This window comes from Streptomyces sp. NPDC020898, from assembly GCF_044333925.1.
Taxonomy (GTDB): domain Bacteria; phylum Actinomycetota; class Actinomycetes; order Streptomycetales; family Streptomycetaceae; genus Streptomyces.
The window spans coordinates 283,771-325,846 of the sequence record NZ_JBIRRV010000002.1; the positions used below are offsets into that span (position 1 = coordinate 283,771).

Here is a 42,076-nt window from a genome sequence, read left to right on the forward strand (position 1 = left end):
GGAGCGGACGCCGATGACGGGGTTGGCGGGGTTGGAGTTGACGTCCGCCGACGGGGCCCAGTTGAGGTTGACTCCGCAGGCCCGGAGGCGGTGGCCGAGTTCGTGGGCCACGTCCTGGGTCAGTACGACGTCGTCGATCGCGCCCAGGGCGTGGTTGCCGGGGAAGGAGGAGCCGGTGGCGACCTCCAGGCGGGTGACGTCGCCGCCCTCCTCGTCGATCGCGACCAGGACGTCGTCGCGCTCGGCGCGCAACTGGGCAGTCAGGGCGGCGAGTTGGGCGGGGGACGCGATGTTGCGGCCGAACAGGCCCACCGAGGCGAGGCCTTCGCCCAATCGGTGCAGGAGCCAGTCGGGGGCTGTCGTGCCGGTGAAGCCTGGTTGGAGGACCGTCAGCGCGTCTCGGGTGAGCGTGTCCGGGCGGCGGGCGAGTGTCGTCATCGGGTGGGGTTATCCCTTCACGGCGCCAGCGGTCAGGCCCGCGGCCATCTTGCGCTGGACGAGGAGGAAGAGGACGACGATCGGCACGGCCATCAGTGTGGAACCGGCCATCATCGGGGCGTACTCGGTGCCGTGCTTGGTGGTGAAGTTGCCGAGCCAGACGGTGGCGGTCTGGTTCTTCTGGCTCATCAGCATCAGGGCGTACAGGTACTCGTTCCAGGCCTGGATGAAGCCGTAGACCGACGTCGCGACCAGGCCGGGGGCCAGGAGGGGGAAGACCACGCGGAGGAAGGCGGTCGTGCGGGAGCAGCCGTCGACCATCGCCGCCTCCTCCAGTTCCTTCGGGATGTTGACGATGAAGCCGCGCAGGGTCCACACAGTGAAGGGAAGGATGAAGGTCAGGTAGGTGATGATCAGGCCGGTCAGGCGGTCGTACTGGCCGAGGTCGTTGAGGAGCAGGAACACGGGGATGATCATCGCCACCAGGGGGACCATCTGCACGGCCAAAATGCCGACGATGACGATCTTCCGGCCGCGGAAGGCGAAGCGGGAGATGGCGAGGGCCGCGAGCAGGCCGACGAGGATGCCGACGACGACCACGGTCAGGGACACCAGAAGGCTTCGGCCGACCGGGCCCCAGAAGTCTGAGATGTCCAGCGCGCGGCGGAAGTTGGCGAGGGTGAGGCCCGTCGGCAGCAGGCTGGGGTCGGGGTCGATCGCGTCCTTCGCCGGTTTGACGGCCGTGTTCAGCATCCAGTAGACGGGGAAGCCGGCCGTCACGAAGACGAGGAGGCCCAGCAGGTTCCAGCCGGCCTTCGACTTCCGCGGCTGCCTGGTCGCGGCGGGGGTCGCGGCGCTCATGCTGGTCATTCGACGTCTCCGATCTTCAGCATCTGGCGCATGTAGACGGCCACGACGCCGAGCAGCAGCACCACGGTGAGCAGCGCTATCGCCGAGCCCTGGGCGTAGTCGTTGACCATGAAGGCCCGGTCGTAGGAGTAGGTGGTCAGGAGCTGGAACTCGGCCTCCGGATGGCCGTTGCGCATCACGAACACCTGCGGGAACACGCCCATGTCCCAGATGACCGACAGGGTCGTGAGCATCACGATGATCGGCTTGAGGATGGGCAGGGTGACGTAACGGAAGACGCCCCAGGCGCCCGCGCCGTCCAGCCGGGCCGCCTCCTCCAGTTCCTTCGGGACCTGGGTCAGCCCCGCGCCGAGCGTGATGACCACGAACGGCACCGCGCCCCACACCACGAGCAGCATGATCACGGCCAGGCCCTGCGGCCCGCTCGCGAACCAGTTGTGGCCGATCAGGTCGACGCCGGGCAGTCTGCTCAACAGTGCGTTGACGATCCCGTAGTCGGAGTCGAACAGCCACTTGAAGACAGTGGTCGCCACGATGATCGGCATGCCCCAACTGGCCACCAGGACAATGTTGATGAGCGCCTTCATCCAGCCGCTGACCCGCTGGAGCAGCAGGGCGATCAGCATGCCGATGACCATCGTGAAGACCACGCAGCCGACGGCGAAGACGATCGTGCGGACGACCACGGCCCAGAACTCGCCGTCCCCGAGCACCTTGGCGAAGTTGTCGAAGCCCACCGACTCGGCCGGCTGGAAGCCCCACAGCTGGGACTGCCCGAACTTCTGGAAGGACAGGGTGACCAGGCGTACGAGGGGATAGCCGAGGACGAGGGCGAGGATCAGGAGACAGGGGGCCAGCAGGGCCCACGGGATCGCGGCGGTGCTCCTGGAGGCCCGTCGTCCGCCTGGCTTCCCGGGCTGCGCCGCGACGGTCGGCGGGGGTGGCTGCCGCTTGGGCGGCACCTTGGCAGTGGTGGTCGTATCAGCGGCACTCATCCGCGCGCTCCTCAGCGGTCCCTCAGGTCGTACGGTCGTTGCGGTCGTCCAGGTACCGCGGCCTGCATGCGGCGAGCGAGCGGGGCCCTCCCCGTGGCAGGGCCCCGCCTCGACGCACCGGATCATCGGCGCGTCGGGCTCATCGGCTCACTTGACGTTGATGATCTTGTCGATCGCCGTGTCCGCGTCCTTCGCGGCGGCCTCGACCGTCTTGTTGCCGGTGCCGATGCTCTGCAGCATCGTCTGGAGGATCTGGGCCTTCTCGACCTGGCCCCAGCCCGGTGCCATCGGGACGAACCAGTTGGACTCGGCCGCCGTGGCCGGGACCGCCGTCGCCGGGTCGTTCTTCAGGGTGGCGAGGTCGGTCTTGTTGTTGGGCAGGTTGCCCTTGGCCATCAGGCCCTTCTGGCCGCTCGCGCCGGTGTAGGCGTCGATCCACTCGGCGGCGACCGTCTGCGCCTTCGACTTCACCGGGACGGCGAGGTCCGAACCGCCCAGGAACACCGGCATGTTCTTGCCGGACGGGCCGGGCATGACGAAGTTCACCAGGTTGCCCTTGAGCTTGCCGGACTTGTCGTTCTCCGGCGCCTCGGCGGTCGCGCCCTCCCAGGCGGCGGCGAAGATCATGCTGGTCTTGCCCTGGCCGTAGACGATGTAACGGTCGGACTCGTCCTTGGTCTTGTCGCCGTGCATGTACTTGTCGACGACGTTCTTGAACTCGGTGAGGCCCTTGAGCGACTCCGGCGAGGAGAGGGTCGCCTTCCACTCGCCGCCCGACTCCTCGGCGATCGAGCCACCGGCGTCGTACACGAAGGACATGGCGGCGTACCAGTCGCGGGTGGGCTGGTACCAGGCGTTGTACTTGTCGCCCTTCTCCTTCTGGATCTTGTCCAGGGCCGAGGTGAGCTCGGCGTACGTCGTCGGTACGGACTTCACCCCGACCGAAGCCGCCACGTCCTTGCGCCAGTTGGCGACGCGGCCACCGGCGTAGTACGGGACGCCGTACGTCTTGCCCTCGTAGGTGACGGAGGCCTTGAGGCCGTCGAGCCAGGCGGCCGAGTTCTCGAACTTCGCCGGGTCGAGGGGGGCGAAGGCGCCCTTGACCGTGTAGCCGAGCATCTCGGTGTTGCCCATCTCGACGACGTCGGGGGCCTTGTCGGTGGCGAGGACGGCGTCGAGCTTGGCGTTCTTGTCGGGCCAGCCGTAGTACTCGTGGTTGATCTTGATGCCGGGGTGCTTCTTCGCGAGTGCGGCGTCGGCGGCCTTCACCAGCTCGGGCCAGTTGTTCTGCGCGTCCACGGTCAGCCAGACGGTCAGTTCCTTGGCGTCGGCGCCGGTGTCGCCCGAGCTTCCGCTGTCACTGTCGCCGCATGCCGCGATGGAGACCATCATGCCCGCGATACCGATCGCGGCTATCAGCTTGCGCTTCACGCCACCCTCCTCAGGGACCTGGACCAATGGTGTAGACCAGTAGGCGGAGCTTGGCTCGGACCAATCGGTGCGTCAAGGGGGTCAGAACCCCTTCTGACCAGCTGTTATGCGATCTACATATGCAAGAACCTTTAAGTAAGAAGGTGGCGGAAATACCCTGCACACGCGTCCAGTTCGAGATAGACCACTCCAAAGGAGCGCTGGACCGCGACCTGGGTACAGCTTTCCGCGCGGTGGACTAGACCAGCGAGGGGCGTGACGGTATACAGAGGGGTCACGGAGCGCGCGAGGGTCCGACGAGACCGTTCACCAGGTTTGCCTCGCGATCTCCGTGCCGGTCACCCCAGCGGGCCTGCTTTTCTGCTGGGGGTCCGGGGGTCGTCCCCCGGGAAAATGCAGCACAGGTCAATCGCGGCGTCGGCCGTGCCACGATGTGAACTTGGACCGGCGGGACGCCGGCCACAGCAGGACAAGAAGCCGGAAAGGCGGAGCATGAGCACCGACGTGAGCAGTGCGGAGAACGAGGGTGGGCCTACCGTCCGTACCGCGCGCGTGCCCAAGTACTACCGTCTGAAGAAGCATCTGCTCGACATGACGGAGACCCAGGCACCCGGCACGCCGGTCCCGCCCGAGCGCACCCTGGCGGCGGAGTTCGACACCTCCCGCACGACCGTCCGCCAGGCCCTCCAGGAACTGGTCGTCGAGGGCCGGCTCGAACGCATCCAGGGCAAGGGCACCTTCGTCGCCAAGCCGAAGGTCTCGCAGACGCTGCAACTCACCTCGTACACCGAGGACATGCGCGCCCAAGGCCTCGAACCCACCTCCCAGCTCCTCGACATCGGCTACATCACCGCCGACGACACCCTCGCCGAGCTGCTCGACATCACGACCGGCGGGCGCGTCCTGCGTATCGAGCGGCTGCGGATGGCGAACGGCGAGCCGATGGCCATAGAGACCACCCATCTGTCGGCCAAGCGCTTCCCGGCGCTGCGCAGGTCACTCGTCAAGTACACCTCCCTCTACACGGCCCTCGCCGAGGTGTACGACGTCCACCTCGCGGAGGCCGAGGAGACCATCGAGACGTCGCTGGCCACCCCGCGCGAGGCCGGCCTGCTCGGCACCGACGTGGGCCTGCCGATGCTGATGCTGTCCCGGCACTCGCTGGACAAGGAGGGTCAGCCGGTGGAGTGGGTGCGGTCGGTTTATCGGGGGGACCGGTACAAGTTCGTTGCACGGCTCAAGCGGCCTGTGGAGTAGGGCCGAGAGGTCTGTGGGCGGCTGCGGGTCCGTCGTGGCTGGTCGCGCCCACGCGGCGGAGCCGCACATCGACACAGCCCCGCGCCCCTAAAGGGCAGGCCTGCTGCACGCGGTGTAGCGCTGTTCTTCGTCCCGCACTACGGTCCTTCCGTCATCGCATGGACGGGAGGACGACCCGGTGCGCACTGCGAACACCCGAACCATCGTCATCTGGACCCTCGTCGCGCTGGTGAGCGCGACCGGCTGGTCCGTGCTCGCGCTGGCGCGCGGCGAGAACGTCTCGGCCGCGTGGATGGTCGCGGCGGCCCTCGGCTCGTACGCCATCGCCTATCGCTTCTACTCGAAGTTCATCGCCTACAAGGTTCTGAAGGTCGACAGGACGCGGGCCACCCCCGCCGAACGCCTCAACAACGGCATCGACTTCCATCCGACCGACCGGCGTGTGCTGCTCGGCCACCACTTCGCCGCCATCGCGGGCGCCGGACCGCTGGTCGGGCCCGTACTGGCCGCCCAGATGGGGTACTTGCCCGGCACGATCTGGATCATCGTGGGCGTCATCTTCGCGGGCGCCGTGCAGGACATGGTCGTGCTGTTCTTCTCCACGCGCCGCGACGGGCGCTCCCTCGGGCAGATGGCGCGGGAGGAGATCGGGCCGTTCGGCGGGGCGGCGGCGCTGATCGCGGCGTTCGCCATCATGATCATCCTGCTGGGTGTGCTGGCCCTGGTCATCGTGAACGCGCTGGCCGCCTCGCCCTGGGGCACCTTCTCCATCGGGATGACCATCCCGATCGCCCTGCTGATGGGCTTCTATCTGCGGGTGCTGCGGCCGGGGCGCGTCACCGAGGTCTCGCTGATCGGCGTGGCGCTGCTGCTGCTCGCGCTCGTCGCCGGGCGCTGGGTCGCCGAGTCGTCGTGGGCCGAGACGTTCACCCTCGCGCCGTCGACGCTGGTCGTCTGGCTGGTGGCGTACGGGTTCATCGCGTCGATCCTGCCGGTGTGGATGCTGCTGGCCCCGCGCGACTACCTCTCCACGTTCATGAAGATCGGCACGATCGTGCTGCTGGCGCTGGGCGTGGTCATCGCGCTGCCCACGCTGAAGATGGACGCCGTCACCGACTTCGCCTCGCGCGGCGACGGGCCGGTGTTCGCGGGTTCGCTCTTCCCGTTCGTGTTCATCACCATCGCCTGCGGGGCGCTGTCCGGTTTCCACTCGCTCATCTCGTCGGGTACGACGCCCAAGATGATCCAGAAGGAGACGCAGGTCAGGATGATCGGGTACGGCTCCATGCTGATGGAGTCGTCCGTCGCCGTGATGGCCCTGATCGCCGCCTCCATCATCGACCCGGGGCTGTACTTCGCGATGAACGCACCCGCCGGGGTCATCGGCACCAGCGTGCAGTCGGCGTCGGAGGCGGTCGCCAACTTCGGGTACACGATCTCGCCGGAGGCGCTGGCCAGGGCGGCCGAACAGGTCGAGGAGGCCAGCCTGTTGTCGCGTACCGGGGGTGCGCCGACCCTCGCGGTCGGGGTCTCGGAGATCTTCTCCCAGGTGACCGGGGGCGGGCTGCGCGCGTTCTGGTATCACTTCGCGATCATGTTCGAGGCGCTGTTCATCCTGACCGCACTGGACGCGGGCACGCGCGTGGGCCGGTTCATGCTCCAGGACATGCTGGGCAACGTCTACAAGCCCTTCAGGAACGTGAGTTGGAAGCCCGGGCTCGTCATCACCAGCGCGGTCGTGTGCGCGCTGTGGGGCTACTTCCTCTGGGTCGGCGTGCACGAACCCCTGGGCGGGATCAACCAGCTCTTCCCGATCTTCGGCATCTCCAACCAGCTGCTCGCCGCGGTCGCGCTGGCGGTCTGCACGACGCTGCTGGTGAAGTCCGGACGCCTCAAGTGGGCCTGGATCACCGGGATTCCGCTCGCCTGGGACGCGACGGTGACCCTGACGGCCAGCTTCCAGAAGGTGTTCTCCAGCGATCCGCGCGTCGGCTTCTTCAAGCAGCGGTCCGTCTACCAGGACGCCATCGACCGGGGCGAGGTCCTGCCGCCGGCCAAGACCATGGACGACATGCACACCGTCGTCACCAACTCCACGGTCGACGGCGTCCTGTCCGCCGTACTGGCCGTCCTGATCATCGTCGTGATCGCGGACGCGGTCCGGGTCTGTGTCCGGCACGTGCGGCGGCCGGCCCTGTCCACGCTGAGCGAGGCCAAATACGTCGAGTCGAAGATCGTCGCTCCGGCCGGGCTGTTCCCGACCAAGGAGGAGAAGGCGGAGATGGAGGAGGAGCGCCGTGCGGTCGTCGGCAGTACTGCGCCGGGCCCGCCTGGCGATTAGGGGCGTGCGCTGGTACGTACGGGAACTGACCGACGAGTCGGCGTACGAGCGGTATGTCGCACACGTACGGGAGGGGAACCCGCAGGCGCCGGTGCCCACCCGGCGGGAGTTCGAGCGAATGCGTACGGACCGGCAGGAAAAGGACCCCCGGCAGGGGTTCCGCTGCTGCTGACACATTCCCCTCACTCACCGGGGATATCCGTTATGCGGACGGGGGTTCCATAAAGCGAAACCGTCCCTTAGATTTCCTGCGCGTTGCGCTAGTGATCACAGGCAATCCAGGTAATCAGCGAGGGGACGGAGCCGTGGCATGTCAGAAGCGCCTGAAGTGAGACAACCGGTGGCAGAACAACCGGTGGTGACTCCGGTACGCGTGGTCATCGGGCTCTGCCTCTTCGTGCCTTTCGTGGCGATGCTGTGGGTGAGCTCGTACGCGAAGGTCGAACCGGCCTTCATCGGCATCCCGTTCTTCTACTGGTACCAGATGCTGTGGGTGGTCATATCCACCGTCCTGACGATGACCGCGTACGTGCTCTGGCAGCGTGACCAGCGCGCCCGGGCCGCCGCGAAGGGTGGTGCGGACGCATGAACGACGGCGTGAACGGCGTGGCACTCGCCGTCTTCATCTTCTTCTTCCTGGCGGTCACGATCGTCGGGTTCATGGCCTCGCGCTGGCGCAAGGCCGCGAACGAGAACAGCCTCGACGAATGGGGCCTGGGCGGCCGGTCGTTCGGCACCTGGGTCACCTGGTTCCTGCTCGGCGGCGACCTCTACACGGCGTACACCTTCGTGGCGGTACCGGCGGCTATCTACGCGGCGGGCGCGGCCGGGTTCTTCGCGGTGCCCTACACGATCCTCATCTACCCGCTGATGTTCGTGTTCCTGCCCCGCCTGTGGTCCGTCTCGCACAAGCACGGGTACGTCACCACCTCGGACTTCGTGCGCGGCCGGTTCGGCTCGAAGGGGCTGTCGCTGGCGGTCGCCGTCACCGGCATCCTGGCGACGATGCCGTACATCGCGCTCCAACTGGTCGGTATCCAGGCCGTCCTGGACGTCATGGGCGTCGGCGGTGGCGAGGACACCAACTGGTTCGTCAAGGACCTGCCGCTGCTGATCGCCTTCGGTGTGCTGGCCGCGTACACGTACTCGTCGGGTCTGCGGGCGCCCGCGCTGATCGCGTTCGTGAAGGACGCGCTGATCTACATCGTCATCGCGGTCGCGATCATCTACATCCCGATCAAGCTGGGCGGCTTCGACGAGATCTTCAAGGCCGCGGGCGACGCCTTCTCCCAGACCAACCCGGCGACCGGCAAACCGCGCGGTGCGCTGGCTCCCGGCGAGGCCTCGCAGTGGACGTACGCCACGCTGGCGCTCGGCTCGGCACTCGCGCTGTTCATGTACCCGCACAGCGTGACCGCGGTGCTGTCGAGCCGCAGCCGTGACGTGATCCGCCGCAACTCCACGATCCTGCCCCTGTACTCGCTGATGCTGGGCCTGCTCGGACTGCTGGGCTTCATGGCGATCGCGGCCGGAGTCAAGGTCACCAACGGCCAGTTGGCGATCCCTCAGCTCTTCGAGGACATGTTCCCGGCGTGGTTCGCGGGCGTGGCGTTCGCGGCGATCGGCATCGGTGCGCTCGTTCCGGCAGCCATCATGTCCATCGCGGCGGCGAACCTCTTCACCCGCAACATCTACAAGGACTTCCTCAAGCCCGACGCGACACCGGAGCAGGAGACGAAGGTCTCCAAGCTGGTCTCGCTCGTGGTGAAGGTGGGCGCGCTGGTCTTCGTCCTGACCATGGACAAGACGGTCGCCATCAACTTCCAGCTCCTGGGCGGCATCTGGATCCTGCAGACCTTCCCCGCCCTGGTCGGCGGTCTGTTCACCCGCTGGTTCCACCGCTGGGCCCTGCTCGCCGGCTGGGCGGTCGGCATGCTGTACGGCACGCTGGCGGCGTACGGCGTCGCGTCTCCGACGCAGAAGCACTTCGGGGGCAGCTCGAAGGAGATCCCCGGGATCGGTGAGATCGGGTACATCGGTCTGACGGCGTTCATCCTGAACGTCGTCATCACGGTGGTCCTCACCTTCGTCCTGAAGGCGATGAACGCGCCGGACGGTGTGGACGAGACCAACCCGTCGGACTACACGGCGGACGCGGGGGATCCGGGCGTGGTGGAGAAGTTGCCGCCGGCCACGGCAGGCGCCGCGCACTGAGGGCTCCGCCGGGTGCGTGGTTCTTTGACCGCGGGCCCGGTGGGGGCTTGTCGCGCAGTTCCCCGCGCCCCTGAAGGGGCGCCACAACGGGCCGTTGGAGAAATCCGGCGGCCCGTTGTTGTGTCTCTTTAGGGGCGACGCGACACAACATGTGGGGGTGCGTCTGCGGCCCGGCACAAGATGTATGCTCATCTCGCTGTCGCCGCAGGGGAATCCGGTGCGAATCCGGAACTGTCCCGCAACGGTGTACACGTTCACATTCGTGCCCTCGCACGGTCGTGCGCGTGTCCAGTCCGAGGACCTGCCGACGGTGCGCCCGGCCGACCGGCCCGGGTGTCTGACGTCCGGGTCTCGTGGAGTGGGCCGGTGGACGCGCGCGTGCCCGTAAGGCGTCCGTGTGCCCCGCTGCCCTCCCGCCAGGCCCCGTGCCGAGCGAGGGAGAGCCCCCACGTGACCATCGCGCCAGCCGAACCGGTTTCAGCGACTCCGGCGGAGACCGACCGTACCGACGGTCCCGGGACCGCGCTGCTGCGGATCCTGACCGAGCTGACCGCCGACCTTCCCGACGCCGACCCCGGCCGGGTCGCCGCCGCCGCGTTGCGCGGCCGGTCAGCCCGGGCCGACGTGTCGGAGCTGCGCGAGCTGGCCACCGAGGCTGCGGCCGGCCTCATCTCCGAGGACCCCGCGTACTCCCGGCTGGCCGCCCGGCTGCTGACCGTCAGCATCGCCGCCGAGGCCGCCTCACAGGGCGTCACCTCCTTCACGGAGTCGGTCACGGTCGGGCACCGGGAGGGCCTGATCGCCGACCGCACCGCAGAGTTCGTACGGCTGCACGCGGACCGTCTGAACGCCCTGATCGACGTCGAGGGCGACGACCGCTTCGGGTACTTCGGGCTGCGTACCCTCCACAGCCGGTACCTCCTGCGCCACCCGATCACGCGCCGGGTCATCGAGACGCCCCAGCACTTCATGCTGCGCGTCGCGAGCGGTCTCGCCGAGGACGACACTGTCCGCGCCTTCGACGAAGTCGCCGCGCTCTACCGGCTGATGAGCCGCCTCGACTACCTCCCCTCCTCCCCCACCCTCTTCAACTCCGGTACCCGGCACCCCCAGATGTCGTCCTGCTACCTCCTCGACTCCCCCGTCGACGAGCTGGACTCCATCTACGACCGCTACCACCAGGTCGCCCGCCTCTCCAAGCACGCCGGTGGCATCGGACTGTCGTACAGCCGGATTCGCTCACGCGGGTCCCTCATCCGCGGCACCAACGGGCACTCCAACGGCATCGTCCCGTTCCTGAAGACGCTGGACGCCTCGGTCGCGGCCGTGAACCAGGGCGGCCGGCGCAAGGGCGCGGCCGCGGTGTACCTGGAGACCTGGCACTCCGACATCGAGGAGTTCCTGGAGCTGCGCGACAACACGGGCGAGGACGCCCGCCGTACGCACAACCTGAACCTCGCGCACTGGATCCCGGACGAGTTCATGCGCCGGGTGAACGCGGACGCCCTCTGGTCGCTCTTCTCCCCCTCCGACGTGCCCGAGCTGGTCGACCTGTGGGGCGACGACTTCGACGCCGCCTATCGCAGGGCCGAGGAGGCCGGGCTCGCCCGCAGGACCATCCCGGCCCGTGATCTGTACGGCCGCATGATGCGTACGCTCGCGCAGACCGGCCAAGGCTGGATGACCTTCAAGGACGCGGCCAACCGCACCGCCAACCAGACGGCCGAGCCGGGCAGCGTCGTCCACTCCTCGAACCTCTGCACCGAGATCCTGGAGGTCACGGACGACGGGGAGACGGCGGTCTGCAACCTGGGCTCGGTGAACCTCGGCGCGTTCGTGGTCGACGGGGACATCGACTGGGAGCGGCTGGACGAGACGGTCCGCACCGCCGTCACCTTCCTCGACCGGGTCGTCGACATCAACTTCTACCCGACCGAGCAGGCGGGCCGCTCCAACTCCCGCTGGCGCCCGGTCGGTCTGGGCGCGATGGGCCTCCAGGACGTCTTCTTCAAGCTGCGCGTCCCCTTCGACTCGCCCGAGGCCAAGGCCCTCTCCACCCGCATCGCCGAGCGCGTGATGCTCGCCGCGTACGAGGCCTCCACCGACCTCGCCGAGCGCAACGGCCCGCTGCCGGCCTGGGACAAGACCCGTACGGCCCGCGGTGTGCTCCACCCCGACCACTACGACGTCGAGCTGAACTGGCCCGAGCGCTGGGCGGCGCTGCGGGAACGGATCGCCGCGACCGGGATGCGCAACTCCCTGCTCCTGGCGATCGCGCCGACCGCCACCATCGCCTCGATCGCCGGTGTGTACGAGTGCATCGAGCCGCAGGTGTCCAACCTGTTCAAGCGCGAGACGCTGTCCGGCGAGTTCCTCCAGGTCAACTCCTACCTGGTCCAGGAGCTCAAGGACCTCGGCGTGTGGGACGCCCGCACCCGTGAGGCGCTGCGCGAGGCGAACGGCTCGGTGCAGGACTTCACGTGGATCCCGGCCGACGTACGGGCGCTGTACCGCACGGCGTGGGAGATCCCGCAGCGCGGCCTGATCGACATGGCGGCGGCCCGGACCCCGTTCCTGGACCAGGCCCAGTCCCTGAACCTGTTCCTGGAGACGCCGACCATCGGCAAGCTCTCCTCGATGTACGCGTACGCCTGGAAGTCGGGCCTGAAGACGACGTACTACCTGCGCTCCCGCCCGGCGACCCGCATCGCCCGCGCCGCGCAGGCATCCGTTCCCGTCCAGCAGCCGACCCCCGAAGACGCCGTCGCCTGCTCCCTGGAAAACCCCGAGTCCTGCGAGGCGTGCCAGTAAATGTCCAGCGAAACCAAGAACCTTCTCGACCCGGGCTTCGAACTCACGCTCCGCCCCATGCGCTACCCGGACTTCTACGAGCGCTACCGGGACGCCATCAAGAACACCTGGACCGTCGAGGAGGTCGACCTCCACTCGGACGTCACCGACCTGGCGAAGCTGTCCGAGGGTGAGCAGCACATGATCGGCCGGCTGGTCGCGTTCTTCGCGACGGGCGACTCGATCGTCTCGAACAACCTGGTGCTCACGCTCTACAAGCACATCAACTCCCCCGAGGCGCGCCTGTACCTGAGCCGCCAGCTCTTCGAGGAGGCCGTGCACGTCCAGTTCTATCTGACGCTGCTCGACACCTATCTCCCCGATCCGGAGGACCGGGCGGCGGCCTTCGACGCGGTGGAGAACATCCCGTCCATCCGTGAGAAGGCCGAGTTCTGCTTCAAGTGGATCAACGAGGTCGAGAAGCTGGACCGCCTGGAGACCCAGGCCGACCGCCGCCGCTTCCTCCTCAACCTGATCTGCTTCGCCGCGTGCATCGAAGGGCTCTTCTTCTACGGTGCTTTCGCGTACGTCTACTGGTTCCGCAGCCGGGGTCTGCTGCACGGCCTGGCCACCGGCACCAACTGGGTGTTCCGGGACGAGACCATGCACATGAGCTTCGCGTTCGAGGTGGTCGACACCGTCCGCAAGGAGGAGCCGGAGCTGTTCGACGAGCGGCTCCAGCAGGAGGTGACCGACATGATGCGGGAGGCGGTCGAGGCGGAACTCCAGTTCGGCCGCGACCTGTGCGGTGAGGGTCTGCCGGGCATGAACACCGAGTCGATGCGCCAGTACCTGGAGTGCGTCGCCGACCAGCGGCTGGCCCGGCTGGGCTTCGCTCCGGTGTACGGCTCCGAGAACCCCTTCTCCTTCATGGAGCTTCAAGGGGTCCAGGAGCTGACCAACTTCTTCGAGCGCCGCCCGTCGGCGTACCAGGTGGCGGTGGAGGGCTCGGTGTCGTTCGACGACGAGTTCTGATCCCTCCACCCGGATGTCCGGTCACGCCGCCCGGGCGACGTCCTTGGCGGCGATGGCCGGGCGGACCCGGGCCCGGGCGGCCCGGCGGGCCTGCTGGGCCTCCCTGATCTGACGGTCGACGCGCCGGTCGTGCGCCAGGCCGATCAGCGACGGGAGGGCGAGGGCCACGAAGACCGCGACGATGACGAGGATTCCGACGATGTTGTCCGCTGCTGTGTTCATGGACATCAGTCTCGTCCCGTTAGCTCCTGACCGTCAGTGGCAGTACTGCCGTAGACCCTCGATTTCCTGCCAATGCCGAGGCACACTGGCAGCATGCTCGAAAACGTGGCCGTCGTGCTGCTCGACGGAGTGCATCCCTTCGAACTCGGCGTCGTCTGCGAGGTCTTCGGCCTCGACCGCAGCGACGAGAACCTGCCGGTGTACGACTTCGCGGTCGCCTCGGCCGAGGGCCCGACGCTGACCACCCACGCGGGCTTCACCGTGAGTACGCAGCACGGGCTGGAGCGGCTCGAGACCGCCGACCTGATCGCCGTACCGGCCGGGCAGACCTATGCGGAGCGGGAGTATCCGCCGGAGCTGCTGGACGCGCTGCGGCGGGCCGTGGAGCGCGGGGCCCGGGTCCTCAGCGTCTGCTCCGGGGTCTTCGTGCTCGCCGCCGCGGGACTGCTGGACGGCCGGCGGTGCGCGGCGCACTGGCGCCACGCCGAGGAACTGGCCAGGCGCTATCCGCGCATCCGGGTCGAGCCGGACGTGCTGTACGTCGACGCCGGGCCGGTGATCACCTCCGCGGGTACGGCCGCCGGGATCGACGCCTGTCTGCACCTCGTACGCGACGAGCACGGGCCCGAGGTCGCCAACGCCATCGCCCGCCGGATGGTCGTACCGCCGCACCGCGACGGCGGACAGGCCCAGTACATCGAGCGGCCCCTGCCCCGGTCGCGGTGCGACACCGTCGGGGAGGTGCTGGTGTGGATGGAGCGCCATCTCGACGAGGAGGTGACCGTCGAGCAGCTCGCCGAGCGCGCCCACATGTCACCCCGTACCTTCGCCCGCCGCTTCCAGCAGGAGACCGGCACCACGCCCTACCGCTGGATCCTGCGCCAACGCGTCTTGCTGGCACAGCAGTTGCTGGAGGCGACGGACGAGACCATGGACGCGATCGCCTGGCGCACCGGGTTCGGCAACGCGGCGGCGCTGCGCCACCAGTTCGTCCGGTCGCTGGGGACCACCCCGCAGGCGTACCGGCGTACGTTCAAGGGCCCTGAGGCCGCCTGAACGTACGCCCGCCGCACCACCTCGGCCCCCTCAGCGCGGTATCGCGCGCAGCAGCATCCGGTCCGGGCGCAGCGTGATGCCCACGCGGAGCGAGTCGTTCGACCCGGACACCCGCTCGAAGCGCCACTTCCTCGCCGCCTCGGCCGTGAGGAGGGTCAGCATGGCCATCGAGAAGTGGTCGCCCGGACACTTGTGGTTACCCACGCTGAACGGGCTCATCGCGTACTTGGGCACGTCCTTCGCGCGTTCCGGAAGCCAGCGGTCGGGATCGAACTCGACGTTCCGCTCGTACGAACGCGGATCGCGATGCATCGCGTACAGGCTGTACACGAGGTCGGCACCGGCCGGAATCCGATAACCGCCCAGCTCGGTCTCGACCGCCGCCCGTCGCGTCAATATCCAGACGGCCGGCTGCAGACGCATGGTCTCGACGATGACATTGTTCGTGTACGTCAGCTTGCGGACGTCCGCGAATGCGATCGGGCGGTCGCCCGCGATGGATTCGGCCTCCTCGGCCACCTTGTCGGCGTGTTCCGGCTGTTCAGCGAGGACCTGGAGCAGCGACATGACAGCGGAGGCGACGGTTTCACTGCCCGGGGTGACTATGGCGACGACCTGGTCGTGGATCTCCTGTTCGCCGATGGGGTCGCCATTCCCGTCCGTGGCCGTCAGCAATGCCGTCAGCAAATCGTCCGGCTTTTGACCAGATGCCCGGCGCTCGGCCACGATCTCGTCGACGACGAGATGCATATCGGCCAGGGCCCGGTTGAATTTGCGGTTGCCCGGCAGCGGGAGCCGGTAGAGCGGTCCCGCCGGGATCACCATGCGCCGGTACATCCCCAGGAACACCGTGGCGAGCGCGGCGCACAGCCGTTCGGCCCGCTCGTCCATGGAGTCGCCGCGCAGCAGACAGCGGGCCGCGATGCGCACGGCGATACGGAAGGCCTCCGACGTGCAGTCGATGATCTCGCCGGGCTGCCAGCGCCGGGCGAACGCCCGCGCCTCCTCCTCCATGATCGGCCCGTACTCGGGAATGACGTCCAGCCTGAACGCGGGCTGGATGGTGCGCCGTTGGCGTCGGTGGGTGGGCCCGTTGGCCGTGGCCACGCCCTCCTTGCCGAGCAGCCCTTCGAGGGACTCCCACAACGGGCCGCCGATGACGTAGTCGGGGCTGAGCGCGAGGGCCCCGATCAGTTCGGGCGAGGTGACGGCGTACACCGCCTTGGGGCCCAGCTTCAGCCGTACGACGTCACCGTGGTCGCGGAGCCGGGCGAAGTAGCCCAGCGGGTCGCGGACCAGTTTCCAGCCGTGGCCGAGGAGGGGAACGCCGCCCCCCGCGAAGGGCGGATCGGGCAGGCCCCCGGTGTCGGGGGACGCGGGACGCACGGACTCGACGGTCATTTCTCACCTGCTGCTTCGTTGTTGACGTACGGGGGTGTGGAGCCGTCGTCCCAGTTGTCGACCATGTAGCGGCCGGACTCGTGGTGGAACCAGTAGACGGAACTGAACCAGTTCCGCATATTGCCGAGACAGTGGTGCACGGCGACGCTTATTTCCCTTCCGCGTACGCTGCCGTCGTCGAGCGATTCGGCGAACCGGAGAGCAGTCTGTTCCGCCGCGAGGAATTCCAGAACGGATCCCTCGACCCGCCCCCTGACTTCCGTGATGGCCTCTTCGAGCGTCAGCCCCTCGTGCTGGATGAGACTGATCCCGAGATTGTGGACCTCGTCGCCCGCGATTTCCTTCGGGAGCGAGCAGAGGTCGTTGTACAGGGCGGCGAATTCCTGACTCAACAGGGCCGCCCGACGGAACGCCGGGTTTTTCCGCACCACGGTGGGGAGTTCACATCCGGCACTCGGCTCCAGGAGGTCGGTCCAGATCCAGTGCGCGAAAGTGAGCCGCCGCAGTTCGAGGTATTCCTCGACTTTCGGCACGGTTCCGGTTGTACGGTTTCGGAACTCGCGGTTGTACGCCTCGATCACCATGTGGAAGTGCCGCGCGAAGCGGGCGTTCCACCTCCGGCCCAGGAACGAGTACAGGCGCAGCACGCTGTCGGCGAACCCCGCGACCAGCGGATCCCGGTGCCGCAGATGGCGCCCCGGTGCGTCCAGCGCCGCGTGCAGCCGGCCCCTCAACTGCCGCCAGGCGACAGGCCGTCCGTGCACGATGTCCCGGTCGTGGCGGTCGTCCCAGACGAAGAACCAGGCACTGAAGTCCGCTATCGCCTGAAGTACGCCGTCCGGGGCGCCGAGGTAGTACCCGGCCATGAGGTCGGTATAGCAAAGGCCGTCGGCATATTCAGCTACCTTGTCCGCCGACATGAGGCGTTTTTCCAGCAGCCAGCCCCTGGTCTCCTCCTGAAGTCGGGGCCAATACGGATGCAGTTGCCGGGGAAACGCCGCTTCGATCACCGGCAAGGCCAGTGATGGTGGGATCGCTACCGTTGTTGTCGCCGGTGAGGTGCTGTGTGAGAAAGCAGGCACGAACAAACCCCTCTCAGCCGCCAGTTGACGCGACGCCCCTTCCCTTGTGCCGGGCGTGCGCCGTTGCGTATCCCCGCACTTCCCATTCAGCACCACAACTGACCGTTCTGGGAACGGATTTGCTTCCTTCACTACCCCAAGATGCCGAGATTCCCCTGTTGGATGACTGATTCTGGATCACTGCAGGCGCACTTGAGTCCGAAATCCGATCGAACGTGCGACGGACATACGAACGACCCCTGGTCAGGTGCCGTCCTGACCAGGGGCCGTTCAACAGGGGTTCCACTGGAGCCCGCTGGGATCTACCGACCCCAACGGTCATTTTCTGTCACAGCTGTTCTCAGCCGTTCTCAGACGTTCTCAGTCGTTGGCGACCACGGGATACCGGGGCTCGTTCTCGGCCATCTGCCGCAGCGCGTCCTTGCGCTCGCGCTTGGAGAGCCGGTCGATGTACAGGTACCCGTACAGGTGGTCGGTCTCGTGCTGCAAACAGCGCGCGAAGTAGCCGGTGCCACGCACCTTGATCGGGTTGCCCTTCTCGTCCTGCCCGGTCACCTCGGCGTAGTCGGGCCGGGCGAGCGGCGCGTACGCGGTCGGCACGGACAGACAGCCCTCGTTGCTGTCGTCCAGCCGGCGCCGGTCGGCGGGCAGCTCGACGAGCTTGGGGTTGCAGATGACACCGGTGTGCCGTCGGCCCTCGTCGTCGGGGCAGTCGTAGATGAAGACCTTCAGATCGACACCGATCTGGTTGGCGGCCAGGCCCACGCCCTCGGCGGTGTGCTGGCTGGCGAACATGTCCGCGACCAGCCCGTCCAGCTCCGCACCGAACTCGGTGACGTCCTGGCACTCCTTGTGCAGCACCGGGTTGCCGACGACCGTGATCGGCCGCGAGGTCCCACGCTCACGCCAGGCGTTCTCGCGCGCCTCCCCGTCCTCGGTGTCGATGACGAAGCCCTCGTCGTCCACGGGAAGCACGCCCACGTGCTGCTGATCGGTGTCCTGCTGCGCCATGACCGACGATGCCTTCCTCAAACATTCGGGGGGAGAGTTGCTGATACAGGGTACGGGCAGCGCCCGATAGGGGCCGCCCCGCAGGGGCGCCCCTTAGGGGCGCGGGGAACTGCGCGACCAGCCACAACGGACCCGCAGCAGAAAACGGTCCTGGCAATCCCTAACAGACCTCTTCCAGATCCCGCCAGTCCCGACTCTCCGGACTGTCCGCGACCCACCCGTCCAGCAGCCCCCGAACAAGAGAGGCCGGGGCAGCAATGCCACACTCCCGCTCCGGCGCCCACAGCTGCCCGTCCGTGACGTGCCCCAGCGGCCCGGGATGCCCCGGCTCACTGTGGTCGTGCGGGTCGAGGTGATCGCCGTCACCCTCGTCGGACGGCATCCGGGACTCCGAGCACATCCGGCACAACAGCCGCACGGACGACGACCAGTCCTCGGCCGCGAAGCCGGCGTCGGCCGCCAGCCGCTCCAGGGCGTCCCGGTCCTCCTCGGCGGCGGCCTCCAGGAGGACCACCCAGGTCGGCACCGGCGAGGGCGCCCACAGCTCGATCTCGTCGAAGACGGGGTAGGAGTGCCCGGCCGCGGTGGTCCGCTCCCCGTGGGGCACCCCGTCGTGCAGCACGACCTCGCCCCAGCGCCGCCCGGAGGACGGCAGGGGGATCGACAGCACCTCGATACGGGCGGGGTCGAGCCGCCGCCCCCACACGACCTCGGCCTCGCCCTCCGGCGACAGCCGTACGGCCGCGCTGCCCAGGTCCATCCCGACGGGCTCACCGGCGGCCGTGGCGCCCCCGGGCACCCGCAGCCCGTACGCCTGCCAGGCCCGCCGGGCCAGCGGCCAGTCCTGGAGGCCGGTGGCCGCGATGCCCACGTTCCACCAGTCGGGCGCCCCGGTCTCCCGGTCGAGCAGGGCCACGGCGCGCAGACCGGCCGCCCTCGCCTGCTCCCAGTCGTGCCGGAACTTGTGCAACAGGGCGAGGTTGAACCAGGACTCCGACAGCCACGGTTCCAGATCGGCGGCACGTGTCAGCAGCGCGCCCGCGTCCTCGTACCGCCCGTCGCCGATCAGCGTGAACGCGCGGTCGGTGGCCTGCCGCCATGAGGCGGAGGGCCGGTGCCGTCCCTTGCCGAAGATCCTCACGATTCCCGCCTGCCAGTGCCGTGGAGTGGGCTGGCTTCTGCCCCCGTACAACCTCTCCCTCGCATCCAACCACGGACCGCTGGAGGGGCGCTCATTACCCATGGGTTACCCAACCGAGGGCAGCGTAAGACCGTCCACCCCTCTCCCACCACCACCTTCAGCCGATGCGCCCGGACACGGCCGAGCCGTTCCTGGCCAGCACACGTGCGAGCGATTCCACGACCTCGGGCTGGTAGTCCCGGCCGGTCCCGAGCCGCAGCTCTTCGAGCGCCCGCAGCGGCCCGTCCGCTCCGGCTTCCCACACTTTCTCCTCGTACGCGTTGACGGCCCGCACAATCCGCGCGGAGACCGGTTGTTCCTGGTAGGGATCGGCCTGCCGCTCCACGACCACGGCGACCGCGGCGGCCACCCCCGTCTGCCGTACGACGGCCCCGCCGAGCAGCGCGATCCGGCGCTGTTCCGCCGGCGGGAGTACGGCCGTGGCCCCGGCCGGTACCGGGTCGACGAGGCTGAGCTGCCCGATGTCGTGCATGAGGGCCGCGTACTCCAGCACGGTCAGCTCCGGCTCGGAGAGCCCCAGCTCCCGCCCCACCGCCCGGCTGAGCTCCGCGACGCGCCGGGCGTGCCCGGCCGGGGTGTATCCGGCGATCTCGGTGGCGCGGGCCAGCGAGGCGATGGTCTGGCGGTAGGTGGCCCGCACGGCCGCGTACCGCCGGAAGGAGAGCTGGGTGAGGAGCAGCGGCAGCGAGAAGACGGGCAGCGCCCAGAGCCCGACGACGGCGACCGCGAGTGCCATGACCACCCCGGTGGCACACACGGCGGTCCCGATCCCGAGGGTGGCCCGCAGCTCGTCCCGCAGCAGCGGGCCGAAGGGCCAGCCGGTACGGGAGTGCGCGAGCGCGGCGGCGAGCACGGCGTCGCAGAGCGCGGTGAGCACGAGCAGCGCGAGCAGCGGCAGGACGTACGCGGGGCCGCCCCACGCCTCGAACACGCCCTGGTTGTACAGGGGTTGGAAGCAGACGGCGGCGAACCCGGCAGTGAGGACGCGCCGGGCGAGATGGTCGGCGGTCGGCCCCTGTCCCCGTGCGACGTGCGGCACGCAGCCGACGAGGGTGGCCGCGACGACGACGGCGACGACCTGGAGCGCGCCGTGGTCCGTGGCCCGCCCCGCGTCCTCACCGAGCAGCCCGTACGACAGCGCCCCGGCAGCGGCGAGCGGCGCCGCCTCCCGTGCCTCGGGCCCGCTCCACCGGGTCAGCTCCCCGAGCGCCACGAGCAGCCCGAAGGAGAGCGCGACGGCCCGTTCGTCGAGGCCGGACCAGAGGGTGTGGGCGAGGGCGAGGGCGGCGAGGAGGGCGGCGGCGCTGTGGACGAGGGTTCTCATCTGACCGTCCCGACGGCGGGCCGAGCGGGGCCGAGCGAGGCCGAGGTCACGCCGTCCCGCCCTTGCTGCCGCTGACGCGGCTGACGCTGTCACTGCGGCCGGCCCCGCCCTCGCTGCCCACCTGTCCGGGAACGCCGTCGGGGTGCGTTCTTGCCCGACTGGCAACGGGCGGAGTGGGTGGGAAATCATCCGAAAACTGGACCCCGTCCGCCGTCACCGTCGGATGCCATCCGCCCCGGCGCTCCAGCCCCCGGACCAGCGCCCCCACCATCACCGGGTCGAACTGCGTCCCCGCGCACCGTTGCAGCTCCGCCAGAGCGACCTGCACGGGCCGGGCCCGGCTGTACGACCGGGTCGACGTCATCGCGTCGAACGCGTCCGCGACGGCGACCACCCGCGCGAACTCGGGGATCTGGCTGCCGACGAGCCCGTAGGGGTACCCGCTGCCGTCCAGCCGCTCGTGATGGTGCAGGATCGCCGACCGGGCCTCCCCGAGGAACCCGATGCCGCGCACCATCTCGTGCCCGTACTCCGGGTGCAGCTCGATCACCCGCCGCTCCTCGGGCGTCAGCGGCCCGTCCTTGCGCAGCAGCCGGGTGGGAACGCCCAGTTTCCCCACGTCGTGCAGGATTCCGGCGAACCTCAGCACTTCCACCCGCTCGTCGTCCATGCCCAGTTCCCGCGCGATCATCGTCGACGCCTGGCCGACCCGCTCACTGTGCCCGCGCGTGTACCCGTCCTTGATGTCGACGGCCTGCACGAGCGCCCTGATCGTCGCCTGGTGCGCCGCCCGCTCCCGGTGGTACTGCGCGAACACCCACCACGACACCCACATCGGCAGCAGCACGAGCAGCGCGGCGACAGGCCCGTACGGACTGCGCCACAGGACGGCCATCATCAGCCCGGCGAGCCCGTGCACGCCGACCGGCACCAGTGACCGTACGAACAGCCCGCGCCAGGCGAGCCGCACCGGCACCCGTTCGGCGAGCGCCAGGATTCCCCCGTCGAGCAGGGCCAGGACCAGGCAGAACGCGACCACGGCCGCACCGGCGGTGATCAGGGCGTACGGGAAGCCGGACGAGACGACTGTGTCCGGCCCGCCGAGCGACACGTGCACCCACGACGCCGTCCAGGCGCCGATCGAGAGCTGCCCGGCCCGCCAGAGCCGGCGCGGCCAGGGTGTCCGTCCGCCGCCCCGGGCGAGCAGCGCGCCCGGCAGCGGTACGAGCGCGGCGGCCTCGGGCGGCAGCAGGAAGGCACCGGCGAGCAGGACGGGCGTGTGCCAGCGGGGCGGCCCGCCGCCGGCGCCACCGGAACCGGCGGTGCCCGGACCCTCGTATCCCCGGCCCCCGCCGAACCGGCTGCCGGCGAGCTGCTCGCACGCGGCGCACAGCCCGGCGAACAGCGCCACGGCGCCCCAGGGGGCGTGGGCGAGCCGAACGGGCGCCGCGCAGACCACGGCGACCAGGGCGACGCTGATGACGTAGACACGCGCCCACGGCGTGATCGACCGCATGGCGCTCCCTCCCCGCGTCCCGGACCGGGGCCGGCCGGGCTGACGTCGGCACAAGCCTGTTCAGGCTCCGGGACACGGAGAATAGGGCGGCCGGCGGCAACCGGAAGGGGGCAATGGGTGAATCCCAGGCCTCAGGAGCCGCAGATTAGCCCGTTAGGGTGAGCCGCAGACGTATCGGGCGCAACCCGCGCAACCGGCGTGCGTGATCGTTCCGTACCGCCTCAGTAGGCCACATCCGCGGCCAGCGCCTTGGTCAACTCCTCCACCGTGGCCGGGGATTCGCGCTGGAACGCGGCGATGTCCAGCCCGTCGTCGCCCATGACGGTCAGCAGGGCGCGTTCGCCGACGGCCATCACGATGACGTGCCCGGAACCGCACCGGGCGATCACCTCGCGCAGGGCGCCGACGCCCGCCTGGTCGGCCATGCGGCGGCTCACTCCGAGCGTCGCGGCGGCGAGTGCGGCGACCGACTCGGGGTGCACGGAGTCCGCGTCGGCGGTGACGAGAAGGCCGTCCACCGTGGACAGGACGCTCTCGGAGACTCCCATCACCCGGTCCCGCAGCGAGATCAGAATGTCGGTCAGTGGACTCGGGGGGCTCAGAGGGCTCAGGGGACCCATGGGACGTACTCCTTGCGTTCAGTCGGGCTCCGGAAGAGCGCGCAACGCGTGGCGGACCCGCCGCAGCGTTTCGACAGAGGGTTGGTCGGCGGCCAGTTCTTCGGCCGTGGGGCCCAGCAGGGCGGGGTTCGCCGCACCCCGTACGGGAAGCGGCTTCCGTACGGGCAGATCGGGTGCGCTCACACGCGGGTCGTCGCGGGTCGCCGCGCTTCCCCCGTCGAGTTCCCCATTGATTTCCCCGTTGATTTCCCCGTTGATTTCCCCGTCGAGTCCCCCATCGGGTGCCTCGTCGCTTGCGTCAGTGCTTCGGTCATCTCGTCCGTCGTCCGCACTCACTACCCCCCTTTCTCTCCGCCACGGGGCATACGCCTCGGCAGCGGCTCGGTTCTCGACGGCGCCGGCGGTGGACCGGCGGCCGGCGTACGGCGGGGCGGAACGCGTGGCGCGGTGCTGGGCCGGCCGCCGGGTGCGGTCGGGGTCTCCCACCGGAGGAACCCGAGCGTCTCCATGCGGACCAGGTCCAGCATCACGGCGTACAGCCCGCGCCCCAGCGCGAAGGCGAGGTCGCGGGCCGTACGGCGCCCGTTGACCTGGTTCAGGATGTCCCGGTGGCGGCCGGACAGCGGCCCCTCCGCATCCTGCGCGGCCGATATGGGACGCACGCGGGCGAGTTCGCCCGGAGGTCCCCACAGGCGGCCGAGCAGCGCGATGCGGCGCGTGGTCTCCTCGGTCAACTGCCGTGGTTCCACGCCCGGTCGGGCGAGGAGCGTGGGCTCTCGCCCGGCCAGCTCCCAACTCCCGGGCGCACCCAGCGACATGGCGAAGGCCGCGTCGAACACGGCGGCCATGCAGATGACTTCGAGTTCGGCGGCGCCCACCAGCTTGTCGGCCACCAGGCGTTCACCGAGCAGATCCGCGTCGCGCTGCGCGGCGCACGCGGCGAGCCACGCCTCGTCGCCGATCCGGCCGGAGGTCAGCAGCGCCGAGGTGGCGGTCGGCGCACCCGGCGTCTCGATCGCGCCCACCAGACCGTCGCGCAGGTGAAGCGTGCCACCGGGGGTGCCCGCGACCCGAACCGTGCCGCTGAAGCCCTCCTCTCGCAGGCCCAGCAGCAGCGCGGGCAGATTGCGCGCGGCGGATGCGTTCATACGCTCACCCGCGCTGTCGTGCGGCCCCCCGGCGCTGTCATGCCAGTACCTCGCCGACCAGGTCGCTCATACTCCGCGCGGCGAGGGCGAGGTTGGCCCGGTCCCGGTCGAGCCCCACCGTCAGCAGCAGCGGGTCGCCGGCCGGGCGGCCCACCGAGAGCAGAACCTGATGGCGTCGCGCACTGGTCGTGATGACGCTCTCCAGCTCCCCCTCGGCGCCGGCCCGGCTCAGCCGTTCGGCGACGAGGGCGGCGAACTCGGAGCTCTCCTGGCCGTCCCCGGCCTCGACGGTGTCTCCCGCCACTCCGTAGGTCAGACCGGTGACAGCGTCGACGAGGGCGACACCGGTGACGCCGGGGGAGTCGAGGAACCGGGCCAGCGAAGCCTCAACTGCCGTCGTCATTTCGCCGTTCCCCCTTCACGTCCGACCGTTGCCCAGTAATTTGAACGACAACTTCCGTAACAGACACCAAAGTTGATGTTTTGTGACCCGCAAGTCGCCTGAGTTCGATCGTAGTTGCACGGACAGCGACGGGTCAGCGTCACTGAGGAATTGGGGCAGCAGAATGAACATCGAGACAGCGCTCAAGGAAGCCATGACCGTGGACGGGGCGATCGGTGCGGCCCTCGTCGACTACGACAGCGGTATGTCGCTCGGCGTCATCGGCGGCGGCCCCGGCCTGGACCTGGAGCTCGCGGCGGCGGGCAACACCGAGGTCGTCCGCGCGAAGATGCGCACGCTGGCCTCGCTGGACATGGATGACACCATCGAGGACATCCTGATCACGCTGGGCAAGCAGTACCACCTGATCCGCCCGCTCGCCAGCAGCAAGAGCGCGCTCTTCCTGTACGTCGCGCTCGACCGGTCACGCAGCAACCTGGCGCTGGCCCGGCACAGCCTGAAGAGGATCGAGAACGGCCTGGACATCTGAGGTCCAGGCCGGAGAAAACTGCGGTCGGCCCCGCTCAGCGGGGCCGACGGCGTCCGGGTCAGCTCTCGGCTGCCACGTCGTGCTCGGGCACGACCTGCCCGGAGCGGATCTTGTCGAGCCGCCCCATGACCTTCGCGCGCAGGTCGGTCGGCACGTCGTCCTGGCCGCAGCAGCGCTTGACGAGCTTCTTCACGGCCTCTTCGAGACCGTACTTCTCCAGACACGGAGAGCACTCCTCGAAGTGGACCTCGAACTTGGTGCAGTCCGAGTCCGGCATCTCCCGGTCGAGAAACTCGTAGAGATGATCGAGTACTTCACTGCAGTCCGTCTCGTGCGGCTCTCCGCAGCTCATGAGCCCGAACCTTTCGCTTCGTTCGACTCTCCGGCACCGGCCGGGACCAGGCCACGGTCACGGGCGTAGTCCTCCAGCATGCCGCGCAGCTGGCGACGGCCGCGGTGCAGCCGGGACATCACCGTACCGATGGGTGTCCCCATGATGTCCGCGATCTCCTTGTACGCAAAGCCCTCTACGTCCGCGAGATAGACGGCGATGCGGAATTCCTCCGGGATCGCCTGGAGGGCTTCCTTGACGTCCGAGTCGGGCAGGTGGTCGAGCGCCTGCGACTCGGCGGAGCGCAGACCGGTCGACATGTGCGACTCGGCACGCGCGAGCTGCCAGTCCTCGATCTCCTCGGCCGCACTGCGCTGGGGCTCGCGCTGCTTCTTGCGGTACGAGTTGATGAACGTGTTCGTGAGAATCCGGTACAGCCACGCCTTGAGGTTGGTGCCCTCACGGAACTGATGGAAGGACGCGTACGCCTTCGCGTACGTCTCCTGCACCAGGTCCTCGGCGTCAGCCGGATTGCGCGTCATGCGCAGCGCGGCCGAGTACATCTGGTCGAGGAATTCGAGCGCGTCCCGCTCGAAGCGCGCACTGCGCTCGGCGGTCGACTCACTCCTGCCCGGGCCCTCGGGCTGCTCCGCCTGACCGTGTTCGGTCCCTGCGTCGGTCCCAGTGACCGGACCCACCTCCTCCAGTGACATGGCGGCACCGAAACCGATGCCACTCGAATCGGAGGATAGACGACCTGCGGTCGGGGAGGGATGTCCTGCGGTCGGGGAAGGATGTCCTACGGTCGAGGAAGGATGCACGTTGTGTCCGCCCGCCGCCCGAATAGGGGCGGTCTTCGCCGCGTGCAGGACCGTCCAGTCCAGGTCAGCGCTGCTGCGGCGATTCGGGCTGATGGTCGAACCCATGCGGCGGACTTCCTCTCGTACGAACGGTCACCACACGCTCGTGGTATCTGATCCGCACAACAGCGGTCCGCCGCGCGACATTCCCGCCCGTCACCCGAGTGACGCGACCCACTCGACAACCCGTCCGGTGACGATCGCCAGCGCCTCGTCCGGCCCCAGAGGCGCCCGCTTCGGCACGGCGAAGCCATGATCGCCGTACGGCACCTCCACCAACTCGTGCGCCCCCACCGGGAACTCGTCCGGTTTCCCGAACGGATCGTTGCCGCCCTGGACGACGAGGGTGGGCACCCCGGCCCCGAGCAGTTCACCGGCCCGCGACTTCTCGGGCTTGCCGGGAGGATGCAGCGGGAAGGACAGCGCGAGCACGCCCACGGCTCCCAGTTCCTTCGCCGTACGACAGGCCACGCGGGCCCCGGCACTGCGCCCGCCCGCGATCACCGGCAGCCCGGGCTTCGTGAGCGCGGGCCAGATCCCCCGCCAGCCCACGTCCAGCGTCTTGGGCGCGGGCGCCACCTTCTTGCCGGCCACCCGCCAGGGCTGCTCGACGAGCGCCACGGTGACCCCGTGCGCGGGCAGCTCCCCGGCGAGCGCCTGGAGATCGCGCGCCTCGATGCCTCCCCCGGCGCCATGACTGACGGCGAGGACGAGCCGGGCGTGCTCGGCGGGACGCCAGGTGACGCGGGCGGTGCCCGCATCGGTCTCGACGGCCTCGGTCGTGTTCTCGTTCTGGGTGCTCACGTCAGAAGAGTGTGCCCTCCTCGGGCCCCTCCAGCTCGGTCAGCAGCTCCGGTCCGTTGTTGCGGACGTTGCTGACGGCCGTGGAGACGGGGTACGCGCGCAGCAGCCCGGCGGGCGGCGCGGCGAGCAGCTCACGCAGGTCGTCCACGTCCGTACGGGCCGGGTCGAGCCAGGCGTCCCAGTGGTCCGGGGTGAGCATCAGGGGCATCCGGGGGTGGATGTCGGCCAGGGCGCTCGGGCCCTCCGCGGGGGCGGCGGCGAGCGGGGAGGTCTCGGCCTCGGTGGTGATGACCGAGCACGTCACCCACCAGGCCTGCGGGTGGTCGTCGGGCAGGGTCCGGTCCCGCCAGAACTCGTACAGCCCGGCCATCGCGAAGACCGACCCGTCGGCGGGCGTCACGAAGTACGGCTGCTTGCGCGGCCGCTTCTTCTTCCCCTCGACCTCCAGGTCACGCTCGCCGGCCGCGGTGACCCACTCGTAGTAGCCGTCCGCGGGCACGATGCAGCGCCGGGTGGTGAAGGCGCGACGGAACGAGGGCTTCTCGTGGACGGTCTCCGCGCGCGCGTTGATCATCCGGGCGCCGCCCTCGGGCGTCTTGGCCCAGGAGGGAACGAGGCCCCACTTGAGCTTCCGGAGCTGCCGAACCGGTTTCGGATCCTCGGCGTCCTTCAGAGGACGGTCGAGTACCGCGTAGACCTCTTTGGTCGGGGCCACGTTGAAGTCGGGGGCGAGTGTCTCCTCCGGCTCCCACTTGTCGATCTCAAAGATTCCTGCGAGATCCTCGGGCGCACGACTCGCTGCATACCTACCGCACATACGTGCCACACTGCCAGATTCGAAGCGACGCTAGGGAGCCTCCGCCCACAATGGACAGCACCGCATCCACCTCGCTGGCCGGCCTCTGGGACGAGATATTCGGCAGCCAGCCCGACCCCGACCTGTGGGTGGTGATCGCGACCCTGGTGGCCGCGCTCGCCGTGATCCTCCCGCACCCCGTCTGGCGCCTCTCGCGCAACGCCATCACCATCGCGCACGAGGGCGGCCACGGTCTGGTCGCGCTGCTGACCGGCCGTACCCTCACCGGCATCCGGCTGCACTCCGACACCAGCGGCCTCACGGTCAGCCGAGGCAAGCCGCACGGCATAGGCATGATCCTGACGGCCGCCTTCGGCTACACCGCTCCCCCGCTGCTCGGCCTCGGCGGCGCGGCCCTGCTCGCCGCCGGCCACATCACGGCCCTCCTGTGGCTGGCCACGGTGCTGCTGGTGGCGATGCTGGTGATGATCCGCAACGCGTACGGCGCCCTCACGGTGTTCGTCACCGGCGGCACCTTCGTGGCGGTGTCCTGGCTCGCCGGCCCTCAGACCCAGGCGGCGTTCGCCTACGCGGTGGTCTGGTTCCTCCTCCTCGGCGGAGTCCGCCCGGCCTTCGAACTCCAGGCCAAGCGTCGCAGGGGCGGCGCCGGCGACTCGGACGCGGACCAACTGTCCCGCCTGACCCACGTCCCGGCAGGCCTGTGGCTCTTCCTCTTCCACGCGGTAAGCCTGTGCTCCCTGATAGGCGGCGGCAGGTGGCTGCTGGAGGTGTGACGGGGTCCGTTCTCGGCGGACGTTCAGGGGCGCTCCTTTAGGGGCGCGGGGCTGTATCTATTTTGCGGCTCCGCCGCGGGGCGCGACCAGCCACAACGCACCCGCAGCCGACAACCAACCCACATTCCCCAGCCAAACCCGACACACCGAACCCCCACTAAAGTGGGCCCCATGGCCCCGAACCCCGCAGACACCGCCCTCTGGCCCGCCCCGCACGCAAGCGGAGCCGTCGACGCGACGGTCCACGTGCCCGGTTCCAAGTCCGTCACCAACCGGGCCCTCGTCCTCGCCGCCCTCGCCTCCGAACCGGGCTGGCTCCGCCGCCCCCTCCGCTCACGCGACACCCTCCTGATGGCCGGCGCCCTGCGCACGATGGGCGTCGGCATCGAGGAGGGCGTCGGCCCGGACGGTTCCGGCGAGGCCTGGCGCATCATCCCCTCCGGCCTCCACGGCCCCGCCACGGTGGACGTCGGCAACGCCGGCACCGTGATGCGCTTCCTCCCCCCGGTCGCCGCCCTCGCCGACGGCCCCGTCCGCTTCGACGGCGACCCCCGCTCGTACGAGCGTCCGCTCAACGGCGTGATCGACGCCCTGCGCGCCCTCGGCGCCCGCATCGACGACGACGCGCGCGGCGCGCTCCCCCTCACCGTGCACGGCACCGGTGCCCTGGACGGCGGTCCGGTGTCGATCGACGCGTCCTCGTCGTCGCAGTTCGTGAGCGCCCTTCTCCTCTCCGCGCCACGCTTCAACCAGGGCGTGGAGGTCCGCCACACCGGCGCGACCCTGCCCTCGCTCCCCCACATCCGTATGACGGTCGACATGCTGCGCTCGGTCGGCGCCCAGGTCGACACCCCGGAGTCGGGCGGCGAGCCGAACGTCTGGCGGGTCACGCCGGGCGCCCTGCTCGGCCGTGACCTCACCGTCGAGCCGGACCTCTCCAACGCCCAGCCGTTCCTGGCGGCGGCCCTGGTGACCGGCGGCAAGGTGACGATCCCCGACTGGCCGACCCGCACCACCCAGCCCGGCGACCGCCTCCGCGAGATCTTCACGGAGATGGGAGGTACCTGCGAACTCACCGAGTACGGGCTGGAGTTCACGGGCTCCGGCGCGATCCACGGCATCGAGGTGGACCTGAGCGAGGTCGGTGAGCTCACCCCCGGTATCGCGGCGGTCGCCGCCCTCGCCGACTCCCCTTCCACCCTCACCGGCGTGGCCCACCTGCGCCTCCACGAAACGGACCGCCTGGCGGCCCTGACCAAGGAGATCAACGAACTCGGCGGCGACGTCACCGAGACGGCCGACGGCCTGCACATCCGCCCGCGCCCCCTGCACGGCGGGACCTTCCACACGTACGAGGACCACCGCATGGCGACCGCCGGCGCGATCATCGGGCTGGCGGTGGAGGGCGTACGGATCGAGAACGTGGCGACGACGGCGAAGACCCTCCCGGACTTCCCGGATCTCTGGACCGGAATGCTCGGGAACTGACGGGCGGACCTGGATCATGCGCCGCTACGGCAAGAACACCGACGAGGACGACATCCGCAGTCGCCCGAACCCCAAGGGCAACCGGCCCCGGACGAACATCCGCCCGAAGCACGAGGACGCGGCCGAGGGCATGGTCCTCACCGTCGACCGGGGCCGGCTGACCGTCCTGGTCGACGACCGGATCGTCATGGCGATGAAAGCCCGCGAACTGGGCCGCAAGGCCGCGGTGGTCGGCGACCACGTGGCCGTCATCGGCGACCTCTCCGGCAAGAAGGACACCCTGGCCCGCATCGTCCGCATCGGGGCGCGCACCTCGCTCCTGCGCCGCACGGCGGACGACGACGACCCCTACGAGCGCGTGGTCGTGGCCAACGCCGACCAACTGGCCATCGTGACGGCCCTGGCAGACCCGGAACCCCGCCCCCGCCTGATCGACCGCTGCCTGGTCGCGGCCTACGCCGGCGGCCTGACCCCCCTCCTGGTCCTCACCAAGTCGGACCTTGCCCCGCCGGACGAACTCCTGGGGCTGTACGGCGCCCTGGACATCCCGTACGTCGTCACGAGCCGTCAGGAGCTGGAGAGCGGGGCCGCGGTGGCCCGCGTACGCGAGCAACTGGACGGCAAGATCACGGCGTTCGTCGGCCACTCGGGCGTAGGCAAGACAACCCTGGTCAACGCGCTCGTACCGAACGACCAACGCCGTTCGACGGGAGTCGTGAACGCGGTGACGGGCCGTGGCCGCCACACCACCACCTCCGCCCTGGCCCTCCCCCTGTCGGGCGACGCGGGCTGGGTGGTCGACACCCCGGGCGTACGTTCGTTCGGGCTGCACCACGTCGACCCGTCCCTCGTGATCCACGCCTTCCCCGACCTCGAACCGGGCACCGAGGGCTGTCCCCGCGCGTGCAGTCACGACGAGCCCGACTGCGCACTGGACGAGTGGGTGGAGAAGGGGCACGCCGATCCGGCGCGGCTCTACTCCCTGCGCCGACTGCTGTCGACACGGGAGCGGACGGAAGGCGACTGACCTCCGCGTTGTTTGGCCGGGGCCACGGCCGGTAAGTGCATAATCGCACCGAGCCGGATCCGAGCGTGACGAAGCAGACGAAGCAGTCGACGTAGCACACGGGAGGGACAAGACATGGCGTGGCTGCTGGTCATTGTGGCGGGACTCCTGGAAGTCGGCTTCGCGGTCTGCCTGAAGCTCTCCCACGGCTTCACCCGCCTCTGGCCGACGGTGGCCTTCTGTATCTTCGCCCTCGGCAGCTTCGGCCTGCTGACCCTCTCCCTGAAGAAACTCGACGTGGGCCCGGCGTACGCGGTGTGGACCGGCATCGGCGCGGCCGGCACCGCCATCTACGGGATGATCTTCCTCGACGACCTGGTGTCCGTCCTGAAGATCGTCTCGATCAGCCTGGTGATCATCGGCGTGATCGGCCTTCAGCTGTCGGGCTCGTCGCACTAGACGGGACGGCCTGCGGAGTCAGTACCCCACGCCGGCGGACGTCGGCCTCTGTAAGACGCTCCGGACGAGGTCGGTGACGCCCCCCTCCCCCGGGGGCGCGGCCACGCAGGACAGGGCGAGCCGGACGGCCAGTTCGCAGGTACGGGACATCTCGGCCGCGTCCGACTTGGCCGCACCGGGCCCGGACAGCACGACCACGGCACGGTCCCGGACGAGCGCCACGAAGTCGCCGGGCGAGGGCAGCGGTCCGTCGGCCCGCCGCTGCGCGGGCACCGCGGCGGAGGACGGCACGGCGGACAGGGTCGGCGAGGGCAGCCGTTCGCTCCAGCAGCCGGTCAGCAGGGCCCGTACGAGCACGTTGTCGCGGGCGGCAGATGTCGTCCACTCGGCGGCCGCGGTGAGCCGCTCCCGGGCACCGGCACCCGGGACGGAGGGCCCGGTCAGCGCCCGCTCGACGCCCGCGAGGTAGGCGTCGGCCTCTCTGCGCACCAGGGCCCGGGCGAGCCCGTCCTTGCTGCCGAACTCGTTGTACAACGTCTGCCGGGACACTCCGGCCGCGGCGGCGACATCGACCATGCGCACCGCGGACCACGGACGGCGCGCGAGTGCGGTGTAAGCGGAGTCCAGCAGGGAATCCCGCGCTGCAGGCATCATTCGCCTCCCAGGGGCGAGCGGCTCTGGGCCCCAGGTTTGACGCGCACGGAGTCACTGTCAAGGGTTCACGACAGTGTCCTGGGGGCGCGTATCGACATTCGCACCCCGGGCAACCGCGGGTAACCGCACCCGCGTCACGGCGGACGGATCTCCACCCCTGCCGCCCCCGCTCACCGCGGCCCCCTATAGCCCCGTACCAGCCGTGAAAGATACGGTTCGCCTATGCCCGACTATCTCGATGACCTGCGCCTCGCCCACGTTCTCGCGGACGCTGCCGACGCCACGACGATGGCCCGGTTCAAGGCCCTCGACCTCAAGGTCGAGACCAAACCGGACATGACTCCGGTCAGTGAGGCGGACAAGTCGGCCGAGGAGCTGATCCGGGGCCAGCTGCAACGCGCCCGCCCGCGCGACGCGATCCTCGGCGAGGAGTACGGCATCGAGGGCACCGGCCCCCGCCGCTGGGTGATCGATCCGATCGACGGCACCAAGAACTACGTACGCGGGGTGCCCGTCTGGGCCACGCTGATCTCCCTGATGGAGGCGGGCGAGGGCGGCTTCCAGCCGGTCGTCGGTGTTGTCTCCGCCCCGGCCCTGGGCCGCCGCTGGTGGGCCGCGAAGGGACACGGAGCCTTCACCGGCCGCAGCCTCTCGTCCTCGTCCCGCCTGCGCGTCTCAGGAGTGGCGAAGATGACGGACGCGTCGTTCGCGTACTCCTCGCTCACCGGCTGGGAGGACCGCGGCCTGCTGGGCGGCTTCCTGGACCTGACCCGCGAGGTGTGGCGCACGCGCGCGTACGGCGACTTCTGGCCGTACATGATGGTCGCCGAGGGTTCGATCGACATCTGCGCGGAGCCGGAGCTGTCCCTGTGGGACATGGCGGCCACCGCGGTCATCGTCACGGAGGCCGGGGGCACGTTCACCGGCCTCGACGGCCGCCCGGGCCCGCACAGCGGCGACGCGGCGGCGTCGAACGGCCATCTGCACGACGAGATGCTGGGTTATCTCAACCAGCGCTACTGAGCCGGCGCCACGGACCCTCCGTACGCCCTGTAACAGCCGTCCGCGCCCCCTTGTTGACCGTCTCCTTAACTGCCACTCTGAAGTTCCCCCTACTTGTGAACTTGTGAAACACTGAACAAGGGCAACACTGAAAAGGGCGGGAACTCCCTAGGAGGTGGCTCCACCCCATGCTCGTACGCGACGCCATGAGCACCGTGGTCCTCACCATCGGCCCCGATCACACACTCCGGCAGGCCGCCGCACTGATGTCCGCGCGCCGCATCGGCGCGGCGGTGGTCCTCGACCCGGACGCCGGCGGGATCGGCATCCTCACCGAACGCGACATCCTCAACTCGGTCGGCCTCGGCCAGAACCCCGACACCGAACGCACCCACGCCCACACAACCAACGACGTGGTCTTCGCCTCCCCCTCCTGGACCCTGGAGGAGGCCGCGCACGCGATGGCCCACGGCGGCTTCCGCCACCTCATCGTCCTCGACGACGGCGAGCCCACCGGCATCGTCTCGGTCCGCGACATCATCCGCTGCTGGGCCCCGATACGCCGCGCGGCACGCGAGCACGCCCCGGCCTGACCGGAACACACCGAGGGCCGAAGTCCTGTATCGGACTCCGGCCCTCGGCCTTCAAGTAGCGGGGACAGGATTTGAACCTGCGACCTCTGGGTTATGAGCCCAGCGAGCTACCGAGCTGCTCCACCCCGCGTCGGTAAACACAACATTACGTCAAGGCCACCCGACAAGGCAAATCCCTTGCCGCCGGCCGCATCCATGCAGCCCATACCCGGACATCCCACCCCATCCGACACTTGAGGCCAGCCCGCATCCCCACCCCATCCGGCACCTGGGGCCGACCCTCACCCCCATTCCATCCGGCACTTGAGGCCGACCCGCACCCCCAGCCCGTCCGGCGTTTGAGGACGAGGCCGTCCAGGCCGAAGCGGGGTCTGGGGCGGCAGCCCCAGCGGGGTGGAAGGGGCAGAGCCCCTGGGGATGGGACGGGTAAGGGCGGCGGGGGCGGAAAACCCCCACCCCAGCCCCCGGCACCCTCACGCGGAAAGCTCCTCCCGCAACGCATCCCGCAACCGAGCCGCCCGCTCCGCAACCTCCCCCGGCCCAAGAGAAACCGCCAGATCAGCCCACCGCTGCCCCTCCGCCAACTCCCCCCGCCGCGCATACACCAGCGCCAGCCGCAACGCAGCCCGCCCATGCCCCGCCTCAGCCGCCCGAGCCCACCACACCGCCGCCTCGGGCTCACTCCCCTCCCGAGCCAGCAACAGCCCCAGGTTGAAAGCCCCGTTACGAGACCCGGCCTCCGCCGCCGCCCGGTACCACCGAGCCGCCTCCACCACGTCCCCCCGAGCCGACGCCAACATCCCCACCCGCACCTGCGCCCGCCGATGCCCCTGGGAAGCCGCCCGCTCGTACCACTCCTCGCACTCCGTCTTCTCGTGCGCGATCTCGCCGAGCTCGTGCGCGGGCGCCTGCGGACGCCGCGCGTCGAGCACCGAGGCCAGCCGGTACGCGGCCTCGGGGCTCCCCCCACCCGCCGCACACCGCAGATACCGCTCGGCCTCCCGATCGTCGCCCTCGCGCAGCCGGGCGATCCCGACCTGAAGCGCCGCCTCGGTGTGCCCGGCGCCCGCGGCCCGCTCGTACCACCGCAGCGCAGCCGCATCCTCGCTCCGCCCGGCATGCAGAATCCCGAGGTTGAAGGCGGCGTCCACACTCCCCGCCTCCGCCGCCTTCGAGAACCACGGCTCGGCCCCGGCCGCGTCCCCACCCTGCAACAGCAGAATCGCGAGCGCGTTCGCGGCCTCGCGATGCCCGGTGTACGCGGCGCGTCGATACCACTGCTCGGCCTGCGCGGTACGCGACTGCTCGGCGCACAGCAGAGCGAGGTTGTACGCCCCGTTCACATCCCCGGCGTCCATGGCCGCCCGGTACCACCGCTCGGCGGTCTGGGTCTCACCGCGCTCGGCGTGCAGCGCGCCCAGCGCGTTGGCCGCGTTGCCGTCCCCGTCCTGAGCAGCGCGCAGCCACCACACGGCGGCGCTCTCGGAGTCCCCCGCGTCCCGCAGCAGGAATCCGAGCGCACAGGCGGCCCGCGCCTCGCCCTCCTTGGCAGACGTCAGATACCAGCGCCCGGCCTCCTTGAGCTCCCCGCGCTTCTCCAGAATGGTCCCGAGATGCAGCGCGGCCCGCCGATGCCCCCGAGCGGCAGCCTGCCGGTACCACTGCTCGACCTCTCCGGCACCATCGCCACCCGCACCACCCGCACCGTCCTCGGCGCCCTCCGCGATCCTCCGGTCAAGCGCACGGGCCAGCCGGTACGCGGCCTCCCGGTGCCCCCGCTCGGCGGCGACCCGCATCCACTGCTCGGTGGCCGCGTCCGCACGGTGCTCCAGCAGATCGGCGAGGGCGTACGCGCCCAGGACATGCCCCTGCTCGGCGGACTGGCGCAGCCAGTACTCGGCGGCCGGCTCGTCGCCGCGCTCACGGTGGTGGCGGCCGAGTGCGTGCGCGGCGGGGGCGGAGCCGGCGACCGCGGCGATCCGCCACCATCCGGCGGCGTCGTCGGCGTACCCACGCTGGTGGAGGAGGACACCCAGGTTGTTGGCGGCGGCACGGTCACCGGCAGCCGTGGCGGCACGCAACTGAGGCTCGGCTCCGTCGAGATCACCGCGGCGCAGCATCATGGCTCCGAGGACACTCATCGCCTCGACGTCGCCGGCCTCGGCGGCGATCCGGTGGCGCGCCTCTTCTACCGCCTCGCCGGTTTCGTCCCGGTCGGAAGGCTGCACAAATCGCCCTGTCTCCAACAGAGTTGCCTTGTCCCCCATAACGTCCATCGTCGCACCACCTGCAACCTGGGTACACCTGGTATACCGCAGCCAGTGAAGTCACTTCAGCGTTTTGTCGACATGCCCACAGAGAGACAAGTCAAACACAGTTCCCCTCAACTGCCCCCGGAAGACGCGGCCTTCACCAGGTCGGCACATGCGTTCGCACACCACGAAGGCCCGGATCCTTGGAGGATCCGGGCCTTCGCGATCAGTAGCGGGGACAGGATTTGAACCTGCGACCTCTGGGTTATGAGCCCAGCGAGCTACCGAGCTGCTCCACCCCGCGCCGTTGTGTTGCAACCGTACCACGGCGCGGGAGGGGCAGTTTCCACAGCCTCAGCAGGCCGTCCGACCAGCTCTAACCACTGGTTGGAGTGCTGCTGGGACTGCCACTTGGACTACTACTGGGACGGCTGGTCGGACTACCGCTGGGACTCGGACTCGCACCACTCCCGCTGTCGCCCTTGTCCGCCGCTGCCTGCGCGTCCTCGGCCCGCTTCAGCGCGTCCTCAAGTGCGGTCTGCGCCTTGCCGTACGCCTCCCAGTCGCCCTCCTTCAGGGCCGCCTGGCCGTCGTCGAAGGCCTTCTGGGCGTCGTTCAGCGCCTCCTGGACCGTCGGGTCGTCGGCCTTCGGCGGTGGCGTCGTACCGCCACCGTCGTCCGCCGGCGGATCGACCGCTCCCTCCGCCCCGAAGACCTTGTTGAGCGCCTCGTCGAGTGTGTCCTCGAAGGCGGTCTGGCCGCCGTAGGTCACCAACACCTTGCGCAACAGGGGGTACTTGAGTCCGCTGCCTCGTACGTAGACGGGCTCCACGTAGAGCAGTCCTCCGTCGAGCGGCACCGTCAGCAGGTTGCCGTACTCGATCTCGGAGTCCCCGCCTCTCAGCAGCCTGATGGACTCGGCGATGTCCTGTTCGGAGTTGAACTGGCTCTGGACCTGTTTGGGTCCGTCGACCGTTCTGCTCGTCGGCAGCTTCAGGATTCTGATCCTGCCGTAATCACTCGTCCCCGCCTCGGCGTTGACCGACATGAAGGCACTCAGGTTGTCCCGGCCGTTCGGCGTGAACGTCGTCGTCAGGGAGAACGCCTGCGCCTGCTGGTCGGGCATCTTCATGCTCAGGTAGTACGGCGGCACCGCGTTGCCCGACTTGTTGCTCGGGTCGTCCGGCACCTGCCACACCTCGGAGCCGCTGAGGAACGTCTCGGCGTCCGCCACGTGGTAGCGGGTCAGCAGCTCGCGCTGGACCTTGAACAGGTCCTGCGGGTACCGGAGATGGGCCATCAGCGCGGCCGAGATGTCGCTCTTCGGCTCGACCGTGTTCGGGAAGGCCTTCATCCAGGTCTTCAGGACCGGGTCCTTGGTGTCCCACTGGTAGAGCTTGACCTCGCCGGTGTACGCGTCGACGGTCGCCTTCACCGAGTTGCGGATGTAGTTGACCTGGTTCTGCTGGGCCACCACCGCACGCTGGTTGTTGTTGGCGGTCAGCGAGTCGGCCGTGGTGTCGCCCAGGGTGGTGCGGGAGGCGTACGGATAGCCGTTCGTCGTCGTGTAGGCGTCGACGATCCACTGGATCTCACCGCCGACGACGGCCGGATAGGCGTCACCGTCGATGGTCAGCCAGGGCGCCACCGCCTCGACGCGCTCCTTGGGCGTGCGGTTGTACAGAATCCGCGAACCCTCGCCGATGGCACCGGAGTAGAGGATCTGCGGCTCACTGAACGCGACCGCGTACGCGGCACGGTTCATCGGGTTGGAGAGGTTGACACCGCTCTTCCCCCGGTAGCTGGTGGTCTTCTCACCGGTGTCGTCGGAGTAGTCGATCTCCTTCTGGGGACCGCCGACGATCGAGTACTGGCTGGTCTTCTCGCCGTAGTAGATCCGCTGCTGGTACGACCCCAGGTCACCCGTGGACGGCAGGTCGGACTCGGTGAAGACCGGGCGCCCCTCCGCGTCGGCCGTGGTGCCCTTGGCCGCGACCACACCGAAGCCGTGCGTGTAGCGGAAGTGGTCGTTGATCCAGTTGTTCTTCGGAATGCCGTTGAGGTTCAGCTCACGCAGACCGATGACCGTGTCCTGGTCCTTGCCGTCCTTGGCGTACCGGTCGACGTCGAGGTTGGTCGGGAACGCGTAGTAGTTACGCATCTGCTGGAGCTGCTGGAACGTCGGCGACACGATGTTCGGGTCCACGATGCGGATGCTCGCCGTCGCGTCGACGTCGTCGCGCAGTGTGGTCTTGTCCTCGGTGTCACTGCGGCCGGCGTACTCGCTGACCTTGGCGTCGTCGATGCCGTAGGCCTCGCGCGTCGCCTTGAGGTTCTTGGTGACGTACGGGGCTTCCTTGGCCTGCTCGTTCGGCTGGACCTGGAACTTCTGGACGATCGCCGGGTACAGCCCGCCGATGAGGATGGCCGAGAGGACCATCAGTCCGAAGCCGATGACGGGCAGCTGCCAGGTGCGCCGCCACAGCGTCGCGAAGAACAGCAGCGAGCAGATGATGGCGATGCAGAACAGGATCGTCTTGGCCGGAAGGTAGGCGTTGGCGTCGACGTATCGCAGACCCGTCCAGTTGCCGGTCGCCTTGAAGTCACTGGACTTCACCGCGAGGCCGTACCGGTCGAGCCAGTAGGCCACCGCCTTCAGGGCGACGAAGAGGCCGAGCAGCACGGACAGATGCCCGGTCGCCGCGGCCGTGGCACGGGCCCCCGGGCTGGTGACGCGCAGCCCGCCGTACAGATAGTGGGTGAGGGCTGCCGCGATCAGGGAGAGGATCGTGGTGGCGAAGCCGAAGCCCAGCAGGAAGCGGTACCAGGGCAGGTCGAACGCGAAGAACGACACGTCCAGACCGAACTGGGGGTCCTTCTGTCCGAAGGACACACCGTTGACCCACATCAGCCAGGTACGCCACTGCCCGGACGCCGAGGCGCCCGCGATGAGACCCACCAGAGCGGTGATCCCGAGCAGCAGCCACTTCTTGTACGGGGCGATGCCCATGCGGTACCGGTCGAGGCTCTGCTGCTCCATCGACATGGCACTCAGTGGCGGGCGCAGTCGGTGCGCCAGCCAGATGTTCACGCCTACCGCGGTCGCCATCAGCAGACCGAAGACGAAGAAGAGACCGATTTTGGTCCACAACGTGGTCGTGAAGACTGACGAGTAGTTGACCGAGCGGTACCAGAGCCAGTCTGTCCAGAAGCCCGCGAACATGACGAACGCCATGCCGAATACGGCAAGGACGCCAAGCGTCATGAGCAGGGTCCGGACGCGCCGGGACGGGCGGCCCACTCTGATCCGTGGCCCCTGCGGGCCTCCGCCGCGGTCCGGCATCTGGAAAGCCAAGGTGGCACCTCAAAAGTCGCTGTCGGTCCGTCAGGCCCCCGTGATCGCGGACCATCCGTCAGGCCCGTGATCGTAGGGGCCTCACCTATGCAACTTACTCACGCTTTACTCGGTTCCCGCTTCGGGCCATGAACGAGGCAGGATTGTGACCATGTCCAACACTCCCATGGCGGCGAACCCGCTCACCCGGGCCGTACTCGAGATCGACGAGTACGCCTCCGGCCTCGGCTGGGACCAGCCCGCTCGCCTCTTCGCCCTCGTAGACACCGCCCGGCTGCGGGTCCAGGAACCCGCTCTCGCGGCCCAGCTGGGCCTGACGGAGGAACCGGAGACCACCGGTCTCACCCCGATCGAGCAGGACGAGATCCCGGCGGGCAAGCCGCTGGACGAGTTCCTCGCCACCATCGCCTGGCCGGACTCGGTGGTCGGCTGCGCGCTCACCGTCGAGCGCCTGATGCTCCCGCCGACCGCTGAGGCGTCGGTTCCGCAGGGCCTGAGCGACAAGAAGCTGGCGGCCTGGGTCGCGGCGCACCCGGACCGCCAGGAGGTCCGGATGACGGTCGCGGTACTGCGCGACGGCACCCGCGACTCGGCGGTGCGCCTGCGCGAGAAGGACGCGCCGAAGGAGGTGCTCACGGGCTCGGGACTGGTACCGGGTCTGGCGGAGGCGCTGTCGGCAACCTTCGCGGAGTAGCGCCGGTTATTCGGTGCCGCACTTCGGCAGCTTGCCGGTGTCGCCGGAGCGAATGTCCTTGAGGGCGCTCAGTGCGTCGTCGATGGTGCCCACCTTGACGAGCGTGAGCCCCTCGGGGACGTCCTTGGCGGCGGCCGAGCAGTTGTCGGCCGGCGTCAGGAAGTACTGAGCGCCCTTCTCCCGCGCGCCGACGGTCTTCATCTCGATCCCGCCGATGGGGCCGACCTTGCCGTCGTCGTCGATGGTGCCGGTGCCGGCCACGAACTTGCCGCCCGTGAGGCTCCCGGGCGTCACCTTGTCGTAGATGCCGAGGGCGAACATCAGCCCCGCGCTGGGCCCGCCGACGTCGGCGAGCTTGATGTCGATGGTGAACGGGAAGGTGTGGTCGGTCCCGGCGGAGATCCCGACGATGGCACGCGCGGCCCCGTCGTCGGCGGACTTGGCGGTGGTGATGGTGATGTCCTGCGTCTTGGTGGTCGCCCGGTGCGCCTTCTCGGCGGCGGCCTGCTCGGCGGCGGGCACGACGGTGAAGACGACCTTGTCACCGGCCTTGTGCTTGGTCACCAGTTTGGCGACGTCGGCGGGCTCCTTCACCGTCGTACCGTCGACGGCCTTGATGACGTCACCGGCGTGCAGCGCGCCCTCGGCCGGGGACCCCTTCAGGACGGTGGAGACGATCACCCAGGACTGCACCGGAACGTCGAGTGCCTTCAGCGCCGCGACCTTGGCGCTCTCCTGGGACTGACTGAACTCCTCGGCGTTCTCCTGGGTCGACTGCTCCTCGGTCTTGCCGTTCGGGTAGAGCGTGTCGTGCGGTACGACCTTGTTGTCGTGCGCGAGCCATCCATAGACGGCCTCGACAAGATTCATCCGGTAGTCGGCGCTGGTTACCCGAACGGTGGTCATGTTCAGATGGCCACTGGTCGCATAGGTCTTGCGCCCCGAAATCTGCAGCACCGGCTCGCCGTCGTGATCCCCGAGAGTGTTCACCGTCGGCCCCGGCGACATCTCCGCATAGGGCACGGTGATGAGCAGGCCGGCGCAGAGGAGCGCGATCAGCATCAGGGTGGAGGCGAGCATCGTCGCGGTGCGGCGTGGCATGCCACGACATTACGGGACGGTCCTGTCTGCGCACCGTCAGGGCCGCCCGTACGCGGCAGGCACCGCGGTACGCCGGCTTTCCTCAGGTACGGGACTTCTCCATGGCCTCACGGAACCGCTCGTAACCGTCGAGCTCAGGGCCGTCACCGCGCGTCCTGCGCGTCCGGTTGGCCCAACTGCCCCAGAGACCTGCACCGATCGCGGCCACAAACGGAATCAGCAACCAGGCGAGTGCCGCCATGCCGACCTCCCAACCCCGACGAGGGACCGTAACTGACTGATCAGCAGATTAACCTCCACTGTGTTAACGCTCATGCCGGGGGTGCGGTTACGCAACCGGAGCGGCGCGAGGTTTCAGCAGGCGCCGACCCATTCCTCGGTCCCGTCGGAGAACGTCTGATGCTTCCAGATGGGCACCTCGTGCTTGAGGTCGTCGATCAGCTTCCGACAGGCCGCGAAGGCCTCCCCCCGATGCGGGCAGGACACGGCGACGACGACGGCGAGATCCCCCACGGCCAGGTCACCGACCCGATGCACAGCGGCGAGCGCCCGCACCGGAAACTCGGCGACGACCTTCTCGGCGACACGCCGCATCTCGGCCTCGGCGCTGGGGTGACAGGAATAGCCGAGCGCATCGACATCGGCACCCCCGTCATGATTCCGCACGGTCCCCACGAACAGGGCGGTCCCCCCGGCGGAATCATCCCCGACCGCCCGGAAAACCTCGTCCAGAGAGAGCGGCTCATCCCGAACAGCAACAAGCTTGATGGGCTCCAGAGCGGCCTGCTCACCAGGATGATCATTAAGGGATGCCATACCCCCATCGTGCCATCCCGGCCCGCCCTCCAGCCCGCCCGGCCTTTGAGGACAAGGCCCGTCCGGCCCCACCTTCATTGGGCCCCCCCCCCCCCCCCCCCCCCCCCCCCCCCCCCCCCCCGGGGCGGGGGGCCCCCCCCCCCCCCCGTCGGGGGGGGCGGCCTGGCGGGGGGGTCCCACACCGGCC

At 69.3% G+C, this 42,076-nt stretch carries 41 protein-coding genes, 2 tRNA genes and 1 riboswitch (1 of these 44 cut by a window edge); of the genes, 16 read left to right on the forward strand and 27 right to left on the reverse strand.

Going from position 1 to position 42,076, the window contains the following annotated elements; translation table 11 throughout:
• From ACH4TV_RS09195 to ACH4TV_RS09210, 4 genes are all read right to left on the reverse strand, one after another.
• Positions 1-438 carry the 5' portion of a glycoside hydrolase family 3 protein gene (locus ACH4TV_RS09195; protein WP_398395865.1) on the reverse strand. It extends 1,047 nt beyond the left edge of the window, so only the first 438 of its 1,485 coding nucleotides appear in the window; the start codon lies at positions 436-438; the stop codon falls past the left edge of the window.
• A 9-nt stretch (positions 439-447) separates the two neighbouring features.
• Positions 448-1,308 (reverse strand): carbohydrate ABC transporter permease, encoded by an 861-nt coding sequence (locus ACH4TV_RS09200; RefSeq protein WP_398395867.1) that lies wholly within the window; start codon positions 1,306-1,308, stop codon positions 448-450.
• Entirely contained in the window at positions 1,305-2,303 is a 999-nt protein-coding gene (locus ACH4TV_RS09205; protein WP_398395869.1) for a carbohydrate ABC transporter permease, read from the reverse strand. Before ACH4TV_RS09205 ends, ACH4TV_RS09200 begins: the two co-directional genes overlap by 4 nt.
• A gap of 147 nt (positions 2,304-2,450) precedes the next feature.
• Entirely contained in the window at positions 2,451-3,734 is a 1,284-nt protein-coding gene (locus tag ACH4TV_RS09210) for an extracellular solute-binding protein (protein WP_398395871.1), read from the reverse strand.
• A gap of 492 nt (positions 3,735-4,226) precedes the next feature.
• On the opposite strand from ACH4TV_RS09210, the gene ACH4TV_RS09215 reads away from it, so the two are divergent.
• The 7 genes from ACH4TV_RS09215 to ACH4TV_RS09245 all read left to right on the forward strand — a co-directional run bounded on the left by ACH4TV_RS09215 (position 4,227) and on the right by ACH4TV_RS09245 (position 13,371).
• Entirely contained in the window at positions 4,227-4,991 is a 765-nt protein-coding gene (locus ACH4TV_RS09215; RefSeq protein ID WP_398395873.1) for a GntR family transcriptional regulator, read from the forward strand.
• 178 nt (positions 4,992-5,169) lie between these two features.
• A complete protein-coding gene (locus tag ACH4TV_RS09220) occupies positions 5,170-7,332 on the forward strand; it encodes a carbon starvation CstA family protein (RefSeq protein ID WP_398395875.1) in 2,163 nt (720 codons plus the stop codon).
• Positions 7,307-7,504 (forward strand): YbdD/YjiX family protein, encoded by a 198-nt coding sequence (locus tag ACH4TV_RS09225; protein ID WP_398396567.1) that lies wholly within the window; start codon positions 7,307-7,309, stop codon positions 7,502-7,504. Before ACH4TV_RS09220 ends, ACH4TV_RS09225 begins: the two co-directional genes overlap by 26 nt.
• 138 nt (positions 7,505-7,642) lie before the next feature.
• Positions 7,643-7,921, forward strand: coding sequence for a DUF3311 domain-containing protein (locus ACH4TV_RS09230; protein WP_398395877.1), 279 nt, complete (start codon positions 7,643-7,645; stop codon positions 7,919-7,921).
• A complete protein-coding gene (mctP, locus tag ACH4TV_RS09235; protein ID WP_398395879.1) occupies positions 7,918-9,546 on the forward strand; it encodes a monocarboxylate uptake permease MctP in 1,629 nt (542 codons plus the stop codon). The genes ACH4TV_RS09230 and mctP overlap by 4 nt, the downstream gene beginning before the upstream one ends.
• Before the next feature lie 146 nt (positions 9,547-9,692).
• A riboswitch (cobalamin riboswitch) is annotated at positions 9,693-9,870 on the forward strand.
• A gap of 126 nt (positions 9,871-9,996) precedes the next feature.
• Positions 9,997-12,357 (forward strand): ribonucleoside-diphosphate reductase subunit alpha, encoded by a 2,361-nt coding sequence (locus ACH4TV_RS09240; protein WP_398395881.1) that lies wholly within the window; start codon positions 9,997-9,999, stop codon positions 12,355-12,357.
• On the forward strand, positions 12,358-13,371 hold the full coding sequence (locus tag ACH4TV_RS09245; protein WP_398395883.1) for a ribonucleotide-diphosphate reductase subunit beta: 1,014 nt from the start codon (positions 12,358-12,360) through the stop codon (positions 13,369-13,371). It abuts the gene before it with no gap.
• Between the two features lie 21 nt (positions 13,372-13,392).
• Here ACH4TV_RS09245 and ACH4TV_RS09250 read toward each other — a convergent pair whose 3' ends face one another.
• Positions 13,393-13,593 (reverse strand): hypothetical protein, encoded by a 201-nt coding sequence (locus ACH4TV_RS09250; RefSeq protein ID WP_398395885.1) that lies wholly within the window; start codon positions 13,591-13,593, stop codon positions 13,393-13,395.
• A 93-nt stretch (positions 13,594-13,686) separates the two neighbouring features.
• On the opposite strand from ACH4TV_RS09250, the gene ACH4TV_RS09255 reads away from it, so the two are divergent.
• On the forward strand, positions 13,687-14,649 hold the full coding sequence (locus ACH4TV_RS09255; RefSeq protein ID WP_398395887.1) for a GlxA family transcriptional regulator: 963 nt from the start codon (positions 13,687-13,689) through the stop codon (positions 14,647-14,649).
• Positions 14,650-14,679: 30 nt separating this feature from the next.
• Here ACH4TV_RS09255 and ACH4TV_RS09260 read toward each other — a convergent pair whose 3' ends face one another.
• The 10 genes from ACH4TV_RS09260 to ACH4TV_RS09305 form a co-directional block, all read right to left on the reverse strand.
• Positions 14,680-16,050: a cytochrome P450 gene (locus ACH4TV_RS09260; protein ID WP_398395889.1), complete on the reverse strand. Its 1,371-nt coding sequence runs from the start codon at positions 16,048-16,050 to the stop codon at positions 14,680-14,682.
• Positions 16,047-17,132 (reverse strand): epi-isozizaene synthase, encoded by a 1,086-nt coding sequence (gene cyc1, locus ACH4TV_RS09265; protein WP_398396569.1) that lies wholly within the window; start codon positions 17,130-17,132, stop codon positions 16,047-16,049. The genes ACH4TV_RS09260 and cyc1 overlap by 4 nt, the downstream gene beginning before the upstream one ends.
• A 360-nt stretch (positions 17,133-17,492) precedes the next feature.
• Positions 17,493-18,143: a peptide deformylase gene (def, locus tag ACH4TV_RS09270; protein ID WP_398395891.1), complete on the reverse strand. Its 651-nt coding sequence runs from the start codon at positions 18,141-18,143 to the stop codon at positions 17,493-17,495.
• A 160-nt stretch (positions 18,144-18,303) separates the two neighbouring features.
• The gene (locus ACH4TV_RS09275) at positions 18,304-19,284 is read right to left on the reverse strand and encodes a tetratricopeptide repeat protein (RefSeq protein ID WP_398395893.1); all 981 of its coding nucleotides are present in this window, start codon (positions 19,282-19,284) and stop codon (positions 18,304-18,306) included.
• Positions 19,285-19,441: 157 nt separating this feature from the next.
• Entirely contained in the window at positions 19,442-20,668 is a 1,227-nt protein-coding gene (locus ACH4TV_RS09280; RefSeq protein WP_398395895.1) for an HD-GYP domain-containing protein, read from the reverse strand.
• Between the two features lie 46 nt (positions 20,669-20,714).
• A complete protein-coding gene (locus ACH4TV_RS09285; protein ID WP_398395897.1) occupies positions 20,715-22,184 on the reverse strand; it encodes an HD-GYP domain-containing protein in 1,470 nt (489 codons plus the stop codon).
• Positions 22,185-22,405: 221 nt separating this feature from the next.
• The gene (locus tag ACH4TV_RS09290; RefSeq protein ID WP_398395899.1) at positions 22,406-22,804 is read right to left on the reverse strand and encodes a roadblock/LC7 domain-containing protein; all 399 of its coding nucleotides are present in this window, start codon (positions 22,802-22,804) and stop codon (positions 22,406-22,408) included.
• 18 nt (positions 22,805-22,822) lie between these two features.
• The gene (locus ACH4TV_RS09295) at positions 22,823-22,987 is read right to left on the reverse strand and encodes a hypothetical protein (protein ID WP_398395900.1); all 165 of its coding nucleotides are present in this window, start codon (positions 22,985-22,987) and stop codon (positions 22,823-22,825) included.
• 152 nt (positions 22,988-23,139) lie between these two features.
• Complete coding sequence (locus ACH4TV_RS09300) at positions 23,140-23,952, reverse strand: hypothetical protein (RefSeq protein ID WP_398395902.1); 813 nt, start codon at positions 23,950-23,952, stop codon at positions 23,140-23,142.
• Positions 23,953-23,989: 37 nt separating this feature from the next.
• Positions 23,990-24,355, reverse strand: a complete 366-nt coding sequence (locus ACH4TV_RS09305; protein ID WP_398395904.1) for a hypothetical protein — start codon at positions 24,353-24,355, stop codon at positions 23,990-23,992.
• Positions 24,356-24,518: 163 nt separating this feature from the next.
• On the opposite strand from ACH4TV_RS09305, the gene ACH4TV_RS09310 reads away from it, so the two are divergent.
• Positions 24,519-24,884, forward strand: a complete 366-nt coding sequence (locus ACH4TV_RS09310; protein ID WP_398395906.1) for a hypothetical protein — start codon at positions 24,519-24,521, stop codon at positions 24,882-24,884.
• A 58-nt stretch (positions 24,885-24,942) separates the two neighbouring features.
• Here the strand turns inward: ACH4TV_RS09310 and rsrA are convergent, their stop codons facing one another.
• The 4 genes from rsrA to ACH4TV_RS09330 form a co-directional block, all read right to left on the reverse strand.
• The gene (gene rsrA / locus ACH4TV_RS09315; protein ID WP_398395908.1) at positions 24,943-25,236 is read right to left on the reverse strand and encodes a mycothiol system anti-sigma-R factor; all 294 of its coding nucleotides are present in this window, start codon (positions 25,234-25,236) and stop codon (positions 24,943-24,945) included.
• The gene (sigR, locus tag ACH4TV_RS09320; RefSeq protein WP_055524911.1) at positions 25,233-25,913 is read right to left on the reverse strand and encodes an RNA polymerase sigma factor SigR; all 681 of its coding nucleotides are present in this window, start codon (positions 25,911-25,913) and stop codon (positions 25,233-25,235) included. The genes rsrA and sigR overlap by 4 nt, the downstream gene beginning before the upstream one ends.
• 318 nt (positions 25,914-26,231) lie before the next feature.
• Complete coding sequence (locus tag ACH4TV_RS09325; protein WP_398395910.1) at positions 26,232-26,879, reverse strand: alpha/beta family hydrolase; 648 nt, start codon at positions 26,877-26,879, stop codon at positions 26,232-26,234.
• A gap of 1 nt (position 26,880) precedes the next feature.
• The gene (locus tag ACH4TV_RS09330; RefSeq protein WP_398395912.1) at positions 26,881-27,696 is read right to left on the reverse strand and encodes an SOS response-associated peptidase; all 816 of its coding nucleotides are present in this window, start codon (positions 27,694-27,696) and stop codon (positions 26,881-26,883) included.
• A gap of 50 nt (positions 27,697-27,746) precedes the next feature.
• Between ACH4TV_RS09330 and ACH4TV_RS09335 the strand changes: the two genes are divergently transcribed.
• From ACH4TV_RS09335 to ACH4TV_RS09350, 4 genes are all read left to right on the forward strand, one after another.
• On the forward strand, positions 27,747-28,469 hold the full coding sequence (locus ACH4TV_RS09335; protein ID WP_398395914.1) for a M50 family metallopeptidase: 723 nt from the start codon (positions 27,747-27,749) through the stop codon (positions 28,467-28,469).
• 171 nt (positions 28,470-28,640) lie between these two features.
• Positions 28,641-29,957: a 3-phosphoshikimate 1-carboxyvinyltransferase gene (aroA, locus tag ACH4TV_RS09340; RefSeq protein WP_398395916.1), complete on the forward strand. Its 1,317-nt coding sequence runs from the start codon at positions 28,641-28,643 to the stop codon at positions 29,955-29,957.
• 16 nt (positions 29,958-29,973) lie between these two features.
• Entirely contained in the window at positions 29,974-30,984 is a 1,011-nt protein-coding gene (gene rsgA, locus ACH4TV_RS09345; protein ID WP_398395918.1) for a ribosome small subunit-dependent GTPase A, read from the forward strand.
• A 114-nt stretch (positions 30,985-31,098) separates the two neighbouring features.
• Positions 31,099-31,422 carry a DMT family transporter gene (locus ACH4TV_RS09350; RefSeq protein ID WP_398395920.1) on the forward strand — a complete coding sequence of 108 codons (324 nt, stop codon included), beginning with the start codon at positions 31,099-31,101 and terminating at the stop codon, positions 31,420-31,422.
• A gap of 18 nt (positions 31,423-31,440) precedes the next feature.
• Here the strand turns inward: ACH4TV_RS09350 and ACH4TV_RS09355 are convergent, their stop codons facing one another.
• Entirely contained in the window at positions 31,441-32,073 is a 633-nt protein-coding gene (locus tag ACH4TV_RS09355) for a TetR/AcrR family transcriptional regulator (RefSeq protein WP_398396571.1), read from the reverse strand.
• 225 nt (positions 32,074-32,298) lie between these two features.
• Between ACH4TV_RS09355 and hisN the strand changes: the two genes are divergently transcribed.
• Positions 32,299-33,099, forward strand: coding sequence for a histidinol-phosphatase (gene hisN, locus ACH4TV_RS09360; protein ID WP_398395922.1), 801 nt, complete (start codon positions 32,299-32,301; stop codon positions 33,097-33,099).
• A gap of 167 nt (positions 33,100-33,266) precedes the next feature.
• A complete protein-coding gene (locus tag ACH4TV_RS09365; protein WP_398395924.1) occupies positions 33,267-33,671 on the forward strand; it encodes a cyclic nucleotide-binding/CBS domain-containing protein in 405 nt (134 codons plus the stop codon).
• Positions 33,672-33,727: 56 nt separating this feature from the next.
• Here ACH4TV_RS09365 and ACH4TV_RS09370 read toward each other — a convergent pair.
• From ACH4TV_RS09370 to ACH4TV_RS09385, 4 genes are all read right to left on the reverse strand, one after another.
• Positions 33,728-33,801, reverse strand: a tRNA-Met gene (locus ACH4TV_RS09370).
• A 343-nt stretch (positions 33,802-34,144) separates the two neighbouring features.
• Complete coding sequence (locus ACH4TV_RS09375) at positions 34,145-35,947, reverse strand: sel1 repeat family protein (RefSeq protein ID WP_398395926.1); 1,803 nt, start codon at positions 35,945-35,947, stop codon at positions 34,145-34,147.
• Positions 35,948-36,153: 206 nt separating this feature from the next.
• Positions 36,154-36,227 (reverse strand) — tRNA-Met (locus ACH4TV_RS09380).
• 72 nt (positions 36,228-36,299) lie between these two features.
• Entirely contained in the window at positions 36,300-39,266 is a 2,967-nt protein-coding gene (locus tag ACH4TV_RS09385) for a UPF0182 family protein (protein ID WP_398396573.1), read from the reverse strand.
• 163 nt (positions 39,267-39,429) lie between these two features.
• Between ACH4TV_RS09385 and ACH4TV_RS09390 the strand changes: the two genes are divergently transcribed.
• Entirely contained in the window at positions 39,430-39,972 is a 543-nt protein-coding gene (locus tag ACH4TV_RS09390) for a PPA1309 family protein (RefSeq protein WP_398395928.1), read from the forward strand.
• Positions 39,973-39,978: 6 nt separating this feature from the next.
• Here ACH4TV_RS09390 and ACH4TV_RS09395 read toward each other — a convergent pair whose 3' ends face one another.
• The 3 genes from ACH4TV_RS09395 to ACH4TV_RS09405 form a co-directional block, all read right to left on the reverse strand.
• Entirely contained in the window at positions 39,979-41,073 is a 1,095-nt protein-coding gene (locus tag ACH4TV_RS09395; RefSeq protein ID WP_398395930.1) for a PDZ domain-containing protein, read from the reverse strand.
• 82 nt (positions 41,074-41,155) lie between these two features.
• Positions 41,156-41,314 (reverse strand): hypothetical protein, encoded by a 159-nt coding sequence (locus ACH4TV_RS09400; protein ID WP_398395932.1) that lies wholly within the window; start codon positions 41,312-41,314, stop codon positions 41,156-41,158.
• A 113-nt stretch (positions 41,315-41,427) separates the two neighbouring features.
• Positions 41,428-41,889: a molybdenum cofactor biosynthesis protein MoaE gene (locus tag ACH4TV_RS09405; protein WP_327697571.1), complete on the reverse strand. Its 462-nt coding sequence runs from the start codon at positions 41,887-41,889 to the stop codon at positions 41,428-41,430.
• Between the last annotated feature and the right edge of the window lie 187 nt (positions 41,890-42,076).

Bases quoted from the DNA above. Each gene is read 5' to 3' on its own strand.
- ACH4TV_RS09335 (WP_398395914.1), top strand. From the start codon at position 27,747: ATGGACAGCACCGCATCCACCTCGCTGGCCGGCCTCTGGGACGAGATA.
- ACH4TV_RS09385 (WP_398396573.1), bottom strand. From the start codon at position 39,266: ATGCCGGACCGCGGCGGAGGCCCGCAGGGGCCACGGATCAGAGTGGGC.
- ACH4TV_RS09300 (WP_398395902.1), bottom strand. From the start codon at position 23,952: ATGAACGCATCCGCCGCGCGCAATCTGCCCGCGCTGCTGCTGGGCCTG.
- ACH4TV_RS09365 (WP_398395924.1), top strand. From the start codon at position 33,267: ATGCTCGTACGCGACGCCATGAGCACCGTGGTCCTCACCATCGGCCCC.
- ACH4TV_RS09400 (WP_398395932.1), bottom strand. From the start codon at position 41,314: ATGGCGGCACTCGCCTGGTTGCTGATTCCGTTTGTGGCCGCGATCGGT.
- rsgA (WP_398395918.1), top strand. From the start codon at position 29,974: ATGCGCCGCTACGGCAAGAACACCGACGAGGACGACATCCGCAGTCGC.
- ACH4TV_RS09330 (WP_398395912.1), bottom strand. From the start codon at position 27,696: ATGTGCGGTAGGTATGCAGCGAGTCGTGCGCCCGAGGATCTCGCAGGA.
- ACH4TV_RS09290 (WP_398395899.1), bottom strand. From the start codon at position 22,804: ATGGGTCCCCTGAGCCCTCTGAGCCCCCCGAGTCCACTGACCGACATT.
- ACH4TV_RS09285 (WP_398395897.1), bottom strand. From the start codon at position 22,184: ATGCGGTCGATCACGCCGTGGGCGCGTGTCTACGTCATCAGCGTCGCC.
- ACH4TV_RS09230 (WP_398395877.1), top strand. From the start codon at position 7,643: ATGTCAGAAGCGCCTGAAGTGAGACAACCGGTGGCAGAACAACCGGTG.
- ACH4TV_RS09375 (WP_398395926.1), bottom strand. From the start codon at position 35,947: ATGGACGTTATGGGGGACAAGGCAACTCTGTTGGAGACAGGGCGATTT.
- ACH4TV_RS09305 (WP_398395904.1), bottom strand. From the start codon at position 24,355: ATGACGACGGCAGTTGAGGCTTCGCTGGCCCGGTTCCTCGACTCCCCC.
- ACH4TV_RS09255 (WP_398395887.1), top strand. From the start codon at position 13,687: ATGCTCGAAAACGTGGCCGTCGTGCTGCTCGACGGAGTGCATCCCTTC.
- ACH4TV_RS09350 (WP_398395920.1), top strand. From the start codon at position 31,099: ATGGCGTGGCTGCTGGTCATTGTGGCGGGACTCCTGGAAGTCGGCTTC.
- ACH4TV_RS09395 (WP_398395930.1), bottom strand. From the start codon at position 41,073: ATGCCACGCCGCACCGCGACGATGCTCGCCTCCACCCTGATGCTGATC.
- ACH4TV_RS09260 (WP_398395889.1), bottom strand. From the start codon at position 16,050: ATGACCGTCGAGTCCGTGCGTCCCGCGTCCCCCGACACCGGGGGCCTG.
- ACH4TV_RS09405 (WP_327697571.1), bottom strand. From the start codon at position 41,889: ATGGCATCCCTTAATGATCATCCTGGTGAGCAGGCCGCTCTGGAGCCC.
- ACH4TV_RS09390 (WP_398395928.1), top strand. From the start codon at position 39,430: ATGTCCAACACTCCCATGGCGGCGAACCCGCTCACCCGGGCCGTACTC.
- ACH4TV_RS09215 (WP_398395873.1), top strand. From the start codon at position 4,227: ATGAGCACCGACGTGAGCAGTGCGGAGAACGAGGGTGGGCCTACCGTC.
- ACH4TV_RS09200 (WP_398395867.1), bottom strand. From the start codon at position 1,308: ATGACCAGCATGAGCGCCGCGACCCCCGCCGCGACCAGGCAGCCGCGG.
- ACH4TV_RS09250 (WP_398395885.1), bottom strand. From the start codon at position 13,593: ATGAACACAGCAGCGGACAACATCGTCGGAATCCTCGTCATCGTCGCG.
- ACH4TV_RS09310 (WP_398395906.1), top strand. From the start codon at position 24,519: ATGAACATCGAGACAGCGCTCAAGGAAGCCATGACCGTGGACGGGGCG.
- ACH4TV_RS09245 (WP_398395883.1), top strand. From the start codon at position 12,358: ATGTCCAGCGAAACCAAGAACCTTCTCGACCCGGGCTTCGAACTCACG.
- hisN (WP_398395922.1), top strand. From the start codon at position 32,299: ATGCCCGACTATCTCGATGACCTGCGCCTCGCCCACGTTCTCGCGGAC.
- def (WP_398395891.1), bottom strand. From the start codon at position 18,143: ATGGCGCAGCAGGACACCGATCAGCAGCACGTGGGCGTGCTTCCCGTG.
- ACH4TV_RS09355 (WP_398396571.1), bottom strand. From the start codon at position 32,073: ATGCCTGCAGCGCGGGATTCCCTGCTGGACTCCGCTTACACCGCACTC.
- rsrA (WP_398395908.1), bottom strand. From the start codon at position 25,236: ATGAGCTGCGGAGAGCCGCACGAGACGGACTGCAGTGAAGTACTCGAT.
- aroA (WP_398395916.1), top strand. From the start codon at position 28,641: ATGGCCCCGAACCCCGCAGACACCGCCCTCTGGCCCGCCCCGCACGCA.
- ACH4TV_RS09205 (WP_398395869.1), bottom strand. From the start codon at position 2,303: ATGAGTGCCGCTGATACGACCACCACTGCCAAGGTGCCGCCCAAGCGG.
- mctP (WP_398395879.1), top strand. From the start codon at position 7,918: ATGAACGACGGCGTGAACGGCGTGGCACTCGCCGTCTTCATCTTCTTC.
- ACH4TV_RS09280 (WP_398395895.1), bottom strand. From the start codon at position 20,668: ATGAGAACCCTCGTCCACAGCGCCGCCGCCCTCCTCGCCGCCCTCGCC.